The organism is Magnetococcales bacterium (assembly GCA_015228935.1).
In the GTDB taxonomy this organism is placed as follows: Bacteria; Pseudomonadota; Magnetococcia; order Magnetococcales; family DC0425bin3; genus HA3dbin3.
This window is the reverse complement of record JADGCO010000003.1, coordinates 36,987-94,657: the sequence shown is the minus strand read 5'-3', so window position 1 is coordinate 94,657 and position 57,671 is coordinate 36,987. Positions and strand designations below refer to the sequence as shown.

The following is a 57,671-nucleotide window of genomic DNA, read 5'->3' as shown; positions in this document are numbered from 1 at the left end:
AACGCAACCCCTCGATGGTCACCACCACCACGCCCTGATCTGTCAACAACTCCAGATCCGCCGTATGAAAACGGGCCGCTTGTTCCGTATCTGCCGAGGTTTTCGTGACCCGGCACCACAGGTGCATGTCGGGCCGCCGATGCAGGATCAGACGCTCCATCCCGACCGGCAGATACGCCAAGCCATGGTGCAGCAACAAGGCACCCACCATCTGCAAGGCGGCATCCAGCAACACCGGATGGAGGTGATAGGGGGCGGCATCGGCAAGCAACACCTCCGGCAGACGCAACGCGCCGACAATCACCCCATCCCCGTGCCAGAGACGTTCCAGGGCCTGGAACCGTTCGTCATGAAAAATGCCCACACTGCACACCAGGTCATAAAACTCCTGAACCGGAATTTCCGTCCGACCCAGGGCACGCAGGTGGGGCATGTCACGATCCGGAATCATCTCCTGCTCGCTGGTCGTGGTGACCCGTCCCGAGGCATGCAACATCCATTCGGTGGTCAGTGCGGCGTCGGCACTGAAAATGTCAAAGGCAAAACCGTTGGTTTCCGGTCGCAACACCACCTGGACCTGGCGGGAACCCTGTTCCGGAAACACCAGGGCCTTGTGGATGGCGAACGCTTCAAGGGTCAACTTGCCGGCTGCAAGGCGCAGATGCCCTGCGGCGAGAACCATCTCCACAAAGGCTGCCGCCGGCAACGTGACTGCGGAAAAAATGCGATGGTGGGCCAGAAAACCGGAGGCCGATGGTTCCAGGTGGTTGACATGGACCTGCACCCCTTCCGCAAAGCCGGGGGAGTGGAGCGGTGCCCCCAACAGGGGATGTTCTCCCCGGGGCATGGCGAAGGCCGATTTTTTACGTTCCTCGTACCAGTAGCGTTGCCGCTGGAAGGGATAGTTGGGCAGATGTTCTTCCAGACCGCGCCTGCCGGGGGTGACCGCCGCCCAGTCGGGGGTGACGCCCTGGACGTAGAGTTGTCCCAGGGTCTGCAACATGTGGGTATGGGGGTCCCGATTTTGCCGCAGGGTGGTGAGCCAGGTGGTCCGGAGGGTGGGAAACACCTCTTCCTGGAAGGCCTGGCCGAGATGGGCCAAAACCGGTTTCGGGCCAACCTCCAGGAACAGGCGATAGCCGGCCTCGATCAAGGTGTGCAGCCCGGCGGCAAAACGCACCGGTTGGCGCACATGCCGGCACCAATACTCCGGATCGGTCAGTTCCGTGTCGGCCAGTTTGCCCGTCAGATTGGAGCAGAGCGGCAAGGTTGGTTTTTGGCAACGGATCCGGCTGACCTCCTGGCGGAAGGGGGCGAGCATCGGTTGCATGAGCGGCGAGTGGAAGGCGTGCGAGACTTGCAGGCGCTTGTTTTCCACCCCGCGTTCATCGAGGGCGGCGGCCAGGGTTGCAACGGCCTGACTCTCGCCGGCGACCACCACCCGTTGGGGGCCATTGAGGGTGGCGATGGCGAGCGACTCGCCATAGGGTTGCAGGGCCTCGCGGACCGCCTCTTCATCCAGGGTGATGGCCAGCATGGCCCCGGGGGTGCAGTGGGTCACCATCAACCGGCCACGGGCCGCAATCAGGCGCAATCCCTCTTCCAGGGAAAACACCCCGGCCAGACAGGCTGCGACATATTCCCCCACGCTGTGACCCAGCACGGCATCGGGGGTGATGCCCCAGGAGATCCAGAGTTGCGCCAGGGCATACTCGATGGCAAACAGCAGGGGCTGGGTATTGGCCGTGGAGTTGATGACGGCCTCGGCATCCGTCACCCCGGGAGCCGGATAGAGCATGGCCAGCAGGGACCGTTCGAGATGGGGCCGCAGGAGGGCGTCGCACTGCTCCAGGGTGGCCCGGAAAAGGGGTTCCTGGTCATACAGTTGGCGGGCCATGCCCACATATTGCGCACCCTGCCCGGTAAACAGAAACACCACCTTGGGGCGTACCCCGCCCGGCACGGATCCCAGCCAGCCCGATCCGGCGGCAGGGGGGGCGGCAGTCGGGGAGGGGTCGGCGATACCGGGCAGCAGAGAGGCCAACATGTCTGCCGCCTGGGCCGGTTCGCTGGCAACCACTGCGAGACGTTCGTTGAAATGGTTGCGTCCCTGTCCGGCAGCCGCACACCAGGCCCGCCAATCCTGCACGGCTGGCGGCTGCTGGCCGAGTCTGGCCTGATGCTGGCGGGCGAGTTCGGCCAGGGCGGGTTTGTTTTTGGCCGAGAGGGGCAGAATGACTGCTGTCGGGGATGACGGACTTGCCGGTTCAGGGCGGGAATCTGTCCCGTTGGAAATCCTGGCCGGGTTGGCAAGGGAATCCTCTCCGTCGGGGATCCTGGCCGGGTTGGCAAGGGAATCCTCTCCGTCGGGAATTCTGGCCGTGGTCAATGCCGGGGATTTTTCCGGACCAGGGCGGGAATGATTCTCGTCGGGATGCCAGGCAGACAGCACAATATGCGCATTGGTGCCGCTGAAGCTGAAAGAACTGACCCCGGCGACGCGGGAGGGTGCATCCCAGGGTTCGGGAGTCCGGGGAATGCGTACCGGCAGATTGGCCCAGTCAATGTGGGGCGAAGGGTGGTTGAAATTCATGTGGGGCGGAATCTCCCCGTGTTCCACGGCCAGGATGGCCTTGATCAACCCGGCAATGCCGGCTGCCGACTCCAGGTGACCAAAATTGGTTTTGACCGAGCCGACCCACAAGGGTTTGTCGGCAGGGCGGCGGGTTCCAAACACCGTACCCAGGGCACCCATTTCGATGGGATCGCCCAGAGAGGTGCCGGTGCCATGGGCCTCGATGAGACCGACCTCTGCCGGGTCAATGCCGCCATTGGCCAGGGCATTGCGGATCACCCGCACCTGCGAGGGACCATTGGGAACCGTCAAGCCCCCACTGGGTCCATCCTGGTTGACCGCCGAACCGCGCAGCAGGGCATGAATCCTGTCCCCGTCGCGCAGGGCGTCGGAGAGGCGTTTCAACACGACCACGCCGCACCCCTCACCCCGGGCGTAGCCATCGGCGGCGGCGTCGAAGGTTTTGCAGTGGCCATCGGGGGCAAGCATGTGCGCCTTGCAAAAATTGATGAATGTCTCCGGGCCGAAAATCAGGTTGACGCCGGCGGAGATGGCCATGTCGCATTCACCCAGGCGCAGGCTTTGACAGGCCAGGTGCGTCGTGACGAGCGAGGAGGAACAGGCCGTATCGAGCGTCAGGCTGGGACCGGTGAAGCCCATGATGTAGGAGAGCCGTCCCGCCGCCACCCCGAGCGAGCCGCCCGAGGCATCGTAACCGCTGATCCGGGTCGGGTCGTTGTTCCAGATCAGGTTGGCCCCGAATTCGGTGTTGGTCATGCCGACGAAAACCCCGGTGACGCTGTTGTAGAGCCGGTCAGGGGCCATGTGGGCATTTTCCAATGCCTCCCAGGTCACCTCCAGCACGAGGCGCTGGTGGGGATCCATGCTCTGGGTCTCCCGGGGGGAGATGCCGAAAAATTGCGGATCGAAACGATCCACCTGATCGAGAAAGCCGCCGACCCGGGTATACATTTTTCCCGGCACATCCGGATCGGGATTGTAAAAAGCCTCGATGTCCCACCGGGCCGGGGGCACTTCGCGCATGGCATCACGCCCCTCCCGGAGCAACTGCCAAAAGGCCTCCGGAGTGGCCGCACCGCCAGGAAATCGACACCCCATGCCGACCACGGCGATGGGTTCGCGTTTTTCGCGTTCCAGACGGTCCACCTTGGCCTGCATGGTTTGCAGGGCCAGCAGGGCGCGTTTGGTGGGCGACAGATCGCTTTTTCCCGACGGATCGTTCAGCATGCTCAGGAGATTCCCAGTTTATCGAGTTGATCCAGCAGGGCCGCTTCCGCCTCGGCTTCGGAGAGATCCGGCGCTTGCGTGGGTTCCCTGCCGGCATCCGGCTCCGGTGGGGAGGCCAGCTTGTCGGCCAGAAGATCATCCAGGAGATGGTTGAGCAGGGCTTCCAGGGTGGGATAGTCGAACAGCAGGGTGGAACTGAGCGTCACCTGCAAATCCTTCTGCAACCGGGATTTCAACTCCAGGGCCATCAGGGAGTCGATGCCCAGGTCGAAGAGTCGGCCCCGGGGTTCGATCTGGGAGAGCTGTTCGAGACGCAACACCTGACCCACCTGCCGGGCGAGATAGGTTTGCAGAATGTCCCGACGTTGCCGGGGTTGGGACGCCTTCAGGGTGTTGAGCAGCCCTTCTGCCCCCGAGGTGGTGGTTTTCTGGTCTTTGCCGGTGGCGACCATGTGGGCCGTGAACGGGGAGGCGGTTGCCGGGGCATAACGGTTCCAGTCGATGGGCAGCACCCCGACCTGAGCGGTCCGGCCTGCCAGCAGGCGACCCAGGAGACGCAGTCCGACGGTGGGGGGAATCAGGGTCAAACCCTGTTCGGCGAGACGTTTGCGGCTGGCCTGATCGAGGCGGGCGGCCATGCCGACCTCGCCCCAGGGACCCCAGTTGAGGCTCAGTCCCGGCAGGCCGGCGGCACGCCGATAATGGATCAATCCGTCCAGGCCGGCATTTGCCGCCGCATAGTTGCCCTGGGAGGGGTTGCCGAGCAGCGCCGTGATCGACGAGAAGCAGACGAAAAAATCGAGGGGTTGGTCCAGGGAAACCTGATGCAGATTCCAGCCGCCGATGAGTTTGGCCGCCAGGGGAAGGGCAAACCGGGACCAGGGCAGCGTTGCGAGCAGACCATCCTCCAGTTGTCCGGCAAGGTGGAAAATACCGCGCAGGGGGGGGAGGGTGGTGGTCATGGCACGGAAGGTTGCGGCCAGGGCAGCGGCATCGCTGACATCGACCTGGTGAGTCTGGATGGTCACCCCTTTTTGGGTCCAGTTGGCGATGGTCTCCTGAACCCGGGCGTTGGGAGGGGTGCGCCCCAGCAACACCAGGTTTTGTGCCCCGCGCTCCACGAGCCAGCCTGCCACTTCCAGCCCAAGCCCGCCACACCCCCCACTGAGGAGATAGGTGGCGGCGGCGGGCAGGGTGACCTCCGGCGGCAGGGGATCGGCATGAGGTTGAAGGCGGGAGACGTAAAGCCGGTTGTCCCGCCAGGCGAGTTGCTGTTCCGCCTCGGGTGCGGCCAGGGCGGTCAGCAGACCCTCCATGGCCGCCGGGGCAGAGAGGTCAGCCGCTGCCTGTGCCGCTCCCGCAGCCTGGGATGTTGCCGGGAGGGATTCCAGATCCACGCAGACGCTGCGCAATTCCGGATGTTCGACGGCCAGACTCCTGGCCAGACCCCAAAGCGGGGTTTGCAGGCAGCCGGCAACCATATCGTCGGCCACCACGCCCTGGGCACCCCGGGTGACCAGAAAAAGACGCGGTACCGGATCCATCTTGAGGAGTTCCTGAAGCAGGAAAAGCGCACTGCCGGTCGTGCGTGCCAACCGGGAGTGGAGATCCCCTGTATCTGGAGCTTTTCCGTCGGGAGCCTGTGCGTCAGGAGTTTTTTCGTCGGGAGCCTGTGTGTCAGGAGCTTTTCCATCCGGGGTCTTTTCGTCTGGAACCTTTCTGTTGGCAGGCAAAGAAGACCAAAGATGAACCACCCCTGTCAGAGGCAATTTATCAAGGGTCTGGCGCAGAAGGCCAAAGGCCTGGGCATCTTCCGGATCCAGGGTATACTGGTCCGTGGCCAGGGTGTGCAGGGCACTCCCTGTTTGGCCCGGGAAGACCCGCAGGCAGCGGCATCCTTGTTGTTGCAACCGGGCAGCCAGGGCGGCACCGGCACCATCCCCGGGATTTTCCAGCAGCAGCCAGGTACCGGTGGGATGGGCAGCGGGCTGGGAAGAAGGGGGAAGGGGTTGCCACTGCACCTGGTAGAGCCAGCGGGTGTGATCGGCATTTTGCAGCAGGGCCTCACGTCCTGCCTTGCGACCTTCCAGGCCGATAAAATCGGCCACCCGTTCGCCATGCTCCGTCACGATATGCATGTCCCCGAGCAACCGGCCCTGGGCCGCCGCCTCGGGCCGCAGGCGGGCGTAGGCCCAGAGGTTGGTGTTGCCGGGGGGACGGTGAAAATGGACCGCCTCCATGCTGAAGGGAATGAAACTCTCTTCGACATCGATGGCCAGGGTCATGACCAGCAGACCAAAACAGGAGTCGATCAGGCCGGGATGGAGCTGATAACGGCTGACGACGCTTTCCAGACCTGTCGGCGCACACAGCCTGGCCATGGCCTCCTGGTTGCCGACCCGCAAGGCACGCAACCAGCGATATCCGGGACCCACGACAATCTGCCGTTGGGCCTGGGTGGCATAGACGGTCTCGGGATCCAGATCCGGGCCGCAACGGTTCCAGATGGCTTCCTGGTTGGCCAGAACCTCCCGGGGTGTGGCATCCGTTGCCGGGGTCGGGAGCAGACGCCCCGTGGCATGGAGATTCGGTTCGGTGTTGGTCTCGGCAAAACTGACCAGACGAAACTCGGAGCCTTTTTCCCGCTCGCCGGCCTTCAGGACGAGCTGCACGGTGCGTTCTCCCTCTTCGGGAACCACCAGCGCCTGGGGAAAATAAATGTCGCGCAACTGACAGGCCGCCGTACCCAGAACCTGCTGACCTGCTCCCAGGACCAGGGAAATATGCGAGGCCCCGGCCACGACGAGTTCCCCGAAAATGCGGTGATCTTCCAGGAATGGAAGATTTTTTTTGCTGAAGAGGGTTTCGAACAGGGTTTCGGTCAGCAGGGGGGAACGGAACCAGCGACCGAGCAGGGGGTGTTCCAGTCTGGCCTCGCCATGCAGGGGGGTACCGCCGCCGTCGAAGATCACCTCGCGCCAATGGCGACGACGCTGAAAGGGATAGGTGGGGAGTGTGGTCCGGCCCCGGCCCAGGGTTTCCCATTTGACCGGGCCGCCACGCACAAAATAACCACCCAGGGCCGCCAAAACCGTTCGCCAGGCAGGGTCACCCTTGCGCAGGCTGGGGAGCCAGGCTCCCGGATCGTTGGCGATGGCCGGGTGAGTGGTTTCGAGAACCCCCTTGCCCATGCCGAGCAGTGTCGGACGCGGACCAATCTCCACGAAGAGATTGCACCCCCTGGCGGCCATTTGGATCATGCCATCGGCAAAGCGGACCGGACGCCGAACATGTTCCACCCAGTAATCCCCCTGCCGCAGCCGGGACTCCGGCAATTGGGCATCCACATTGGCAATGACGGGGATGGTGCCGGTCTTGAAGGGAATCTGATTGGCCACCGTGCGGAAGGCTTCCAGCATGGGATCCATCAGGGCGGAGTGGAAGGCGTGCGACACCTGCAAGGGGCGGCAGGTGATGCCCAGGCCGGTAAAATGGGCAACCACCTGGTCCACGGCGGCACGGGTTCCGGAGATGACGGTATTGCGGGGTCCGTTGACACCTGCCACGGAGAGGGCATCCCCATGGGTGGCCACCACGGCACTGACTGTGGCCTCGTCGGCCAGGATGGCGCTCATGGCTCCCCCTGCCGGCAGGCTCTGCATGCCACGGGCGCGGGCGGCGATCAGGTGCAGACCCTCTTCCAGGGTGAAGAGTCCTGCCACGCAGGCGGCGGCATATTCGCCGACACTGTGGCCCAGCATGGCCACCGGCTCCACGCCCCAGGATTGCCAGAGACGGGCCAGGGCCACTTCCAGGGCAAACATGGCCGGCTGGGTGTTGCCGGTCTGATCGAGTTCCGCTGCCTGTTCCGGGGCAAACAGGACTTCCAGCAGGGAACGACCCAGCAGGGGCTTCAAAACCGAATCGCACTGGTTGAGGGTATCGCGAACCAGGGGCGATGTCTCATAGAGTTGGCGACCCATGCCGGAATACTGGGATCCCTGACCGGTGAACAAAAATCCCACCTTGGGCGGGCCATCCGTGGCCGACTGGGTGCCGGAGATGATCCCCTCTTCCAGGCGTCCGGCGGCAAAGGCGGCCAGACGGGTCCGGGCCTCTTCGCGGTCGGCGGCCACCACGGCCAGGCGACGACGGAACAGGGTTCGCGCCGTGCCCGCCGTCCAGGTCACGGCGGCAAGATCCACGTCTTCATGGCGCAGGGTTTCGGTGGCATACCGGTTGGCCAGGGCGTGCAGGGCATCTTCCGATTTGGCCGCCAGGGGGAGGAGATACATCGGCGGTTGGGGGATTGGCGGGCTGGCCAGAGCATCCGTGGCCGAGGGTTCCGGTTCCGAAAGAACCAGATGCACGTTGGTGCCACTGAAACCGAACGAACTGATGCCCGCCACCCGCAAGCCGCCACCCGGGACCTCCCAGGGTGTCAACCGGGTGGGTATCTCGACGGGAATATCCTTCCAGGGAATGAACGGACTCGGATTTTTCAGGTGCAGGTGGGGCGGCAGGGCACGATGTTGCAGGGCCAGGACAACCTTGATCACCCCGGCAACCCCGGCGGCTCCCTCCAGATGACCGATATTGGTCTTGACCGAGGCCACCCGCAGTGGATGGCTTTTGGAGTGACCGGGACCGAACACATTGCCCAGGGAACTCATTTCGATGGGGTCGCCGAGGGAGGTACCGGTGCCGTGGGCCTCGATGTAGCTCACCTGGGAGGGGTCCAAATTGGCGCGGGCCAGGGCCTGACGGATGACATCCTCCTGGGCGGGGCCTCTGGGGACCGTGAAACCGCCGCTCGGACCATCCTGGTTGACCGCCGAGCCGCGAATCAGGGCACGGATGACATCACCATCCCGTTTGGCGTCCGCAAGACGTTTGAGAACGAGGACCCCGCACCCCTCGCCCCGGGTATAGCCGTTGGCCGCCGCATCGAAGGTTTTGCAACGCCCATCCACGGACAACATGTGGGCCTTGGAAAAGGTGATGGAGTAGCCGGGATGGGTCAGGAGATGGACGCCGCTCCCCAGGGCCAGGTCACACTCGCGCCGCCGCAGACTTTCGCAGGCCAGATGCAGGGAGAGCAGCGAGGAGGAACAGGCCGTATCCACAATGAAACTCGGCCCGGTAAAACCGAAGAAAAACGAAATACGCCCCGCCACCGGGGCAAAGGCGCATCCGGTTCCATGATAGGCATCCACTGCATCCAGGGGACCTTCACCCATCAGGCGGATGGCGTGATCCAGGCTGCACACCCCGACAAAAACCCCGGTGCGGCTGTTGAACAGCCGTTCCGGGACCAGGTTGGCATTTTCCAGGGCTTCCCAACTCACCTCCAGGAGCAGGCGTTGCTGGGGATCCAGACTCTCGGCCTCGCGGGGTGAAATTCCGAAAAACGGGGCATCAAAACTGTCGATCTGGGGCAGAAATCCCCCATTGCGGGTACAAATTTTGCCCGGGGCTTCCATGTCGGGGTCGTGATAGGCGCTGATGTCCCAGCGCGACTTGGGGAGTTCGACGATGGCATCGATGCCATTCTGGAGCAGATGCCAATACCCCTCCGGATTGTCGGCACCACCCGGAAAGCGGCAGCCATAGCCGATGATGGCAATGGGTTCGCTGCGTTCTTCTTCCAGGGTTTTCAAACGGGTCTTGAGGCCCTTGATTTCCAGCAAGGCCTTGGCCATCAGGGCACGGTAATTTTCCTGTTCCTGACTCATGGGGAGGGTGCCTGTCGTTTATTGGGGTTCCATGCTGATTACATATCCCTGCCTGGCAAGGGACGATCTTTGCGTTGTTCACGTTGCCACTCAACCGGGTCACCAAACTTTCGGACCATTTCAGCATTGGCATGGCTTCTTGCCAGGTGGGCAAGCAAATCACCATTTGGCTTTGATTCCGGAGAATTTTTATCTGAGACCTGTTCAGGTTTGTCCATGTTGATTGTCTTTCAACAGTTCTGGTTGATCATCAACAAAAAAATCAGGATAAACTCAACTCCCGGGTCAGAAGATCGGCGAGTTCCTGTTCGGAGAGAGAGTCCAGGTTTTCAACCAAGGGTTCAACTGTTTTTTTATCAGGGTCGGGTTCGGTCGGGGCTGTCGTTTTTTGCCAGCCCAGCACGTCACGTCCCAGGTGATCGACCAGGACATCCACCATCGGAAAATCAAACAACAGGGTGGCTCGCAGGGTACACCCCAGGCCGCTGGCCAGACGATTGCGCAGCTCCACGGCACCGAGCGAATCCAGGCCCAGATCGAAAAATCGCGTGCGGGTGGCCAGTTGTTGCGGGTCGGTCATGCCCAGGGCATGGGCCACTTCCCGGCGCACATGGTTTTCCAGGTGTTGCCAACGCTCGGGGAGGGGGAGGTTGGTCCATGTCGAGGCCAGATGGGTTTCGGCGGTGGTTGTGGCTCCCGGGGCAGGGGAGGGGGTGGCGGGCATCACCTGCCGCAACTGGCGATAGAATGGCGGTGGCGCGGCAAAACGGGCCAGGAAGCGCGACCAGGTGATCGGCAGGACGCACACGTTGCCGGTCATTTGGTCATTGCCGGTCTGGTCGTTACTGATTGTCTGGCCCTTGTTGGTCGTCTGGCCGGTGCTTGTTGTCTGGCCATTGCTGGTCGTCTGGCCGGTGCCGGTCGTCTGGCCGAGCAATCGACCCAGGATGGAAAATCCCTGTTCCAGGGACAAGGGGTCCATGCCCATGGCCTGGAGGCGTTCCTGTTGTTGTGCGTCGAGTCCTGCCGTCATGCCGATCCCGTGCCAGGCCCCCCAGTTGATTCCCAGGCCCGGCAACCCTTCTGCCCGGCGCTGCCGCATCAGGCCATCCATGAAGGCGTTGGCGGCGGCATAGTTGCCCTGTCCGGCCAGACCCAGGACGGAGACAACCGAGGAAAAACCGACAAAATGGGCCAGGGGCAGATTCCGGGTCAGAAGATGCAGGTTCCAACTGCCGGCACACTTGGGGGCCAGCACCCGGGCAAAGCGTTCCCAGGTCATGCCGGTCAGCACACCGTCATCAAGGATACCCGCCGCATGAAACACACCCCGCAGGGGGGGCATGGTTGCCTGCAATTGGGCCAGGGCCGTTGCCAGTTGATCGTGATCGGCGCAATCGACCTGCCAGGTGGTCACCTGGGTGCCCCGGGTACGCAGGGCAGCGATCCGTTGGGATGCAGCGGCATCCGGCGGACGACGACCCAGCAGGGCAATATGCCGGACCCCCTGGGTTGCCAGCCATTCGGCGAGTGCCAGACCCAGACCGCCCAGACCGCCGGTAATCAGGGTTGTGGCCGCATCATCCAGCAGGGCAGGCCAGGCGGATTGGGTTGTGGTTGCCGCTGCCGATGCTGCCGTTGTTGCCGCTGCCGATGCTGCCGTTGCTGATGCTGCCGTTGTTGCCGCTGCTGATGCTGCGGTTGGCACGGGTGCGGTAAATGTTTCTGTTCGCATGGCTGCGGGTGGTGGCAACGGTGGCAACGTCAGTGTGGCGAGTCGGGAGACCAGGGTGGAACCCTGACGATGGGCGAGTTCCGGCTCTGCATCCGCCGTGGCCAGAAGAGTCAACAGGTCGCTGCCGCTTTGTTCCGGCGAGACCGTCGGGTCAAGATCGATCAGGCGACAAGAAAAGGCCGGATGCTCGGTACGAATCACCCGCCCCATGCCCCACACCATCTGCTGGGTTGCATGGCCCGGCTCGCCGGCCTGGACGGCAACACCGCCACACGTGACCAGCCAGAGCGGGGCTGGCGCGGCCTGCCCGGCCAAAGCCTGCACCAGATGCAGCAGACCGCCACAGACCAGCCGCTGCTGAACCACCAGTTCCGCAGTTGTGGGCAGGGCGGGGAGTTCCAGACCCCAACCATAGAGAATCCCCTGCAACGCCCCACCCACGCTGGCGAACAGGTCATCCAATGCCGCCGGGGCAGCGGGATCCAGTCGGTAATGATCCTCGGCCACGATCTGCAAAGAGGTTTCCGCCGCCGGGGTGACCATCACCACCCGGTCGCCCCTGGCCCGCAACTGCCGGCCTGCCGCCGCAATCAACCCGGCCCCGTTGGTAAAAATCAACCAGGTTCTGGTTCCGGATGCATCAAGCACCCGGATCCCGGCAGCATCCGGGCCAGGCGTTGCCAATGCCGGACGGTTTACCCACTGGACCTGATACAGGGGATCATCCAAACCCCGGGTCAGGTCGCGCAGCAACAGACGACTCTCCACCCGACGCACCCGGAAACCGACCGCTTCCGCGACCAGTTCCCCCTGGGCGGAGAGGAGCCGGACGTCGCTGACGATCATCGGATCGTTGGGGGATGTGGCGGGATCACGCCGCAGAAGCAAATGGCTCCACAGTTGGGATCGGTCAGGATTTCCCAGATAATGAAATCCCTCCAGGGAAAACGGGACCACGGCCTCGGTTGCGGTCAGGGAGAGCAGACCGGTGATGATCTGGAGCATGGAGTCGATGAGACCGGCGTGGAGTCCCGGGTCGTTTTGGGCCAGCGCGGGCGTTTCCGGACGCAGACGGGCCAGGAGTTCGCCTTCCCCCTGCCAGAGGCTCTCCACCCAGCGAAACTCCGGCCCCAGCGTGATGCTCTGCTGCCAGATGTCCGTGTAAAACGGTGCCAGGATCTGTTGCGGGCAACGAGCCTGCACGGTGGCCAGGGGAGTCTCCGGCAGCCGGGGGGTGACCGGTCCGGCCCGCAGGCGGCCACTGGCATGCTCCTCCCAGGATTGGGGGGTGTTGCCCGGGAAGGTTGGCACGCGGTCTTCCGCATCCGGGTCACTCTCTTCCGCCTGACTGAGCAACCGGAAACGGTGGCCGTTTTGTTCCTGGGCAGCGTCGGGGGGTTCCAGGAGAAGCTGTACCCGGCGTCCGCGTTGTTCGGGGATGACGAGCGCCTGCGGAAAGATGATGTCTTCCAGGGCGCAGGAGGAGGTTCCAAAGCCGGCCCGGGCCGCCGCCAGCAACAGGGACAACTGGGCCGCCGCCGGGACCACCAGATGGGCAAAAACCCGATGTTCTCCCAGGAGAGGCAGCCGTTCGATATTGAACGAGGATTCAAACAACATTCCCCGCAGCAGAGGCGATTGCACCCGGCGTCCGAGCAGATTGTTGGTCACCTGACCGTGGCTGCCCCCTGCCGATGGGCGGGTGCCGGCTGCGCGGGACAGCGTGGCGGGCGGGGTGGCCAGCCAGTGGCGTTGCCTCTGGAAAGGATAGGTGGGCAGGGCGATCCGCTGGCGGCGATATCCCTGGTCAAATCCCCGCCAGTCGATGGCCACACCACGCAGAACGAGTTGGCCGAGGGTGGATAAAATTTGCGGCCAGACCATTTTTTTGGGACGCAACGATGGCAGCCAGAGACGTTCCGCGCTGCCTTCCGGGCCGGGAACAGCAGGGGCAATTCGCTGCCCCAGGGCCAACAGGGTGGGCTGCGGGCCAATCTCCAGAAAAACATCGCATCCCGATTCCAGAAGGGAGCGCATGCCGTCGCCAAAACGGACCGGTTGCCGCACATGGGCCACCCAATAGTCGGCGGAGGCCATGGCGTCGCTGATGGCCTGACCGGTCAGGTTGGAAATGACCGGCAGGCGAGGCGGCTGGAAACGGACCTGCCGGGCAGCCCGGGCAAAGGGTTCCAGGATGGGATCCAGGAGCGGGGAGTGAAAGGCATGCGAGACCGTCAGGGGCCGGAGTTCCACCCCCTGCTTCTGGAGGATCGTCGCCACCCGGGCCACGGCCTCCTTTTCCCCGGCGATGACCTGACTGTTGGGACCGTTCATGGTGGCAATCACCACCTGGGCTTCGGAGCCGATGGCGGCGGTGACCCGGGCCGCATCGGTCTGGACGGCGACCATGCTGCCATTGCCAGGCAGGGAGTTGATCAACCGCCCCCGTTCGGCAATGAGCCGCAAGCCATCTTCCAGCGAAAAAACCCCGGCGATGCAGGCGGCGACATATTCACCGACACTGTGCCCCATGACCGCCGTCGGGGTGACGCCCCAGGCCCGCCACATTTCCGCCAGGGCATACTCCAGGGCAAACAGCGCCGGCTGGGTATAGGCCGTCTGGTCGAGCCGGCCATCGTACTGTCCCTCTCCGGGCCACAGCAGATCCGGCAGGGAACAGCCGAGGAGGGGTTCGAGAATGGCCTGACAGCGGGCAAACGCAGCCCGGAAGACGGGTTGCGTGGCATACAGCGCCTCGCCCATGCCCACATATTGGGAGCCTTGGCCGGTAAAGAGCCAGGCCACCCTGGGTATCTGTCGGCCATCGACCCGGGCGCTTTGCCAGTTGCCTGGCTGGTTGGCTGTGAAGGCGGCCAGGCCGGCCTGCATCTCTGCCCCGGTGGTTGCCGTGACGACCAGACGCTCGGAAAAAGCCGCCCGGCCAACGTTAGCGCTAAAACAAAGGTCGGCAAGAGAAGGGATTGACTCGGTGGTAAAAAGTTTACGGTAACGGTCCGCCAAGGCTTGCAACGCTTTGCCATCCTTGGCGGAAAGCGTGAGCAGATGCCAGGGGCGTTCGCTCTCCGAAGAAAATGCTTCCCCTGTCCGGACTGCCAAAGAAGAAAACGCTTCCCCTGTCCGGATTGCCAAAGAAGAAGACGCTTCCCCTGTCGGAGTTACCGGAGTGGCAGGTGGCTCGGGTGGTGGTTCGGCCAGGATCACATGCGCATTGGTCCCCCCAAAGCCAAAGGAGCTGACACCGGCAATTCGGCGACCAGCAGCAGGGGAGTCCCAGGGGTGCGGGGTGGTCGGCAGGAAAAAGCGGGTTGCGTCCAGCTCGATGAGGGGATTGAGGGTGTGCAGATGCAGATTGGGAGGAATCTCGGCATGTTGCAGACTCAACACCACCTTGCTGATGCCGGCAATCCCGGCGGCACCCTCCAGGTGACCAATATTGCTTTTGACCGCGCCGATGGCACACCGCTGCCCGGCTGGACGCCCGGCGCTCAGGACGGCCTGCAAGGCTTTCATTTCGATGGGATCTCCCAGGGGGGTTCCGGTTCCATGGGCCTCGGCCAGGGTGATCTGGGCGGGTGTCACGCCGGCTGCGGCCAGGGCCTGCCGAATGACGGCCTGTTGTGCCAGACCATTGGGTGCGGTCAAGCCATTGCTGCGGCCATCCTGGTTGATGGCCGAACCCAGAACCAGGGCCAGGACGGTATCCCCATTTTTTTGGGCATGGCTCAAACGCTTGAGAACGACCACACCGCACCCTTCGCTGCGCACATAACCGTTGGCGGCGGCATCGAAGGTTTTGCAACGGCCATCGACCGCAAGCATCTGGGCCTGGGAAAAGGCGATGCTCATGTGCGGGGTGAGGATCAGGTTGACCCCCCCGGCCAGAGCCAGATCGCACTCTCCATTGCGGAGTGCTTGACAGGCTTGGTGAATGGCCACGAGTGACGACGAGCAGGCGGTATCAATCGCCACACTGGGTCCCCGCAGATCCAGTTGATAGGAAAGCCGGTTGGCGGCAATGCTCATCGCCTTGCCGGTGCCCGTATAGGAACTGATGGTCCTCTCATCCTGGAGCAGCCATTGGCCATAGTCGTCTGAACAGATGCCGATGAAGACCCCGGTTGCACTGCCGGCCAGGGATTCCGGGTTGATGCCGGCCTGTTCCAAGGCCTCCCAACTGACCTCCAGCAACAGGCGTTGCTGGGGATCCATCACCTGGGCTTCATAGGGAGAGATGCCAAAAAATCCGGCGTCAAAACCATCCACCTGGTCGAGAAATCCCCCAAAGCGGGAGTTGATCTTCCCCGGAGTGACCGGTTCCCGGGCAAAATAGTGTTCGGCGTCCCAGCGGTCATCGGGGACGACGCGGATGGCATCGATGCCCTGGTGCAAAAGATTCCAAAATTGTTCCGGATCGTCGCTGCCGGGAAAGCGCAACCCCAGACCGACGATGGCGATGGGATCGTTGTGTGCAATGGGATCGCCACGTTCGGCAGGCGAGGACGCTGAATGAATACCGGCATGAGGCGCAGTTCCGGGCGCAGCGCCACACAAGTGCCGGGTCAACAGATCGATGGTGGGATAATCCCAGAGCAGGGTCGGTGCCAGTCCCTCCTCACCCAGCCAGGCTTCCAGGTCACCGACCAGCATGACAGCCCCCTGGGACGACAGGCCGTAACTGGCAAACGGTGCCAGACGGTCCACCTGGGTGACAGGAACATCCAGGAGTTTTGCCAGTTGGGCCAGCAACCAGGCTTCAAGGGCCGGTGCTGCGGGTCGAGAGGGTTGGGAAGTTGCTGCGGACGGGAGAGACCCAGGTGCCGCAGACGGGAGAGACCCCGACAATGTCGTCGTTGCCGGCGTGACTGCTGGCATGCCTGCAGTAGAGGTCACCGGCAAGGGTGCTGCCGGCGAAGTCGCTGGCAAGTCCGCTGTGGATGTCACCGGCAAGGGTGCTGTCGGCAAGGTTGCTGGCATGCCTGCTGTAGAGGTCACCGGCAAGGGTGCTGCTGGCGAAGTCGCTGGCATGCCTGCTGTAGAGGATGCCGGCGCGATTGTTGCGGATTTGATCACCGGGGATGCAGGAACATGACGTTGCCAACTGGCCACCACCTCGAAAGAGTGTTCCAGCCAGGCTTTACGGCAGGCGCTGTGTTGCAGTTTGCCGCTGGAGGTCTTGAGGATTTGACCCTTTTTGAGAAACAGCAGGGAATAAAGTTCCAGATCATGGGTCTCGGAGAGTGCCTGGCGCACAGCGGCAAACAAAGGTTCCCAATCTTCCAGGCGGTACTCCACCTCGACCACGATGACAAGTCGTTCAGTCTCGTCAATTTCCACGGCAAAAGCGACACAATGATCCGGACGAAAGACCGGATGGACATTCTGGACAGTCAGCTCCACATCCTGGGGATAATGATTGACCCCGGCGATGATGATCAAATTTTTGAGACGACTGGTGGGATAGAGTTCACCGTTGCGCAAAAAGCCAAGATCGCCGGTGCGCAAAAAATCGCCCCGTTCGGGGGCATCGGCCAGGCGGGCGTGAAAGGTGGCGCGACTCTCTTCCGGGCGCTGCCAATACCCCTGGGCCACGCCGGCATCCTGGACCCAGATTTCCCCAACCCGATTTTCCGGCAGGGCGTGCAATGTGTCCGGATCGACAATCACCACCTGCACGGTGCCGATGGGGGGGCCATTGCTGACGATGGATACGGGCGGCAGGGTGGTCTGACTTGTTGCCGGATCGTAATCGATGACCGTTTGTCTTGTCCCCATGGCCACGGGGTCGGCCTCCATGGCCTGCGGCAGATCACCATGGGATTTGGTCGAGACGATGAGCGTCGTTTCAGCCATGCCGTAGATGGGATAATGCGCATCAGCCCGAAAACCGCAGGGACCAAATGCTTCCTGAAAGCGGTCCAGCGTACTTTTGCGGACCGGCTCGGCACCGTTGCCGGTGAATTGCCAACTGCTCAGGTCAAGCGTGGCTTTTTGTTCAGGGGTGATTTTATGGACACACAGCTCGTAGGCAAAGTTGGGGCCATGGGAGTGTGTCCCACGATAGCGATGAATCGCTTCCAACCAGCGCAAGGGGCGCTTGAGAAAGGTAAGAGGTGAAAGAATATAGCAGGAGTTGCCGTTATACAGGGGCTGAATCAGGCCGCCGATCAGGCCCAGATCGTGAAAATACGGGACCCAGGTGATGCTGACGCTGTCGGGCGTAAACTTCCAGGCTGTCTGGAGCAGATGGGAATGGTGGATGATATTATGGTGGGTCACCACCACGCCCTTGGGAATGGATGTGGAACCCGAGGTATATTGCAAAAAGGCGATGCCTTGCTTTTCCAGGGGTGGCATCTGCCAGGCTGAGGCGGACTCCCCGGCCACCTGATCGCTGGCCAGCCACTGCATGGGCGGAAAATCGACCAGATCATCCTGGTCCCGGGTCAACAGGTCGATCACATCCCGGGTGGCCAGCACCAGGGATGCTTGCGCATCCTGAGCGATGGTACGCAGACGGGGCAGGGTTCTCCTCAGGCGGGCCGCATCGGGAGGTGGTGCGGGAATGGCGATGATCCCGGCGTAGAGTGCCCCCATGAAGGCCGCCATGAATTCACTGCCGGGCGGATAGAGCAGGAGGGCACGCTCCCCCTGGCGTCCACCCAGGCGGGCCAGCTCCACGGCAATGGCCCGTGCCTGCCGATCCAGTTCGGCAAAAGTATACCGGTCGGTCTCGACCTTGCCATCCTTCAGAAAAGTGAACGCCATCTTGTCCGGTGTGGATTCTGCGTGAAAACACAGTAATTCAACCAGATTTTCATGTATTTTATGGGCAAATCGACCAGCCAATGCAAGCCATCCTCAAGGTAAAACCAGAAAACAGGCCATAAAATCATCCGGGCAGGGACGACGGTTGCGGAATCATACAAGAAAGGTGCAGCGTGTACAACCCGCAACCGTCGTAAAAAAGTCAGGCGCAGGTGTCAGGGCAGTTCAGTCAGGCTGGTCAGTTTGACTTGTTTGATGTCTTGAATCGGTTCGACCAGGGTGCTGGTTTGATACCGGGCATTGGTGATGGATGCGGCGGTGTTGTTCAGGGCCTTGATGAAATCGACCACGGCATCGATCCAGCGGGTTTCGGAGTCCATGAGGTTGTTGACATCCGAGGGTTGTTGAATTTTGCTGGCTTCAGCGGAGGCCAGGGCCGAACCATAGGAGTCCAGGGAGCGTTTGATCGCCTGCACCTGTTGCAGATTGTTTTTGATTTCGTTGGCGGCTGTATTGACATCCAGGGCCACGGTACGCAGCTTGTCCTGGTATTCGGACTGGTTTTTCATGACGCCCAGGTTGGTTTTGGCCACCATGCTTTCGGCCTTGTTGTTGCCGATGGGATAGGCCATGGCGATCATGCCGGTGAAGCCAAGGTCACCGGTATTTTCACTGAGGGAATTGGCAAAGCCATCGGCTCCCGATTTGCCGAGTTCCAGCCCATCCCGTTTGGCGATCAAGGTGAGATCCAGGCTGGGCATCAGTTGATTCTTGGCCCCTTCATTCAGGGCGGTCATGGCATCTTTTTCGAGCCGGGAGGCCTTGACATCCAGCCGTTGGGCCAGGGCCATTTCGGTCCAGCGCTTGGAGGCATCATCAATGTTGAAAGAACGCATGACGGAATCCCAATTGCGGGGGAATTCATCGGTGGCCTGACCTACGGCCTGGGCCTCGGCAGCAGGAATACCGGCAGCCGCAGCAAGATTGTTGCGGGCGGCGATCACCTGTTGGCGGGCTGCCGACACATCATTGGCCTTCTTGTCCAGATAACCCTGAATCTGTTCCTTGACCGAAGTGTAGTTGGCTTGAGGCTTGGTATTGTCCACGCCTTTTGTCGCCGGGGTATTTTTCTTGGCTGTGCGGGCATTGGGCTGGGCTTTGCTCGTCACGTTGGGAATCTTGTCCGCCCACTGTTTGACTTTTGCTTCGGATTGCAGACGATAGTCCAAGGTTGACAAGGCGGCCTTGTAGTTCCAATAGGCAACGACCGATTTGTTCAGGATGGTGGCGACGGCATGGCTGATGCGGGCATCGGCGGCTTCCCGTTGCAAACGCTTGGATGTTTCATTGGACGTGGCCATTTCCCGGTCGCCACGGCCTTTGAGCATGGGAATGTTGATCATGAACTGGATGGAGGAGGGGTTGACGGGCATGTAGGATCCCGCGTCGGCACTCAGATTGTTCACGCCGAGGGCCGTCCTGGCAGGTGCCGGCAAGGCAGCCATCGCACTCAAGCCGTTTTGCAGGTCATACTTTTTCTTGGTATCCTCCGATGAGAGCATTTCGACCGACAATTCGGAAAAGATACCGGTTCTGAACAATCCGCCCAGGCCCAGCTTGAGTGCCTTGTTGTTTTGATGATCCGTCATGAAGGTGGATTGCTTGCCGGCTTCTCCCATGGCCCGCAACTCCTTGGGAAACTCGTAGCCCCGCACATAGTTGAGGGCATAACTGGCGCTCAGTTTGGGGTCGAAATTGGCCGAGGCTTCCTGTTCGTCGGCTCTGGCCAACTCTTTCTGGACCGAGGCGATGATGATTTCCGAGGAGTGACTGATGGTGCTTTGGACGACATCGCTCAGGGAGATGGGTTTGCCATCGACACCCGCCGTGGCAGCATCCTGGGGCACTCCCGTCGCCATGGCCGCCAGCAGCATGGCCATGAACAACTTACCGGTTTTGTGATGCAGACTTCCAACCATGATCGCAATCCTTTCTTCTGTGTAGCGGATACACGTTCTATCCCTGGACAACTTATTGCCATTGCAAGGCAATTTCATTATTTTAAAGTCCTTTCCTGCCGTCTTCCAGACGCCGGACTGCCGGGCATTGAATCCCTGGCAACAAAGTTGAACCATTCCTGTTCAGCCAAATTCAAGCCGTCTGGGATCAAAAATCAGGACAATTTGTTTCTTGATCAGGACCGAGTCGCTTACAAAAAATTAAGCTGCCGTCGGAAACTGCCATGGTCAAGTAAATCACGTCAAGGGTTTTTTAAAAAAAAATGACTTGCACAGGTCTTTGTGAACGCTTAGGATCTGCCTGGGTTTTGCACACATCAATCTCGTTTTCAAATGGTTCCGGATCACCCAATCCATGATAGCCAAAAATCTTGTCGAATGGATGATAGAAGAGGGTGAACAACCCAAAAACAAGCTTGTATTTCTTTCAGTGACGGCTGGTCTTTCCAACAGCCTGCTGCTGGCCATCGTCAACCATGCCTCGCAGATTACGGCCAGCGGTGAGAGTGTCAAGATTCATTATCTGATTATTTACGCCATACTTCTCGGTACTTTTTCGTATGCCCAATATTACGTTCTCGCGACCACGGCGGTCATTGTCGAAAACATCCTCTGCAAGGTACGGGTGCGTGTGGCCAATAAAATTCGGCAGGCAGAGCTGACGTTTGTTGAAAACACGAGTTTTCAGAGTATTTTCAATTGTTTATCCCAGGAGACAACCCTCATTTCCCAGGGATCCAGCCTGATATTCAAATCCCTGGTTTCGGCTGCCCTGCTGGTCACGACCCTCATCTATATTGCTTGGCTCTCCATGACGGCGTTTGTCATCGCTGCGGCGGCCATTGCGTTGGGATTTCTGTTTTATCTGCAACGACGCCAGAAAATCGTGGCGGACTTGGATGAATCCACGGAACGGCAAAGAAAATATTTTGAAGCATTTGAACAAACCTTTACCGGGTTCAAGGAAATAAAAATAAATCAAGCCAAAAATTATGATCTTTACTGTCACCAGGTGGACCTCGCCAAAAATGTTGAACAGCTCAGGTCGCGGGCCGGTATCAGCATGGCCTTTATCATGAATTTTTCCGACATATTTTTTTATTCCCTGTTGGCTTCGATTATATTTATCTGGCCGATGATGGCCAGTGTATCTTCCGTACTGATTGCCAAACTGACTGTATGCTTCATTTATCTTGTCGTAGGTCCTCTTGATTTTATTGTCAGCAATCTGCCCATTTTCATCAAGGTGGAAATGGCGGTCAATAATTTGAAAAAATTGGAAATAATGCTCGATGAGTCGATTAAAAATGTCAGCGTGGAAGTTTGCAAGCCCAATCCGCAACCGAAATTTAAAATGGTTTGTCTGGAAAATGTTCAATTTGAATATTTTGATTCTGAAAATAATTATATTTTTTCAATTGGTCCCATCAATCTTGAAATTAAACGCAATGAAACATTGTTTATTGTTGGTGGAAATGGGAGTGGCAAATCGACATTGTTAAAAATATTGCTCGGACTTTATTATCCTTCCGAAGGCCATATTGTCCTGGATGGTGTTCGACTGAACCGTGATGATTATCCAGAGTATCGCGAACTTTATTCAGCAATTTTTTCCGACTTCCATATTTTTGATAAATTTTATGGTGTCAAGCATGTTGATGATGAACGGCTCAGAGAATTGTTGAAAATTATGAAGCTTGAAAAAAATACCGATTTTATCAATGGAAAATATACCAATATAAATCTGTCAACCGGGCAGCGTAAGCGATTGGCATATATTGCGGCATTGATGGACGACAAGGAAATATATATATTTGACGAATGGGCCGCCGACCAGGATCCAAACTTCAGAAAATATTTTTATGAAATATTGCTTCCGGATTTACATAAAAATGGTAAGACAATTATTTCAGTAACTCATGATGATAAATATTTCCATATTGCAGATCGCGTCATCAAGCTGGACGCGGGCAAGATCGTCAGAGAATGATTTTTTTCCGAAAATTCATGGACAGCTTCTGAGGGATTTGTAACGATGCTGCCGGCCAAAAATCTTATCAATTGGATCGATAAAGAAATTGATCGCCCAAAAACCAAATTGGTTTATCTTGCGATTCTTGCCGGTGTTACGAATGGCTTGTTACTGTCTATCGTCAATCATGCAACAAATTTGCTGTCTGATGGTCCGGTTCGTTTGCACTATTTATTTTTTTATATCATCATCTTGGCAGTATTTATCTATTCACAACATGGCGTGCTGTCCAAGGCTGTATTGATGATTGAGGAGGGGTTGCGAAAAGTCAGGACACGTATCGCCAACAAAATTCGTCTGACAGAGTTGGTGTTTGTTGAAAAAATTGGCTATAATTATGTTTATAATGCACTTTCTCAAGATTCTATATTTATTTCCCAGGGAGCCACAAATATTTTTAAAACAATCATGTCCGCAATTTTGGTTGTTTTTATTATGCTCTACATAGCATTTCTATCCAAAATTGGATTTATGATCGGTGCAGTATCCATATCCCTGGCAATATGGTTTTTTTTAACAAAGCAACATGCTATCATGGAAAGGTTTGATCAATCCAGAAAAAAGGATGTCATGTTTTTTGATATTTTCGAGGAGACATTTAGTGGATTCAAAGAAATAAAGATTAATAATGCCAAGAGCCGTGACTTATTTGTACATCAGAGGGCGATGGCTGAGGATGCAAAACACTATAAAGAATTGGCCACCATCAGCGAAGTCTACGTTTTGTCTTTTTCAGAAATATTTTTTTATACACTTCTTGCTGTTGTTATATTTATTTGGCCGTTCTTTACTGAAGTTTCTGCCAGTTTAATTGTAAAAATAAGTGTTTCGTACATGTTTTTAATTATAGGGCCACTCAACTGGGTTTTTACCATGTTGCCAATTTTGTCTAAAGTAGAATCGTCTGTAATAAATTTACAAAATCTGGAAGAAAAGCTGGATAAAATTATTAAAAATCATAAAATTGATCATGCTGACCTGCTTGCCCCTCCCCTGTTTCGATCAATTCGCTTGGAAAATGTACGATTCGAATATTTGAGTTCCAGTGATGAAATCCCATTTTCTCTTGGTCCTGTCAACCTTGAATTACGTCGTGATGAAATTTTATTTATTGTGGGTAACAATGGCAGCGGCAAATCTACTTTGTTGAAAATTTTGGTCGGTCTGTATTATCCGACTGAAGGAACCATCTTTATAGATGATGTTCCGGTTGATAAAGATGGTTACACAGAATATCGCGAGCATTTTTCCACGGTTTTTTCTGATTTTCACCTTTTCTCGCGGCTCTATGGGGTTGAAGATGTTGATGAGGAGCAGATCAGGATTCTCTTGAAACGCATGGGTCTGGACAACAATACCAAATTTTTGGATGGCCAGTTTACAAATATAAATCTCTCCACGGGTCAGCGTAAACGATTGGCTTATATTGCTGCCCTGCTTGATAATAAACAAATATACGTTTTTGACGAATGGGCTGCTGACCAGGATCCTGATTTCAGAAAATATTTTTATGATGTATTGCTGCCTGACTTGCGAAATTCAGGCAAAACAATTATTGCAGTATCACATGATGACCGATTTTTTTATGCCTCAGATCGGGCTTTTAAACTTGAAAATGGTGTTTTGATACAACATAAACCTTGAATATAATAATTTATAAAGAGATTAATTAAACATAAAAATAAATTAAACAATTAATAAATTCTTTATTTGAAAAATGTTGTATCATATACATGGGTGAGACAATCTAAATGAAGTTTTTTAATTTTAAAATAAAACAGGTCAAATTTACACATCCTGCTAAAAATATTCTTGGCTGGATTAACAAAGAGATCGACCGACCAAAATCCAAGTTAATTTTTATGGCCGTCAGTGCCGGTCTTGCCAATGCTTTGTTGCTGGCAATTGTTAATCATGCAGCAGAAATGCTTTCAAATAATAATATTCATATGCACTATCTTGTAATTTATATGATTCTCTTAGGTGTGTTTATATATGCACAATATTTTGTTTTTTCTGAAGCATTTAAAATGGTTGAAGAAGGGCTGTTTAATATCAGAGTGCGTATAACTGAAAAAATTCGCTTAACCAATCTGGATTTTATTGAAAGTATAGGGTATAATTATGTTTGCAACTCTTTAACTCAAGACTCGTCAATTGTTTCACAGAATGCTCCTATAGTTTTTAAATCCATATTATCAGCTATACTGGTCTTTTTTACAATGCTTTACGTGGCTTACCTTTCTATTTTTGGATTTATAATTGGCATTTCTGCAATATCTTTGGCATTTTTTGTGTTTTTAAAAAGACGCGATCTTATTGTGAAGGAAATAGATTACTCAATAGAGCGCGAAATAATGTTTTTTAATATTTTCGAGCAAACATTTAAGGGGTTTAAAGAGATTAAAATTAATAGCGCCAAAAGCCGTGACTTGTTTAAACACCAGGAAATGCTTGCCAAAGAGGTTGAACATTATAAGGGCTTGGCTGCCATTGACGAAATTTTTGTTCTGTCATTTTCAGAAATATTTTTCTACAGTTTATTTGCTATAATAATTTTTATTTGGCCGCTTTTTGTTGATGTTTCTCCTATTTTGGTTGTTAAATTAATTACATCATTCTTATTTTTGACGATAGGACCCTTGGATTGGGTGCTTAATCTGTTGCCAAAGTTGTTAAAAATGGAAATTTCTATAATTAATTTACGCAATCTTGAAGAAACAATTGACGCAGCTATTGCCGACAATATAGAAGATAATGTTCCAGATCAGGAGACTATTGATTTTCACTCCTTGAGTGTTAAAAATGTTCGATTTGAATATATCGATTCATCTGGCAAACCAACTTTCGCTATAGGACCCATCAATTTTGAAATTTTATATAATGAAATTGTTTTTATTATCGGCAGCAATGGAAGCGGCAAATCAACCTTATTAAAAGTCCTGGTTGGACTGTATTATTTTTGTGAGGGGACAATTTTGTTGAATGGCATCCCTGTTAATAAAAAAAATTACGCCAATTATCGAGAATATTTTTCTGCAGTATTTTCTGATTTCCATATTTTTGAACGTATTTATGGTGTCAAGGATTTGAATGAAGATCAGGTTCGAAATCAGTTGGTAAAAATGGGTCTGGAAAATAATACAAAATTCTTGGACGGACAGTTTACCAATATAAATCTTTCTACAGGTCAGCGTAAACGTCTTGCCTATATTGCTGCCATGTTGGAAGATAAACCCATATATATTCTTGACGAATGGGCCGCCGATCAGGACCCCAATTTCAGGAAATATTTTTACGATGTACTGCTGCCCGATTTGCGCAATAGGGGAAAAACAGTTATTGCTGTTTCCCATGACGACCGCTATTTTTATGCCGCTGACCGGCTCTTGAAATTTGATAATGGTGTCATCACAGGAGAAATTATCAACCGGAGATGAAAAAATGGGCCATGATCATGGCCTCGGCCTTGATCATTCTTTCGGCCAGCATGGTCAGGCAAATTGAGCGGATCATGTAATTTTATAATATTTTCAATATGATGCGCATATTTCGGTTCAGGATCGGACACAGGGTGGCCAAAAGGACGATCAAGGCCATGGCCTCGAAAAAGAGTTAATGGACAGCCTTTTACGGAACAATATTGATAATATCAGTCGGATCTCTTCGTTCGTAATAGGGATAGGGTATACCCAAGACGCCTAATAATATCGGCGGAATGTGCGCACCGTTTTTCCTGGCCTGGTAAGGAATATGAACCTCATCCAGGTCTTCTATACCCAAATCTATTTTCAGGTTTTGGTAAGGCCAGACATAGGACTCTTCCGGAGTTAAAATTTCATTGCGCATGGGGTAAAGAAACTCAACCTCGGCATCCATCGAATTGATGATTTTGTTTTTTAACTGATCATAGTGATTATTTAGCAAATCAAGGATCTCGCGATGTAATTTTTCTGGAATGTATGTTTTTATTTCATCCAGAATTGCCGTATATTCTTCGATAGGTAAGGCATAATAGAGTCTGTTTATTTGAAAACGTTGTACGGTTTCAGCCTGCCATGCGATCATATTCGATTGGTAGTCTCCAAAAGGATGTTTGGAAATGACAACCTCTCTGATTTCCTGCTTGTTTATGACCCTTTTCAGAACGTCAGCCCGATCTTTTGGATTGCTCAGGGAACGCTCTGCACTTGGATTGCCTTTTCCGATCTTTTGAAATTTAACAATACAATCATATTTTCCCCAGATACAGAGACCAGCTACGGCAACTGGATGACGGCTTATGATTTCTCTTTCATCAGGATTCCAGATTCCTTCCATGATGCAGAATTTCGAAGAAGTTGTCTGCATATTTATCTGGACAGCAGGATCCCCGTTCCAATAACCAATACCATCCCGAATCTGGAATGCACCATATTTAAAATTTTGTTTGGTAAAATGATCGCGATTTTCCATGTCAACCTTTTTCCGCAACGTTGCACGCATGATTACCAGGCTCGCGCAAAAAGATTGTGTAAAATTACGCGAACGACAAACCCTGTATCGGCTTGTTTATTCAAAAACCAGCGTATCGGTGCCAATCATCAGAGCCGCAAAAATCAGTCCAAGCACAATACCCATGCCAAACAAAAACATGACCGTGCCAAAAGTCTCGGGCCTTTTTGCCTTTTTGGGGGCAGCAGCCGGTTTCGTGCTTGTCTGAATCTCTTCCGGTTCAATGATCGCCCCGCAATTTTTACACTTTCTTGGTGTGAACTCAGGTTGGCTTTGGATCTCTGTTGGCGGTATTTCGGCTGCTTGTGCATCCGCCATCCATTTTGCCGTTGGCAGCAGCCATATGAGCAACAAGGAAACAGGACCAAAAACACTGAGTATGAACCATAAAAGGCCATTATATCCCTTGGATACGGCTATGGAGGTTGCCGTAAACCCGCAAATGAACCAATAAAAGAAAGATATCACAGCAAATATTTGGAAAAGCACGGATGATTTCCTTTTACTCTCATGTTGTGATGCTGCCTGTTGGCGGTTGCCAATGTTGCAGAGCCGATTTATGGCCTTGATCATTGTTGTGGCTGAAACGATAATCAAGGCCCGGTTTATATTCTATTTTGATCAAGCACTGAGTGGTTCAACCCGCTGCGCGTGACTGGACAGCGTGGCAAATGTTTTCTCCATGCTGCGAGGTTAAAGATTGCAATCGAAAATCCTTTGGACCACCCCCTTTTTGGGCCTTTGAGGCATTCATGGTGTGCCAACATTTCTTGGGTAAGCACCTTGAGCATAGATGGTTTCAAATGCGAAATACCGATCAATATAAAATAATACAATGGTTTCTTTGGTATCCCCTGATCCAAAGATAAATAAAATAAACTGTCCATGAATTTAACATGCAAATCTTCAAATAGATATTTTGATTGAAGTTTTTTAAGGAAAGCACATTTTTCAGAAATCTTTTTCTCTTCTGGTATTTGTGAATTTTCGGGATCTTTTACTTCAATTAACCAGTACCCGTCGGGCCACTCAACAACAAAGTCAACAGACTTTATCCGAAGATGGCTCAAACCGTGATCAGGACCGTCCAGTTTAATAACACTGTCCGCTTTGGAAAAATCAAAAAAAAGATCTCCTTCTTGCCACTTTTTTTCATAAATAATCACAATGAGATACCTCCAAGAGATTTTATAATCTCCAAATCGTAAAGACGCATATATTCATCGGCAATCAAGTTTGGAGAAATATCAAGATATGATGTGCTGGCGTTGGCTTGAATATTATTTTCTCCTACGTTATGCAGGGAAAAATATTTGACTGGAGTATCCTCTTTTTGTAAATCAATTTCATTCAAGAAAGCATAATTGTGTGTTGCCACGAAAATCTGGATATTGCGATTGGCCAGCAGGATCAAAATTTTTGCCACATGTTGCATTAAAAAAGGATTCAAGTTTGCTTCTGGCTCATCCCAGAAGAGAGTGGTGCCTTTTGCCAGCGAACCATTGCGTACAAGTTGCCAAAGCAAAGCCAGTTTGCGGAACCCTTCTGCCACCAGCGACATTTTTTGTTCTGTGTTTTTATGTTTCAGATAGAATGATTCTCCTTTTACGACAACGTCCCCGCCAATAATATTATATATTGTGTCGAGAATATCTTGATATTCTTCATTAATATTTTTTAATCTTGGAAAATATGCTAATTTTACAATATCGCAATAAATATCCTCAAACGATAATTCATACCTTTCATTTATAGATAGGAAACCAGGCGCAAATGATATGGATTCCTTGACTGGAATATAGACAGGCATGGCTTCCTGGTATGGCCATCTTTGGCTCTCACTATGATTGAATTCAATCGATTCGTGTGCGATTGATATTGAAATATCTGAAGATACGTGAAACCCACGCCAGGATATGTTTATCGAGGCTTTGTCAATGTCTGGAAACAGTCGAATAAGATTGCATGTTCTGTCCGGTTTGAAAACTGAAAACAATTTATTTTCAAAATATTCTGTTGCGTCTTGATTGTTTCCCTTGATGTTTCCGACAGCCAGAACGCAGTATAGAAGTTTCAATATATGCGTCTTGCCGGAACCGTTGGCCCCGGTAAAAATATTGATACCGGGTGAAAATTCCAGATCCAAATGCTTGAATGCCGTAAAATTTTTCAAATCGAGTCTGGTAAACAATACAGACATCTCCCGGTGCGTGATGTGTCAACGATGTGATGATCCATCCATCCCCACGTCCCCAGTATATGCGTGCAACACATTTTGTTCAAGCCAGTCCGCGTATCCGGAAAATCATCCTGTTGCGATTAGAATCTTTGTCGCCGGAGCAGGAGGAGAGCCAATCTGTTTTTTGCGGGGTTTCTGCGGCGAACATATGGAGAAGGGGTTGCAAGTGGAAAGGGTTGGTGTTAAAAGGTTGCACGTCCAGAATGGTCTGGATACCCGACAACACACGCCGATTGACTTGCAATCCCGGTGCCCGGCAAACCGGGTTGGATTGCGCTATGAGGTCCCGGCGGCGGCTTGAACCGAAAGAACGGAGAACCGAGTGGTCAAGATCACGATTCGCGAACTCATGGAAGCCGGATTTCATTTTGGTCACCAGACCAAACGCTGGAATCCCAAAATGGCTCCCTATATTTTCACCTCCCGCAACAAGGTCCATATTGTCGATTTGCAGCAGACCGTCCAGATGCTGCGCAACGCCTGCAATTTTGTCCAGGACGCAGTCGCCAAGGGAGGGCACGTCCTCTTCGTCGGCACCAAACGTCAGGTGGTCGATATGGTGGCCCAGGAGTCCGAAAGGTGCCATCAATACTACGTCAACCACCGTTGGCTCGGGGGCACGTTGACCAACTGGAAGACCATCCAAGGTTCCATCCGGCACCTCAAAGACATCGAAAAGATGAGAAATGATGGCACCTTCGAAGCCCTGACCAAAAAAGAGGTCCAGAAGCTCGATCGCGAACGCGAAAAAGTGCAACGGGCGCTCGGTGGCATCAAGGAAATGGATTATCTCCCGGATGTGCTGATCGTCGTGGACACCAACAAGGAAGCCATCGCCGTCAAGGAGGCCAATAAACTGGGCATCCCCGTCGTGGCTCTTGTGGATACGAATTGTGATCCCGATCCGATCCAGTTTGTGGTGCCCGGCAACGACGATGCCATCCGCTCCCTGAGCCTCTTCCTGCGCAAAATGTCGGATTCCATCCTGGAAGGGGTCCAGATTCGCAAGGAAACCATGCCCGAAGATGCCGGCAAGAGAGAACCCGAACATGTCGCGCCACCATCGGAACCCCTCATCGAGGAAATGATCGCCCTCGATGATGAGTCATGACCGGATACACAAGGGAGAATACCGATGGCAGCAGTTACCGCCCAAATGGTCAAGGAACTACGGGAAAAAACCGGTGCCGGCATGATGGATTGCAAAAAAGCTCTGGCTGAAGTGGATGGCGATCTGGAAGCCGCCGTTGACTGGTTGCGCAAAAAAGGTCTCTCCACAGCCGCCAAAAAAGCCAGCCGGGTGGCCAGTGAAGGAAAAGTGTTCGTCGCCGCAAAAGGCCCGCGTGGCATCCTCGTGGAAGTCAACCTGGAAACCGACTTTGCCTCGAAGAATGAAAAGTTCATCCGTTTCGGTGAAGAGCTGGCCCAGCTCATCCTGGTCCAGGCACCCAAGGATGTTGACATCCTGAAAACCCTGCCATACCCCGGCACCAACCGGACCGTGGCCGAAGAGTTGACCCACCAGATCGCCACCATCGGCGAAAACATGAACATTCGCCGCCTCGCCGTCCTGGAAACCGCTGCCCAGGGTCTGGTAGCCCCCTATCTCCACATGGGTGGCAAAATCGGGGTTCTCGTCGCCATGGAATCCGCCACCCAAAAGGTCACCGAATTGACCGAACTGGGCAAAAAAATGGCCATGCATGTCGCCGCTGCCGCCCCTTCCTACCTGGATCGGAAAGCCGTCCCCAACGAGGCCCTGGATCGCGAACGCAGCGTCCTGACCGAACAGGCCCGCAGCTCCGGCAAACCGGATAATATCATCGCCAAAATGGTCGAAGGTCGCCTGAACAAGTATTATTCGGAAGTGTGCTTCCTGGATCAGCCTTTCATCATGGATCAGGACTCCTCCGTGACCAAGGTGCTGAATGCCGCCACCAAGGATTTGGGATCCCCGGTGCGGATCACGGGTTTTGCCCGTTTCGTCCTGGGCGACGGCATCGAAAAAGAGCAGAAAAATTTCGCTGAGGAGGTTGCTCAGCAATTGGGGTAGGGCGTCGTGAATACAAGTTGCCGGTACAAGCGCGTGTTGGTCAAGCTCTCCGGGGAAGCCTTGATGGGCGACACCCGGAATGCCTTTGACCCCCGGTTTCTGGATGGCCTCGTCCACGAATTGCAAACCGCCCATGCGACCGGGGTGCAGTTGGCCCTGGTCGTGGGCGGTGGCAATATTTATCGGGGCGGGTTGGGCCATGATCAGGGACCTGCTCGTTCACGAGGCGATCACATGGGCATGTTGGCCACGGTCATCAACTCCCTGGCCATCCAGGGCGGACTCGAAAAAATCGGTCTGTCCTCCGTGGTCTACACGGCCATTCCCATGCCCCAGGTTGCCGAAACCTTCGTCCTGCGCCATGCTCTGGATGACTTGGCCCGGGGACGGATTCTCATCTGCGCCGCCGGTACCGGCAATCCCTATTTTACAACCGATACCGCAGCCAGTCTCCGCGCCGCCGAAATGGGTGCCGATCTGCTCCTGAAAGGCACCAAAGTCGATGGCGTCTACTCGGATGATCCAAAGACCAACCACAATGCCCAACGTTACGATCAGTTGACCTTTGATCAGGTCCTGCATCAAAAACTCCAGGTCATGGATCTGACCGCAATCTCTTTATGCCAAGCCAACAAGATCCCCATCATGGTATTCTCCATTCTGGAACGGGGTGTCCTGACCGCCATCCTGAATGGTGAACAACGTGGAACCTTGATCAAGGAGGCCTTATGAACGATCCCCATTTGCAAGAGGCCCAGACCAGAATGAAAAAAGCTGTGGATGTCCTCCGGGAAGAGTTGGCCGGAGTCCGGACAGGTCGAGCGTCCACATCCCTGCTGGAACATATCCCCGTCGAGGTCTATGGCGCACAGATGCCCCTGAATCAACTGGCATCCTTGACGGTCCCCGAACCCAGAATGATCGCCATCCAACCCTGGGACAAAGGAACCGCCGCCGCCATCGAAAAAGCCATCCACGAAGCCAACCTGGGCTTGAATCCAATCAAGGATGCCGATATGATCCGCGTCCCCCTGCCGGAATTGACCGAAACCCGCCGCAAGGAACTGGTCAAAGTGATCCATAAATTCGGGGAACAGGCCAAGGTCGCCATCCGCAATGTCCGCCGTGACACCATCGATTACGTGAAAAAACAAGAAAAAAGCAAGGTGTTGTCCAAGGACGATGCCCGGCAGATGGAAAAGTCAGTCCAGGAAATCACCGACCACCAAATCACCGATATCGAAAAAGTGGTCGCCCAGAAAGAGGCCGATCTCCTTGCGTTCTGAACCAACAAAACAAGCTTGTAACATTGCAAAGATCCATTCATGAATGAACTGAAAAAGGAGCAGTTGCCGCGTCACGTTGCCATCGTCATGGATGGCAATCGGCGGTGGGCCAGGTCCCGATTCTTGCCGCGCCTGGAAGGTCACCGCCAGGGAGTCAAGGCCGTGCGCCGCACGATAGAGGCCTGTATTGATTTCAATATTCAAACCCTGACCCTCTATACCTTCTCCTCCGAAAACTGGAATCGACCAGCAGAAGAGGTCTCGGCGCTCATGAACCTTCTGGCCCTGCATTTGCGCAAAGAGATGGACGAACTGGTCAAAGAGGGCGTGCGCTTCCGCGCCCTGGGTCGCATCCAGGATCTGGCACCCAATATCCGCGACCTGGTGCGCGAAATGGAAGAAAAAACCCGTTATAATACCAAACTGAATTTCAATATTGCCCTCAATTATGGTGGTCGCCAGGAACTGGTGGATGCCATCCGGAGCCTGGTTGCCAAAGGCCAGTCCGGAGAAATCGCCTCTCCCAAGGACATTACCGAAGAGCTGATCCACCAGCATTTGACCACCGCCGGCCAGCCCGACCCGGATCTGCTCATCCGGACAGGCGGTGAACATCGCATCAGCAACTTTCTTCTCTGGCAGGTGGCCTACACGGAACTGGTTTTCATGTCCATCCATTGGCCGGATTTCAACCGTGATCACCTCCATGATGCCATCATGGAGTACAGCCATCGCGAACGCCGTTTTGGCGCAGCGCAATAACTGTTTTTCTCGACCCGGGATGATCAATCGGATTGCTTCTGCTGCCCTGTTGGCACCACTGACCCTGGCTTTGCTCTACTTTGGCACGGTACGGCATTTGTGGGTCTTTTTCCTGTTTCTGGTGGTCGGATTGCTGCGCGAATGGCATCGTTTCCGGCCACCTGTGCGGCGCGATGATCTGTTCTTGTCGGTCAGTCTGGGTTGGTTGCTGGTGACCAGCCAGTATGTCGGCCAACCCCTCTGGATCCCAACGCTGCTGACCGGAGGCATGGCCTGCTTCATCGGCATGGCCACCCTGCGCTTCACCCCCCAGAATCAAATGTTGGATCGCACCGGATTTCTGTTTTTCGGCCTGCTCTATTGCGCCATGCCCTTGGTCCTCATTCTGCAAATTCGCGCCTTGCCCCAGGGTCCTGCCTGGCTGGGCATGTTGTTGTTGATCATCTGGGGAACCGACATCGGGGCCTTTTTTACCGGCAAGCTCTTTGGCAAACGTAAACTGGCCCCACACCTGAGTCCCGGCAAGACCTGGGCCGGCTTTTATGGCGGTACAGGGGTCGGCGTCCTGGTCGGATGGTGGGCGGCTGATTTTTTTTCCGTTGCGAACAATTCGTTACACGTCATACTCCTGGGGTTGCTTCTCTCCCTGGCCGGACAGCTGGGCGATCTGGTGGAGTCGATGGTCAAAAGGGAAGCCGGTGTCAAGGATTCCGGAAGCCTGATTCCCGGCCATGGTGGTCTTCTGGACCGCCTGGACAGCCTTCTGTTTGCTACACCCGTATTGAGTCTGTACCTGTTTGGAGTCCGCCTGCTTGGAGATTAAAAATATTGCCATACTGGGGTCTACGGGATCCATTGGCGTCAACACCCTGGATGTGGTGGCCGCCAATCCGGACCGCTTTCGGGTCGTGACGCTGGCCGCCGGTCGCAATGCCCGGTTGCTGGCAGAACAGGCCCGGAAATTCCGCCCCCAGGCCGTGGCTCTGACAGATCCGGAAGCGGCTGACTGGTTGACCCGTGAATTGGCCGATGAACCCGTCCGGGTACTGTCCGGTCCCCAGGGTGTGAGCGAAGTCGCCGCCTGGGACTCAGTGGCCCTGGTTGTGTCGGCCATCGTCGGTGGGGCAGGGTTGCCGCCCACCCTGGCCGCCGTGCGAGCCGGCAAGAGTGTCGCCCTGGCCAACAAAGAGTGTCTGGTCATGGCCGGACCCCTGTTTATGGCGGAAGTCCTCCGGCACAATGTCCGCCTGATTCCGGTGGATTCGGAACACAGTGCCATCTTCCAGGTGTTCAGCCAGAAAAATGCCGTCCGCCGTCTGATCCTGACTGCCTCGGGAGGGCCTTTTCTGGGTTGGAAACAGAATCAACTGGCCCATGTGACCCCTGAACAGGCCCTGGCCCATCCCAAATGGAACATGGGACAGAAAATTTCCATCGATTCGGCCACCCTCATGAACAAAGGCCTGGAAGTGATCGAGGCGCATTGGCTGTTCGATGTCCCTGCCGAACGGATAGAGGTGGTGATTCATCCAGACAGTATAGTACATTCCCTGGTGGAGTATCTGGATGGTTCCATTCTGGCACAAATGGGGGTACCCGACATGCGGACACCGATTGCCGTAGCCCTGGCCAGCCCGGACCGGGTTCCGGTCCCCGTCCCGTCCCTGGATCTGGTCGCCCAGGGTCGGTTGATCTTTCATCCTGTCCCGGAACGGCAGGATTTTCCCTGCCTCGGCCTGGCCTACGATGCCTTGCAGTCGGGTGGGGCCGCACCAACCATCCTGAATGCGGCCAATGAAATCGCCGTTGCGGCATTCCTGGAAAAAACCATCCCTTTCCCCGGCATTCCACGTGTGATCGCCCAAACCCTCGAATCCCTGGGAAGCATCTCCCTGACATCCCTCCAGGACGTGATGGAGATCGACGCCATCGCCCGGGTCAAGGCGCGAGAATGGATCCATAACTCCTCCAGCAAGACGGTGAGTCCATGCTGAACAGCACCATTTTTTGGGCCATTGTTGTCCTGGGTGCCCTGATATTTGTTCACGAACTGGGACATTTTCTGGTCGCCCGCCTGTTCAAGGTCAAGGTCCTGGTCTTTTCCCTGGGTTTTGGTCCGCGCCTCTGGTCCTGGCGACCCTCACCCAATGGAACCGAATATCAACTCGCCGCCATTCCCCTGGGCGGTTATGTCAAAATGCTCGGCGAATCCCCGGATGACACTGACCCCATCTCCCCCGAGGATCAACCGTTCGCCTTCAATACCAAACCCGTTTTTCCCCGCTTTTGCATCGTTCTGGCCGGCCCGGTCTTCAATTTCATTTTTGCCATCCTTGCCATCACCGCCGCCAACATGATCGGCGTCGGCGAAATACTGCCGGTGATCGGCAGTGTTTCCGAAGGCATGCCGGCACATGCCGCCGGTCTGCTCCCCGGTGATCGCATCACCTTCGTCGGCGATCAGCCCATCGAACGCTGGGAGACCATGAGTCGGATCATCAAGAAAAGCCAGGGTGAATCCGTCGAACTGACCGTCCAGCGCGGTGATAAAACCTTCCAGGTCTTCATCCAGCCCCGCATCCAGGAAGAACCAAACCCCTTCGGTGAACCCGTCAAACAGGCCCTGATTGGCATCCGTCCCGGCAACAAGGACGTGATCGTGCGCTACCCGTTCTGGGAAGCCCTGGGCAACGGCGTTGATCACACTGCGCAAATGACCAGATTGATGGTGGTCGGCATATGGAAGCTCGTGACCCGCGTTGTCTCCCCCAAAGAGATTGGCGGTCCCATTCTCATCGCCGAACTGGCCGGTCAGGCCGCCCGCCAGGGCGTGACAAATCTCCTGTTTTTCATGGCCATGATTTCCATCAATCTGGGCATCCTGAATCTCCTGCCCATCCCGGTCCTGGATGGCGGCCATCTGCTGTTCCTGACCGTGGAAGGGGTTCTGGGCAGGGCCCTGAATGAAAAGACGCTCGTCATGGCAACCAGGGCAGGGATCATCTTCATCTTGGCCCTGATGTCCCTGGCGTTCTATAATGACATCTCCCGGTATTTTTCGGAACACTGATTCGAGAATGACATGAAAACTTCCAACATCTTCCTGTCGTTGTCGGCAAACCGGACCGGTCTCTGGTTGACCCTGCTGGTGACCCTCCTCCTGTTCTCCCTGCCCGGCCCGCTTCTTGCCCGGGAATCCGGAACCGTGGATCATATCCGCGTCCAGGGAAACCAACGTATCGAGGCGGACACCGTCAAAAGCTACCTTAAAGTCGACCGGGGGCAGCCGTTCGATCAGGACGCCATCCGGCAAAGCCTCAAGGCCCTCTACGATACCGGGTTTTTCAAGGATGTGGCCCTGGATCGCGAAGGCAATGACCTGGTGGTCCGGGTGGAAGAAAATCCGCTGATCGCCGAAATCAAGTTTGAAGGAAACGATACCTTCTCTCAGGAAGAGTTGGAAAAAATGGTACGGCTCAAGGCCCGTTCCATCTACAATCGGGCCAAAACCGAAAAAGATCTGGCCGCCCTGCGCCAGGCCTTCCGGGTCAAGGGTCTCTTCCTGGCCAAAATCGATCTTCTCATCAAACCCCTGGATAATAATCAGATCAACCTGATCTATCGAATCAACGAAGGGGAAAAATCCAAGGTCCAGGAAGTCAGGATCATCGGCAACCAGAAAGTCGGCAAAAGCCAGTTGATGAAAAAATTGATGATCCAGCCCAGTGGCTGGCTTTCGTGGCTGACCGAAGATGATACCTATGATCGGGAAAAACTGCTCTTCGACCAAACCCAGTTGCGCGACTTCTATCTGAATCAGGGCTATGCCCGGGTCCAGGTTGATTCTTCCGTGGCGGAAATGACACCGGATCGGCGTGCCTTCATCGTGACCCACTCAATCCACGAAGGTGATCGCTTCAAGTTTGGAACAACCGAAATCAAAGGGGATTTCGTGGAGCTTCCCCTCCAGGACCTGTACAAGGAATTGGGGTTCAAGACCGGAGATTGGTACTCCCGGGAAGAACTGAGAAATTCCATCGAAAAACTCACCGACCGGGTTGGCGACTTCGGTTACGCCATGCTCGATATCCAACCCGAACTGGATATCCATGACGATACGAAAAGCGTCGATGTCAAATTGAACATCCAAAAAGGGCGGCGCGTGTATGTGAATCGCATCGAAGTGGCAGGCAATACCCGCACCCGCGATGAAGTCATCCGGCGGGAAATGCGTGTCGTGGAAGGGGAACGGTTTTCCGCCAGCCGGATCCGTAAATCGAAATCACGCCTGGAAGGACTGAATTTTTTTGAAAAGGTCGAAATCACCACTCCGCCCTCCGCCGATGGCGAAGACCGGGTCGATGTCCAGATCAAGGTGGAAGAAAAAGCCACCGGTGCCTTCACCGTCGGCGCTGGATATTCAACGGTGGATCAGGTGGTCGGCTCGGCCAGCATCAGTCAGAACAACTTCCTTGGCAAAGGTCAGAGGGTCGTTCTCTCCTTCAACCTGTCGGCCAACTCCTCGGACTTCAACCTGGGCTTTACCGAACCCTATTTCATGGGCCGCAACATGTCGGCAGGGTTTGACCTGTTCAACCGGCAATCCAATCGCCTGGCAACCTCCGCCTACCAGCAGTCCACCCTGGGAGGTGCCTTGCGCTTCGGCTTTCCTCTGAACGAACAATTGACGGATATCGTCACCTACAGCATCGCCAATACGGAAATCACCGATGTCAACAGTGCCGCATCCCTGATCATCAAGGAACAGGCCGCACGCAGCCCCTATCTGCAATCCATGGTGAGCAACAGCCTGATCTGGAACAATCTGAATGATCGCTTTCTGCCCTCGGAGGGTCGCTCGCACCGCTTGACATCCGACCTGTCCGGCCTGGGCGGAGACGTGTACTTTCTGCGTCTGTTGACCGACAACAACATGTACCACGCCTTGATCGGCAAGAATGACCTGGTGGGTCACATCCGGGGACGCTCGGGGTTCGTCAAAGGTCTGGATGAGGATGTGCCCATCTTCGAGCGGTATTTCCTCGGAGGCCCCAACAGTGTCCGTGGCTTCAAGCCCGGCGGTCTCGGTCCACGCAGTACCGATCAGGAAGCCCTGGGCGGGACCTACTTCGGCCAGATCAATACCGAACTGATCTTTCCTTTCCTGGGACTTGGTGATAAAGGTGTCCGCGGGGTTACCTTCGTCGATGCGGGGTTGCTCGGAGACCTGGAGAGTCTGGGAAGCGGCAGCAACGCCGTCGAGTCGGGCACCCCCCGGGTTTCCACGGGTTTTGGCATCCTCTGGAGTTCTCCATTCGGTCCGCTTCGCTTCGAATTCGGCTTCCCCGTGAAAAAAGAGGGCTTCGACAGAACCCGCACCTTCGACTTCAGCATCGGTACCGTTTTATGATGGGGGGGTATCGTCTTTTCAACCTGAACTCTCAGCATCGATATCGCTCCATGGTGACGTGGTATCGCCCTTTCAACCTGAACTGCACAGGCCAAACTTCAATGACAGGATTTTCTCATATGGCCAAAAAAAAGATTGCCCTGATGGTGTTGCTGGTCTGTGGCTTTGTCTGGAGTGCCACGGCCCAGGCTGAGGGAAAATTTGCCTTCGCTGATGTGGATAAGGCCATGAATCAATCCCAGGCCGCCAAAAGAGCCAGGGACCTCCTCGAACGCAGCTTTTCGAACAAACAAAAAGAGCTGTCAAACATGGAGGAGGATATCAAAATCATGGTCAGTGATTTTGAAAAGAAAAAAAATCTCATGACCCCCGAGTCCCAGGCAGAGTTGCAGGAAAGAATCCAGAACAAGCGCCGGGAGCTGGGTCGTCTGGCTGAAGATCACCGCGCCGCCCTGGACAGGGAAAATGCCAATTGGAGCAAAAAAATAACCCGCGTCCTGCTCAGCGTCATTCAGGATATTGGAGCCGAAGAAGGATACACGGCCATCTTTGGCAAAGGGCAGGTCATCTTCGCCAATCCCAAAATCGATATCACGGATCGGGTTCTGGAGAGACTCAATACCCGCACCAAGGAATTGTTCTGATCAACAGGACCGCCACCAACAGCGTTCAACCAGCGGGGAATGATGCCCATGGATTCGAATCCCCTCCAAGAAATTCTTGAAAGTTTGCCCCATCGCTATCCTTTCCTGTTGATTGACCGGATTCTGGAAGCCGAGCCCGGCAAGCGTATTGTCGCCATCAAAAATGTGACGTTCAATGAGCCACATTTTCAGGGGCACTTTCCGGACAGTCCGGTCATGCCCGGCGTTCTCATTCTGGAAGCCATCGCCCAGGCAGGAGCCTTGCTCGCCAGTCGCACCGACCCGGATGCCATCAAGGGCAGACTCGTCTATTTCATGGCCATCGACCGTGCCCGCTTCCGCAAACCGGTCATTCCCGGCGATCAACTGCGTATTGAAATGACCTTGCTGAAAAGGCGAGGGGACATATGGCGTTTCAGCGGGCTGGCTTTGACCGACGGTGCGATCGCTGCCGAGGCGGAAGTCATGGCCATGACACGAGACCGGGGTGAGGCAGGTGAGTGAGTCACCGATCGTTCACCCAACAGCCGTCGTCGATCCCGGCGTCAAGCTGGGCCGCAATGTCCGCATCGGACCGTATGCCGTTATCGGACCAACCGTGGTCCTGGGCGATGGGGTGGAAGTGGATGCCCATGCCGTCATTGAAGGACGCACCACGATTGGCGACAACAGTCGGATCTTCAGCTTTTCCTCGGTGGGTAAACCACCCCAGGATATCCATTATGCCGGCCAGGAAACCTGCGTGGAAATTGGCAGCAACTGCTCCATCCGTGAGTATGTTTCCATTCACCGTGGCACGGAAGAAGGGGGCGGTCTGACCCGGGTCGGCGATGGCTGCATGATCATGGCGTACTCCCATGTGGCTCATGATTGCCGCGTGGGGGACAATGTGATCATGGCCAATGGCGCAACCCTCGCCGGACATGTGGAAATCCAGGATCATGCGGTCATCGGCGGTCTGACCGCCATCCACCAGTACGCCCGTGTGGGCCGCAATGCCTTCATCGGTGGTGCTTCGGCAGTCTCCATGGATGTCATCCCCTTTGCCTCCGCAGCCGGGAATCGCTCCAAAATCATTGGCGTCAATGTGGTCGGCCTGCGGCGGCATCGCTTTTCCGAAGAAACCATCAAAGCCATACGCAATGCCCACCGCATCATCTTTCGCTCCAATCTGCGTCTGGAACAGGCCGTGGAAGAGCTGGAACGCCAACATCCCTCCCTGCCTGAAGTCCAATGGATCCTGGAGTTTCTTCAGACAACCCAGCGGGGAATCTGTCGCTGACGCTTGTGCCCCATGTGAACCATTTTCCCCCGCATACAGCCACTTCTTCAGGAGACAGGCTTCTGAAACAGGGTGACGTCTCCACGGCAGTTCGTGTAGGTCTTGTTGCCGGCAGCGGGCAGTTGCCCCTGATCGTTGCCAGGGCCATTCACCAGGAAGGCCGGTATTCCCTGGTGGCTGTGGCCCATCACCAGGAGACCGATCCGGATCTTGCCAATCTGGTGGAGGATCTGCTCTGGGTGCGCCTGGGGCAGTTTGGCCGCATCCTGGACTATCTGGCCCGCCAGCGGGTGAACGAGGTGGTCTTCGCCGGCGGCATCACCAAGGCCAACATATGGCAGGTGCGGCCCGATCTGTTGGCCGTGCGACTCGTGGCGCAGTTGCGGCATTTGCATGACGATTTGCTGCTGCGGGCCGTGGCAGGTCTGGTGGAATCCAGGGGATTCAAGGTTCGCGGCGTGACCGATTATCTCCCCGAACTGCTCGCACCACCCGGTCAGTTGACACATTTGGCACCCACGCCGGCGCAGTGGAACGACATCGCCTTTGGTTGGCGGGCAGCCAAGGCCCTGGGACGCCTCGATATTGGCCAGGGTGTCGTGGTACGTGACAAAACCGTGGTGGCCGTCGAGGCCATGGAAGGAACAGATGCCATGATTCAGCGTGCCGGACATTTGTCGGGTGGAAAGGGTATTCTCGTCAAAGTCTCCAAACCGACCCAGGACCGGCGCCTGGATCTGCCCACCATCGGTCCCGGAACCGTGGCAACCCTCGCGGCGGCCCGTTTGCCGGTTCTCGTGGTGGAGGCAGGCGGCGTGATTCTCCTGGATCCCGAAACCACCTTGAAAAAAGCCAATCATCACAAACTGGTTCTTGTCGCCACAACCGACGCCGAAATTGCCGCTGTCGCACCCATGCATCCAGCCCTGGATGACTTTCCGGGAAACAATCCATGAACACACCCACCGGGCACCCGCCGCCCGCCTCCGTTCCAGATATGACATTACGGGCCGCCGTGATCGGCACCGGTTATCTGGGGCGCTTTCATGCCCAAAAATATCGGAACATCCCGGGAGTCGATCTGGTGGCCGTCGCCGACCTCGATCCTGAGCGGGGGCAACAGGTCGGAGAAACCTTGCAGGTGCCTTATGTGCAAGATTTCCGGAATATTCTGGATCAAGTGGATCTGGTTTCCATCGCCGTGCCCACCCTGGCCCATTTTTCCGTGGCAGAGACCTGCCTCAAGGCCGGGATTCATGTACTCCTGGAAAAACCCATGACGACCACCCTGGCCGAAGCCGATGCCCTGATCCGCCTCGCCGACCAGACCCGGTGCCTCATTCAGGTAGGACATTTGAAGCGATTCCATCCGGCGGTGATGGCCCTTCGGCAGAGTGGTCGGCTGCGTCCGTGCCGTTACATTACCTCTCAACGCCTGGCCCCCTTCAAAAACCGGGCACTGGATGTGGATGTCGTCCTGGATCTCATGATCCATGATGTGGACCTGATCCTGGATTTTGTGGGTGCCGAAGTGACCGGAATCGAAGCGGATGGCCAGGCGCTCGTGACCCGGCATATCGACCTGGCCCAGGCCCATTTGCAGTTTGCCAATGGAGCGACGGCCCATGTCATGGCTTCCCGGGTCTCGCCGACGGCGACCCGGTGCATGCAGATTTTGCAGGATGATGCCTGCATCTCCCTGGATTTCATCAGCAAAAATGTTCACATTGCCCGTCGCCGTCCTCCTGCCGAGCTTCTGGATGAAAAGAGCGGTGAAGCGGTCGTTGCCGAGCCGTTGTCCTTTCAGGACCACGACACCCTGGAGGCGGAAATTCGGGCATTTTGCAACGCTGTTCGTCTGAAGCAGCCTCCCCTGGTCTCCGGTCGTGAGGGCCGCAAAGCGCTTCAGGTGGTCATGGCAATTCGTGAGAGGATCCTTGCCAAAACGACTGCGGATGGTCACCGGTGAAAATCGTTCTGGTGGCAGGAGAAGCCTCCGGAGATTTGCTGGGAGCAAATCTGCTGGCCGGCCTGCGGCAACAGTTTCCCAGGCTTGTGGCCCTCGGCGTCGGCGGGTCGCGCATGCGCCTTCAGGGATTGCAAGGTCCCTTTGATGTCAATGATCTGTCGGTCATCGGCCTGGTGGAAGTGGTCCGGCGCTTGCCACGGCTGCATCAGGTTTTCAGCTATCTGGTCAACCTGCTGCACCAGGAAAAACCCGATCTGCTCCTGACCATTGATCTTCCCGATTTCAATTTTTTGCTGGCCGGTCGCGCCAAACGACTGGGCATCCCAGTCATCCACTACGTGTCGCCCCAGGTTTGGGCCTGGCGACGCCAACGGGTGTGGCGCATTGCCCGTCTGGTGGATCATCTCCTCGTTCTGTTTCCCTTTGAACCACAATATTATGCAAAAACCGGGTTGCCTGTGACCTTTGTGGGACATCCCCTGGTCGATCAGATTCGGAACCATCGCCCACGCGACGTCATTCGCCAGGAACTGGGCATCACGCCAAACCAGCTCCTGGTCACGTTGTTGCCCGGCAGTCGCAGCAGTGAGATTACCCGGTTGTTGCCGGTCATGGCGCAAGCCTGTCACAGGGTCTCTCTTGCCCAACCGCACTGTCGATTCGCATTGGCCCTGGCAGAGACCCTGACCCGGGAAACCATCCAGCAATACTGGCCGGCTGCCACGCAGTTGACTCTTACCATCCGGCAGGGAATGACCCACGATCTTCTGGTCGCCGCCGATGTGGCCCTGGTGGCATCCGGAACGGCCACCCTGGAGGCCGCCCTCCTGCAAACCCCCATGGTCGTGGTGTATCGCGTCAACCGTCTTACCTATGAAATTGGCCGGCATGTCATCCAGGTTCCATTTATCTCACTGGCCAATCTGGTGGCTGGATATGCCGTGGTCCCTGAACGTATTCAAGATGACGCCAATCCGGAACGTCTGGCAGACGATCTTCTGAAACTCCTTACGGATCCCCGAGCCAACCAGCAGATGCGCCACGATTTGGGTATCCTGCATACCCACCTTGCACCCCCGGTACATGGAGCCGCCCACGTCGTCGCCGATTTTTTACGGCAGAGAACATTGAAAAAAAAAGTTGATTGACTTTCTGGAAACGTCGTCGCCGATTTTTTTACAGCAGAGGATATTGAAAAGAGTTGATTGACATTCTGGAAAAGTGCCCTATCCTCAGGTGAAATTTGGCTGAATTTTTGTAACTGTTCATCATCCGGCAACGAATCGGGGTCCAGGGGGCTGGCTCCCTGGCAGGTCCAGGACGGAGTCCTGGTGGGGTTCGGGGCGAAGCCCTGATAAAGGCTTTCATATTCAGGCTTTTCTTGAAAGGGTGCTGAATAGTTACGAATTATTTTCAAAAACAATGGAGGATATCAGCGTGGCGACCGTGGAAATGACCCAGCACAATTTTGATGCACTCGTTGATGGAAATGATACTGTTTTTATTGATTTCTGGGCATCCTGGTGCGGGCCATGCAAAACCTTCGGGCCAATCTTTGAAAAAGTGTCCGAACAATTTCCCAATGTGGTGTTTGCCAAGGTTAATACCGATCAAGAACAAGATCTTGCCTCTCATTTTCACATTCAATCCATTCCGACCCTCATGATTTTTCGGGAAAAAATCATCATTTTTTCCCAGCCCGGCCTGATTCCCGAATCCGCCCTGACCGATCTGGTCAACAAAGTTCTCGAATTGGATATGGCCGCCATCAAAAAAGAGGTGGCGGAACAACAGAAAAACAGAAAAAATTAAGTGCAGGGGGTTTGCATGGGTTCCGGGACTTGACCTCCGGGGCCAATGGGTGGATAATCCACGACTCACTGGTGAACTCCGGGCCGTTAGCTCAGATGGTAGAGCAGCTGACTCTTAATCAGCGGGTCGTAGGTTCGAGTCCTACACGGCCCACCATTTTGATTTTACTATGACTTTTCATCTTCTGCGGCCACCTCTCGGGGTGGCCGTGGTCGTTTGGAATACACCAGGTCGAACTCACTCTTTCACTTGCAATTTCAAAGTTTATTATAGTTTAGTGATAGTGGGGGACGTTTAGATGATTGATCACGACAAGCAGAGTCAACCTACCGAGTATGACTCCCCGTGGAAAGAGATCCTGAGGATATATTTGAAGGATTTTCTGGAGTTTTTCCTGCCAGAGGCACATGCTGGTATCGACTGGCAGTGTGCCCCGGAATTTCTGGACAAGGAGTTGGACCGGATCACGCGGGAGGCGGAGTCCGGCAATCGTCGTGTTGATCTACTGGTCAAGGTCTGGCTGCTCGACGGTGATGAACTCTGGGTACTGATCCATGTCGAAGTCCAGGGAAATCGCGATCCGCATTTTGAAGAGCGGATGTTCACCTGTCAGTATCGGGCATTCGACCTCTATAAAAGACCTGTGGTCAGCTTGGCCGTTCTCGCTGACGAAGAAGGTGCCTGGCGGCCATCGGCGTTTGGTTACCAGATCTGGGGATCAAAGCTCAGTTTCCAGTTCAATGCCATCAAATTGCTGGATTATCTGTCCAGATTGGATCTCTTGGAGTCGTCCACCAATCCGTTTGCCATCGTCATTTTGGCACATCTGACCGGCAAACAGACCAAAAACCAACCGACGGAACGATTTCAGCAAAAAATGCGCATCACGCGCATGTTGTACGAGCGTGGTTTCAGCCGCCAACAGATCGTTGATCTCTTTCGATTTATCGACTGGGTGCTGAGCCTGCCAGAAGAGTTGGACAACCAATTCTGGGTAAATCTATCCAACTTTGAGGAGAACAAGGAAATGCCTTATATTACAAGCGTGGAGCGGATTGGCCATAAGAGAGGCAAGGAAGAAGGCCGCCAAGAAGAAAAATCCAGTGTTCTGCTTCGAATCTTTCGACGTCGTTTTCTTGACCTGCCCGGTTGGGTTGAGCCAAAAGTTCACGCTGCCAGTCTCGATACTCTGGATGCGTGGATAGACCGGGCGATTGATGCTCGTTCACTGAACGACGTTTTTGGTGACGAGACGACAAGCGGAACGACTTAGATGGAACGTGTTGGATCGCATCATGTTACTTCTCCCATTCAGCACTTCCCGGCCACTGATGGAGAGTCGGAAATTCTTCTTTTTGTAAAGATTTCGTAAAAATTATTCTCAGAGAATTTTCTTCCGTGTTGACTCGTCCGACCCGATTCCGGGCATCGCGGTGGGGCATCCTTGCGGATTTTGGTGGACTGGAGAGGTGAAATCCGGGACAATCTGGGCATGGAGAAGCCGTTTCCGAATGGCCCAGGTTCCGCTTTCGCAGAATTTGGGCGCAGGTCATCGGAGCTATGGCTCTTTATTGGCTGAATCATTCTTGGCGCAGAAAAGACGGAGGAAAAAAACCGATTTGGTCAAATTCGCACCTCGATTCCGTGTCTGAACAGAATGTCTTCTGTCAGGCAAGTTATGGATAAGGTATCAGACGTGATGAAACGTTTTGCTTTGTGCGCGAGGGATGAGTGTATTGAAAATTTCGGTTTGTATTCTCTGCTATAACCATGAAAAATATATAGGTGACTGTCTCTCCAGTGTTGTTGGTCAGCAGGTTCAGGCCGATCTTGAGGTGTTTGTCGGCGATGATTGTTCATCGGATCGCTCCAGGGAAATTATTGCAGATTATGCACAAAAATTTCCAGATTTGATTTATCCAGTGTTTCAAGAAAAAAATATCGGATCGACAAAAAACTATCAAAGTCTCATCAGAAGAACAACTGGTGATTTTATTGCGTTCATGGATGGTGATGATTTCTGGTTCCCGGGGAAATTGGCATACCAGTTGGATTTTCTGGGTTTGAATGAAGAATGTGTTGCTGTGTATACAAATGCTATTGTGATCAGTGATTCTGGCGAATTGTCTGGGAAGTTTAATGGGAATATTCCTCCACGATTTGATTTGGATTTTTTGGTAAAGGAAGGTGATTTCTTAAATGCCAGTTCGGTGATGTACAGGAATCGTTGTAAAAGTTCTTTTTTGCAAACAGATATATTGTTTGATTATCATCGTAATATTTTACTGGCAAGTCATGGAACTATCGGTTATATTAGCCGTTCTTTGGTAGCATATCGACACTCTTTGACATCGATACAACTCAGAGAACCAAAAAAAGTCAAGGAGCTATATTGGAAATCGGTTATGTTGGCTGAAAAAGCAGGTGCGAATCGACAAATTTTGCGTCAATATATGGTTAAATATTTAAAAAGCGTGTTTTTTAATGCTATAATAAACAAAGATTGGAACCAATTCAGGAATTGGCAACGTAAAGTTGACGAATCTGGTTTGAGCCAAGCATATATTTTGTTGAGCATGGTGGCAAATGCGCCGATGTTTTATTTGAAATTATTGTGGAAAATAATAAGGAATAGATTGTGTAATTGTAGTGTGATGGTTTTTTATAATCGCTGATGAGATTCAGTCCGGTATTTTTATGAATCCCGCTTTCAAGAACGATTTCATGATTCGCTGCCTTGTTCCAAACCAGCCCTCCTTCGTGGAGTTGCAACCCCATCTTGAATGCATGCAGCAAACGAATTGGTACACCAATTTTGGCCCTCTTCTGGAGGAGTATGAACATGATTTATCAATCATGACGGGAGCTGGGGAGAGGGGAGGAAACTGTGTTGCCCTCTCATCCGGCACCCTTGCCCTGGAATTGGGGATTACGGCCATCGGTATTCCTTCAGGCACGCCGGTTCTATTGCCGTCGTTTACTTTTCCGGCCACTATTTTGGCGGTACTACGTTGCGGATTGTTACCGGTATTGAGTGATGTCAATCCTTCGACCTGGACACTCACGCCGGAAATAGCCACAGTTGCAGGACGTTATCGGAGGTTCGGGCTGATTTTGCCTGTCGCGGCTTTTGGTTTGCCACTGCCCGTCCACGAGTGGGACCAGTTTACCCGGGAGACCGGCGTGCCTGTGTTGATGGATGCGGCGGCGGCGCTCGGACATCAGCGCATTGGGTCTCTGACCCATGCTATATACAGTCTGCATGCCACCAAACCCCTGGGAATTGGTGAGGGGGGAATCTTTGCTACCGGCGATCCCGAATTGGCGGAGCGTGTCCGTCGCATGAGTAATTTCGGTTTCAACCAGGGCGAGATTGTTTGTTCTGGTGGAACCAATGCAAAATTAAGTGAATATGCCGCAGCGGTCGGGCTGGCCCAACTGGCACGTTGGCCGACGATTCTCAATGCTTTTCGCAGGGTATGGACGCTCTATCAGGTCGAACTGAAAGGTTTGAGAGGAGTCCAGTATCAGCCTTTTTCGCCGGATATGCCTCCGAGCGTTTTGTCGGTGCAACTGCCGGGCGATAGTCGTCAACATGCAGAAACCCTGGCACAGGCAGGCATCGAAACACGTCACTGGTATTTGCCGCCTTTGCACGGTCATCGCCAGTTTGCAAAGGTCGAGCGATCAGGTCCTTGCGGAGATGACCGGTTGCCGGTGACAGACAACCTGACCCCCCTGGGCTTGCCATTTCATTCTTTTCTTACCGAGCAGGACATCCACACCGTGTCAGGAGCGTTGCAGCGGTTACTGGCAGGTCTTGCCGGGCAGGGTGTCCATACCGTGTCAGGAACGTCGCAGCAGTTACTTGCAGGGCAATCCCAATAAAGAACGGGTTGCCTCCGGAAGTGCGGGAGGACGATTCAGCAGATTGGCCAGTGCCGCGATCCGCTTGACCATGGCGACATTGGATGCGGGTATTTTGCGTTCGGAATCCGTCCACAAATTGTCTTCCAACCCCACTCTTACCCCATATCCCGCAGTCAGACCCAGGACGTTCATGGACAACTGGGCACGACCAATTCCTGCCAGACACCAGATGGAATCTTCCGGCAGGTCGTTCACCAGGGTGGCCACATGCAACAGGGTGGCCTGGGCGGAGGACACATTGCCCATGATGATGTTGAAATAATAGGGTTTTTTTATGATGCCTTTTTTAATTAAATATTTTGAATAATTGATCATGCCCAGGTCGAAAATTTCCATTTCCGGTTTGATGTCACGATCCCGCATCGTGATTGCCAGACGTTGAATCATATCCGGATCATTGATTCCGGCCTGGCCAGAAAAATTGACCGACCCCATGGTCAGACTGGCCATATCTGGTTTTGCTTTTCCATCCAGCGCCAGAACTGCCGAACGTCTTTCGTAGTCCTGCCAGAATCGGCCACTGGTGGTGACGATGAGAATGACATCCGGGTGTTGCTGGCGAATTCGACCAATGATATCGGCAAAAATTTGCGGATCGGCTGTTGCATGTCCTTTGGCATCGCGTGCATGCAGGTGGATCATGGATGCGCCAGCCGCGATGCAGGCACATCCATCCTGTGCGATCTCTTCAGGGGTTACAGGAAGATGTTCGTTATCACTCCGGCTCGCCACCATGCCGGTGGGTGCCAGGTTGATGATGGCAGGTGAAGAAGAAATCATGCCGCTGAGACTTGCATGGAGGTACGGGCCGTTTTTCGTGCCGGATTGCCCACATAGACACCATCGGCTTCAGTATCGGCAATAACCACCGCCCCGGCGCCGATAAAACTGCGTTCAGCCAGGCGCAAACCGTTGCGCACGACGGCTCCCAGGCCGACAAACACCCGCTCACCGATGTGAACATTGCCTCCCAGGACAACTCCCCCTGACAGCATGGAATGACTTCCTATGACACCATGATGGGAAATCAGCGCTGCCGCCCGAATGATGACATTGTCGCCCACGCGGGAAAAAGGTTCCAGAATGGCATGGTCGTAGATGAAACAATTTTCGCCGATTTGCACATTGGGCCATGTGGTGGCACGGCTGGAAACGTAGCTGATAAACTGATATCCCATCGACTTGGCCTGTAGGTAACGTTCGAGCCGTAACCCGTTGATGTTGACACAACCCAGCGGAATTGATATCTTGAAATCATGTGGTGGAAAGAGCGTCGGCAAGGCATCAAAGGGCACCACCGGCAGTCCTTCGTGGGTTGTTTCTTTGATGAAATCACGATCAGCGGTAAAAGCCGCAACCTGCCAGGGGCTGTCATGGGTGAGACAAGACCATGCCAGACTGGCAAACGTGCCATTGCCAAATATGACGACCTTCGATGCATGCATGGTATTTTCCAATCCTGCTCATGAAACCGTGTTTTCCCGGAAACTCATTGTACCTTGAATTCCGGAATATACTGGACAGGTTATTTTGAAATCTCGTTGTTTCAGGGTGTATAGTCAAGTTTATTTTCGGATCTGTTTCCCGGTTTCCTGGTATTTTATCATGGTAAAGAGGTATACCTCCAGTTTCCTGGCCACACTTTGCCTTGAAGTGGGCACATTGCATGGGGGGTCACAATTCAGGAAAAATGGCGTATACTCAGTCAGGTTTGTTTTTTCGTGGTGCCTGACTGGTTCAGTCATCAGTCTGACAATTTCGTGCATACAAAGCATATTCAGAATATTGATTGATCACGTTTATCCAGCAACCTGTCTCCAGAAAAGGACTGTCAACATGCCTCAGTACCGTTCCCGGAAATCGACGCATGGTCGCAATATGGCTGGTGCAAGGGCGTTATGGCGTGCAACCGGCGTGACCGAGAAGGATTTTGGCAAGCCCATTGTTGCCGTTGCCAATTCGTTCACGCAGTTTGTACCGGGACATGTGCATTTGCGCGATGTGGGACGGATGGTGGCGAAGGAAATTGAAAACAACGGCGGCATTGCCAAAGAGTTCAACACCATAGCCATCGATGATGGCATTGCCATGGGCCATGCGGGGATGCTTTATTCCCTGCCGTCACGCGATCTGATTGCCGATAGTGTCGAATACATGGTCAATGCCCATACGGCGGATGCGCTCGTATGTATCTCCAATTGCGACAAGATCACTCCCGGGATGTTGATGGCGGCCTTGCGTTTGAATATTCCGGCCGTGTTTGTCTCTGGGGGTCCGATGGAGGCGGGACGCATGGTTCTCAAAGGCGAGGAGGGAAGTGGCAAGCGTACCCGCAAACTGGACCTGATCGATTCCATGATTGCTGCCGGAAATCCGGAAGTCTCCGATGCGGATTTGAACATCATGGAACGTTCCTCCTGTCCAACCTGCGGTTCCTGCTCCGGCATGTTTACCGCCAATTCCATGAACTGCCTGGTCGAGGCCCTGGGTCTGGCCCTGCCGGGCAATGGAACCCTGTTGGCCACCCACATGGATCGGCGCGAGCTGTTTCTGGAAGCCGGACGCCTCATCATGACCCTCACCAAAAAATATTATGAAGCCGACGACAGCCGGGTATTGCCACGGTCCATTGCCAATTTCGAGGCATTTGAAAATGCCATGTGTCTGGACATTGCCATGGGAGGATCGACCAATACGGTGTTGCATCTGCTGGCCGCAGCCCAGGAGGCCGGTGTCGATTTCACCATGGCCGATATTGACCGGTTGTCGCGCAAGGTTCCCTGTTTGTGCAAAGTGGCCCCGGCCACGGAACGGTATCATGTGGAAGATGTCCATCGGGCAGGTGGGGTCCATGCCATTTTGGCTGAACTGGATCGGGGTGGGTTGATCCATCATGATGGTTTGACGGTGCGGGGCGTGACCCTGGCAGAGGTATTGCGAAAGGAAGATATTCTGACGGCTCCGGGTGCCAGAAATCGTTATGCGGCTGCACCAGGCGGAGTCGCCACCCAGGAACCCTTCAGTCAGGGCACCCGCTGGGAAACGCCCGATCTTGACCGGCAGGGGGGATGCATCCGGGATATGGCCCATGCGTATACTCGTGACGGAGGCTTGGCGGTCCTTTATGGCAATATTGCCCGGGAAGGGTGCATCGTCAAAACAGCGGGCGTGGATCCCTCGATCTGGCGCTTTTCCGGGCCGGCCCGTATTTTTTCCAGTCAGGACGCAGCCTGCGATGCCATTCTGGGAGATCGGATCCAGCCCGGAGATGTGGTCCTGATTCGTTATGAAGGTCCCAAGGGAGGACCAGGCATGCAGGAAATGTTGTATCCCACCAGCTACATCAAGGCCAAAAATCTGGGCAAGGTGTGCGCCTTGATCACGGATGGACGTTTTTCAGGTGGCACTTCCGGATTGTCCATTGGCCACGTCTCGCCAGAAGCCGCCGAAGGGGGAGAAATTGCCCTGGTGGAAGAGGGGGATATCATCGAAATTGACATTCCTGGACGTGCCATCCAATTGCGGGTCACCGAGGAGACACTGCAACAGCGGCGGCAACGCATGTTGGCCAAAGGCAAGGATGCTTTCCGTCCCCTGGACCGGGAACGGGAGGTTTCGCTGGCGTTGCGCACCTATGCGGCGTTGGCCACGTCGGCATCCCGGGGGGCGGTCAGGGATCTGGCCTTGATTGGCCGGAATTAGGGCCGGCAAATCGTGAGCGCTGACATTTCATGAATATTCATCGCGCCAACTCTTTGGCGCGGACGCAATCCAAGGAAAAACAATGCTGATTCCAACCATTCTTTCCGGAGGTGCCGGAACACGCCTGTGGCCGATGTCCCGACAAACCTTTCCGAAACAATTCCAGAATCTGGCCTCGCGAGACAAATCATTGTTTCAGTCGGCTGTTTTGCGCCTTGCGGGAATGGCCCAGGTCGGCAAACCCATCCTGGTCTGCAATCAGGAGCATCGCTTTCTGGTTGCGGAACAGATGCGCTCCGTGGGCATCACACCCGGTGCCATTCTGCTGGAACCGTCCGGACGCAACACGGCTCCAGCCACCACCTGTGCCGCTCTGCAAGCCCTGCAAACCGATCCCGAAGCCATCCTGCTCGTTTTGCCCGCCGATCACGTCATTCTGGATGAAGCCGGCTTCCGCAAGGCCGTCGAACAAGGTTTGCCCGCCGCCCAGAATGGCCATCTGGTCACCTTCGGCATCCACCCCCTCCACCCCGAAACCGGATTCGGCTACATCCAGGGTGGCCTTGCAACACAATCTCCCAACGTGTTCCAGGTCAGCCGGTTTGTGGAAAAACCCGACCTGGAAACCGCCAAAAAATATCTGGCATCCGGAAACTATTATTGGAACAGCGGCATTTTCATGTTCCGTGGCGACCAGTTTTTGGCTGAAATGGACCGACACGCCCCCACCATCGTCTCCGCGTGTCGGGTGGCTGTCGCCGACGCCGGCATTGACCTGGATTTTCTCCGTCTGGAACCAAAAGCTTTCATGACCTCACCCAAGATTTCCATCGATTACGCCGTCATGGAAAAAACCGACCGGGCCGTGGTGGTTCCCATGACGGTGGGTTGGAGCGATCTGGGATCCTGGACCTCGCTTTGGGAAGTGGGGGAACACGATCCGGAGGGCAACGTCACCAGCGGCGACGTGGCCATCCTGGAGAGCCGGAACTGCTATCTGCGCAGTGAGGACCGTTTGCTGGCGGCTGTCGGTCTGGAAAATCATATTGTCGTGGAAACCAGTGACGCCGTCCTGGTAGCCCCCATGGATCGGGCGCAAGAGATCAAAAACATGGTCGTCCACCTGAACAAAACCGGACGTGCCGAGCCTCGCATCCACAGACGGGTTTTTCGCCCCTGGGGAAGTTATGAAACCATCAATGCTGCCGAACGGTTTCAGGTCAAACGGATTACAGTGAATCCGGGCAAATCACTCTCGATGCAAATGCATCATCACCGTGCGGAACATTGGGTCATCGTCAAGGGCACGGCCCGGGTCTTCAAGGAAAATGAAGCCTGTCTGTTGGCTGAAGACGAGTCCACCTACATTCCGGTCGGCATCAAACATCGCCTGGAAAATCCCGGCAAGATTCCTCTGGAGGTCATCGAGGTTCAATCAGGCAGTTACCTGGAAGAAGACGATATTGTCCGCTTTGACGACGAATATGGCCGTGACGGCGATTCATGAGTTTAACATGAAACGTGGCTATGCCTGGTCGGAAAGTGAATAAAGAAGCTTGATCTCTTCGGGCCAGAGCGTTTCGTCAATGGTCTCCAGGATCAGTGGAATCTCTTCCATGCGTGCATCGTTCATGATGCGGCGGAAAGGCTCCAGACCCAGGTTGCCCCGTCCCAGGTTTTCGTGCCGATCCACCCGGCTGTTCAACCCTTTCTTGGCATCGTTGAGATGCATGCCCTTCAAACAGGCAAAACCGATACTCTGATCAAACGCCGTCATGGTTGCGGCATAACCCTCCGGGGTTCGCAAGTCATACCCCGCTGCAAAGGCATGACAGGTATCCAGACAGACGCCAACCCGGCTGCGATCCTCAATTTGGGCCATAATGGCGGCAATCTGCCCAAAATCATATCCCAGATTGCTCCCCTGCCCGGCGGTGTTTTCAATGACAGCCACCACTGCTTCGGTTCTTGCCAGGGCCTGATTGATGGCCGTTGCGATCATTTCCAGACAACGCTCCGGCTCAATTTCCCGAAGATGGCTGCCTGGATGAAAATTCAGGCAGGTCAAGCCGAGCTGCTGGCAACGCTGCATTTCATCGATGAAGGCAGCCAGGGATTTTTCCCGCGCCTGGGGATCCGGATGACCCAAATTGATGAGATATCCATCATGGGGCAGGACATGTTCCGGACGAAACCCACAGATGGCCATGTTTTCCTTGAATTTTTCACACTCGTCCCGGGTCAAAGGTCTGGCCTGCCACTGGCGCTGGTTCTTGGTAAACATGGCGAAGGCTTGTGCCCCCATGGCCTGGGCGTGCAAGGGGGCATTCCAGACACCTCCGGCAATGCTGACATGCGCACCGACCCGTTTGCCCATGATCATTTCTCCGTGCCTGGCAGGGTAAAATGGAAGGTAGCTCCTTGTCCCACAATGGCCTCAGCCCAGATACGCCCCCCATGCCGGTTGATGATCCGTTGCACAGTGGCCAGGCCGATGCCAATTCCCTCAAAGTCACGGGATTTGTGCAACCTTTGAAAAGGATGAAACAGTTTGGAAGCATAGGCCATGTCAAATCCCACCCCGTTGTCACGAATGGAGTAGACAATTTCCCGCCCCTCATGGCGATAGGCAATTTCAATCACGGCGCGTGGACTCTTGCCGGTATATTTCCAGGCATTGTTCAACATGTTTTCCATGGCCGTCTTGATCAGACGCAAATCCCCGAATACCCGCATCCCGGGCATGACCCGCCAGGTGACAGGTCGTTGCGGGGTTGACCGGCCCAATTGGGTCAACACATCTTCGCTCAGGGCTGAAAGATCAATGCTTTGCCGAAATACCTCACCCTGAGTCGAGCGCGACAGACGCAACAGCCCGTCGATCAGGGCGTTCATCTCCTTGCAACCTTGACGCAGGTTGGCCAGGTACTCCTTGCCGTCGTCGTCCAGCCGGTCTTCGTAATCTTCCAGTAGAATGTCACTGAACCCGCTGATGGAACGCAATGGTCCCCGCAGGTCATGAGAGACTGTATAGGCAAACGATTCCAGTTCCTTGTTGGCCAACTCCAGGGCCGAAGTCCGTTCCCGGATGCGTCTTTCCAATTCCAGATTCATGACGCGAATCTCTTTTTCGGCAGTTTTGCGCAGGGAAATATCGCGCATGACTCCTGAAAAAAATTCCACATCGCCATTGGCACCATGATGGGCCACGATCACCTGTGAGACCGGGATTTCATCTCCCATGCTGTCCAGAAGGGCGGTTTCACCGGTCCAGACACCCAGATTGCGGGCTGCCGGCAAACCCTGGGCACGGACCGATTCCCAGGCCCAGCCGGCGTGCAAATCCGCCAGCGTCTTGCCGGAAAGATCCATTCCCAACGGCCAATTCAGCATTTGCCGCCCGGCCCGGTTCAGATAGACCAGATTCAAATCAGGTCCAACCATGCACACCAGGTCGCTTGTGGATTCCAGGATGGCCACCAGTCGATCCCGTTCCGCCCCCGTCCGTGCCCGATCAATGATGTTGGCCAGGGTGTTGGCAACGTGGGTCAGAAAAATCTCCTCCTCGTTCTCTTGCTGATGCCCGGCTTTCAGGTAGAGATTCAATATTCCCAAGGCTTTCCCCTGGTGCAAAATCGGCACACAGTAATGTCCATGCTCCTGCATATCTTCGTAACAGGTTGCATGGCGGTGGTCCAGACTGTCGGAAAAAACGATTTTACGGGTTTTGGCAGCCAGACCACACAAACATTCACCTTGCTGGATCCGGGCGCATTTCCGTAACGGGCCATCCGGCAGACCCTTCTGCACCACGAGAAAAAATTCCCCGTTTTTCCTGTCAACCAGAAAAATGCCTCCCTGGGCCTTGAGAGACAACCAGGGAATGGACAAAATCAGTTCCATGGCCTGTTGCAATTGTTCAAGCAGGGTCAAGGGTTCCAGGGCCATGCGCAAGAGTTGCCCGATGATCAGGGTGGACTCGTGAATACGCTCTTTTTTCTTTTCCAGAGAGAGCCGTTCGCGGATCTCTTTTTCCAACTCGTGATTTTTTCGATTCAGGATCTCGTTGGCATGATTCAGGGCATTGGTGCGTTCCCGTACCCTTTGTTCCAACAGTTCGTTGGACAAGGCAAGGTGCTGGATGCGCATTAAATCGCGATATCCCCGCAAACCCGTTATGACAGCCGTCAGAAATTTGTGGACTTTCAAATCAGCTTTTTCAATATAATCATTGATATCGTATTGCAGGACCACGTCCCGTTCCGGGGCCATCGCCAATTGCCCGGTCCGCAGAATGATGCGCACAAAAGGATTCTGCATGTCGTTTCGGACAAAGCGCACGACATCCAGTCCTTCCCGTTCCGACTCCATCACCACATCCAGGAGAAGAATGGCTGCATCCGGATGGGCCTGAAGCAACTGCCGGGCTTCCGCGCCAGAGTATCCGTTGAACAAACGCAATGGCATGTTTTCAAAAACCAGATCCGACAACAGGCTGTTTGTCAGCTTGTGAACCGCGATATCGTCGTCAATGACGATCACTTTCCATGGGGACGTCATGGGCCAGGGTGATGGGGGATCCCTGCTTTCGGTTGCCAACAAACCAGACCCTTTCCCGGGATCAAGTCTCTGAAAATCTGCTTTTGCGTCGGTTTCCTGATTGGACATCATTCATTCCTGTCGATGCATTCCCCTCAATCAATAGAACATGCCAAGCAACCGCCGAAAATGATCACGCAACAACTGGGCACTTTCCCTGCCGATGGCCTCCAGGGTGGAGGAGGGCTTTGGAGGCAATGTCGCTTGCAATTCTGCCGATGTGACCACAACAGGACCTTCACGCTTCGGTTGTTCTGCTTTTATGGTCTCTTCAGAGGAAACTGCGGGCTTTTTTTTTCTGCGTTGGATTCGGTTGCATCCAGAACCGGATCAGGTGCATCGATGGATTCGGTTGCATCCTGAACCGGTTCAGACACATCGACGGGTTCGTTTGCATCCAGAACCGGGTCAGGTGCATCGATGGATTCGGTTGCATCGAGAACCGGGTCAGGTGCATCGATGGATTTGGTTGCATCCAGAACCGGATCAGGTGCATCGACGGATTCGGTTGCATCCTGAACCGGTTCAGACACATCGCTGGGTTCGGATGTATCCTGAACCGAATCCGATGCATCAATTGGCCTGTCTACAGATTCGGGTTTGACGACAGGCTCGGATTTCATGGCCGCAGGTTCAGAAGCGATATCATCAAATCCGAAATCAAGGGGTTCATCGTGGGCATGCATCAATTTGACGCCACTGCTGAACAAAAGATCCTGACCGGAGGCAGAAAAACCCAGATCTCTTTGTACCAAAACCAGTTCTTCGGGTTCTGTCGAGGGGGCAGGTTCATCAGCCCCTGATTCTCTCTCGCTTTCGGGAGCCACTCTTCCGGCAGGTTCCTCATCCTGGACCAGATTCTCCATGGTGCCATGATCGGCGACAGGTTCAAGAACGGATCTGTCTTTGTCAGGTAGTTTGAAGATCTTGTTTCCAGATGAAAAAAGAGTGTTTCCCGTCTCCATTACCAGATCAACCGATAAATCTTCCAACAGGTCTGCCGGTATCTCCTCCGGATGAAATTGTGAGGATTTATTTTCGCTGACAATCCACTCCCGATGCAAATCAACAGCAACGCTTTTGAGTGGATCTGAGGGTATTCTTGCAACTGTTCCAACGTTCGACATCTTGCCAACGCCAACCATGTTCGAGATGCCAATCAATCCCGTTTCTTCTGCCAGATGCAAGCCGGAATCCTCCTCCGAAACATCCGCAAGGTTACTCTGTACCTCAGGAACCGCATCCCAGGAGTCCAGGCGGATTTCACTGGCCGTGGAAGATTGTGTGGCAGCCGGCACAGGCTCATCAGGAACCGCATCCCAGGAGTCCAGGCGGATTTCACTGGCCGTGGAAGATTGTG

37 protein-coding genes and 1 tRNA gene (1 of these 38 only partly in view) are annotated in these 57,671 nt (G+C 54.7%); 25 read left to right on the top strand and 13 right to left on the bottom strand.

Annotation, left to right across the window (positions count from 1 at the left end; all coding sequences use genetic code 11):
* From HQL65_02180 to HQL65_02165, 4 genes are all read right to left on the bottom strand, one after another.
* On the bottom strand, positions 1-3,823 hold the 5' portion of the coding sequence (locus HQL65_02180; GenBank protein MBF0135020.1) for a type I polyketide synthase. The gene continues 2,126 nt to the left of window position 1, outside the view; the window shows 3,823 of its 5,949 coding nt (coding positions 1-3,823); its start codon is at positions 3,821-3,823; the stop codon falls past the left edge of the window.
* A 2-nt stretch (positions 3,824-3,825) separates the two neighbouring features.
* Positions 3,826-9,558, bottom strand: coding sequence for an SDR family oxidoreductase (locus HQL65_02175; GenBank protein ID MBF0135019.1), 5,733 nt, complete (start codon positions 9,556-9,558; stop codon positions 3,826-3,828).
* A gap of 262 nt (positions 9,559-9,820) precedes the next feature.
* Positions 9,821-18,160, bottom strand: coding sequence for an SDR family NAD(P)-dependent oxidoreductase (locus tag HQL65_02170; GenBank protein ID MBF0135018.1), 8,340 nt, complete (start codon positions 18,158-18,160; stop codon positions 9,821-9,823).
* Positions 18,161-18,294: 134 nt separating this feature from the next.
* A complete protein-coding gene (locus HQL65_02165; GenBank protein MBF0135017.1) occupies positions 18,295-20,058 on the bottom strand; it encodes a TolC family protein in 1,764 nt (587 codons plus the stop codon).
* Positions 20,059-20,452: 394 nt separating this feature from the next.
* Here HQL65_02165 and HQL65_02160 point away from each other — a divergent pair, with 394 nt between their 5' ends.
* From HQL65_02160 to HQL65_02150, 3 genes are all read left to right on the top strand, one after another.
* Entirely contained in the window at positions 20,453-22,087 is a 1,635-nt protein-coding gene (locus HQL65_02160) for a cyclic peptide export ABC transporter (protein ID MBF0135016.1), read from the top strand.
* A 45-nt stretch (positions 22,088-22,132) separates the two neighbouring features.
* Entirely contained in the window at positions 22,133-23,773 is a 1,641-nt protein-coding gene (locus tag HQL65_02155; protein ID MBF0135015.1) for a cyclic peptide export ABC transporter, read from the top strand.
* Positions 23,774-23,880: 107 nt separating this feature from the next.
* On the top strand, positions 23,881-25,569 hold the full coding sequence (locus HQL65_02150) for a cyclic peptide export ABC transporter (GenBank protein MBF0135014.1): 1,689 nt from the start codon (positions 23,881-23,883) through the stop codon (positions 25,567-25,569).
* A 190-nt stretch (positions 25,570-25,759) separates the two neighbouring features.
* On the opposite strand, the gene HQL65_02145 is transcribed toward HQL65_02150, so the two are convergent.
* The 4 genes from HQL65_02145 to HQL65_02130 all read right to left on the bottom strand — a co-directional run bounded on the left by HQL65_02145 (position 25,760) and on the right by HQL65_02130 (position 28,814).
* Positions 25,760-26,584 (bottom strand): hypothetical protein, encoded by an 825-nt coding sequence (locus HQL65_02145; GenBank protein ID MBF0135013.1) that lies wholly within the window; start codon positions 26,582-26,584, stop codon positions 25,760-25,762.
* A gap of 96 nt (positions 26,585-26,680) precedes the next feature.
* Positions 26,681-27,220 carry a hypothetical protein gene (locus tag HQL65_02140; protein ID MBF0135012.1) on the bottom strand — a complete coding sequence of 180 codons (540 nt, stop codon included), beginning with the start codon at positions 27,218-27,220 and terminating at the stop codon, positions 26,681-26,683.
* An 8-nt stretch (positions 27,221-27,228) separates the two neighbouring features.
* Positions 27,229-27,792 carry a hypothetical protein gene (locus tag HQL65_02135; GenBank protein ID MBF0135011.1) on the bottom strand — a complete coding sequence of 188 codons (564 nt, stop codon included), beginning with the start codon at positions 27,790-27,792 and terminating at the stop codon, positions 27,229-27,231.
* Entirely contained in the window at positions 27,786-28,814 is a 1,029-nt protein-coding gene (locus HQL65_02130) for an AAA family ATPase (GenBank protein ID MBF0135010.1), read from the bottom strand. The genes HQL65_02135 and HQL65_02130 overlap by 7 nt, the downstream gene beginning before the upstream one ends.
* A gap of 370 nt (positions 28,815-29,184) precedes the next feature.
* Between HQL65_02130 and rpsB the strand changes: the two genes are divergently transcribed.
* The 20 genes from rpsB (at position 29,185) to HQL65_02030 (ending at position 47,968) form a co-directional block, all read left to right on the top strand.
* On the top strand, positions 29,185-29,973 hold the full coding sequence (rpsB, locus tag HQL65_02125) for a 30S ribosomal protein S2 (GenBank protein MBF0135009.1): 789 nt from the start codon (positions 29,185-29,187) through the stop codon (positions 29,971-29,973).
* 24 nt (positions 29,974-29,997) lie between these two features.
* Positions 29,998-30,915 (top strand): elongation factor Ts, encoded by a 918-nt coding sequence (locus HQL65_02120; GenBank protein MBF0135008.1) that lies wholly within the window; start codon positions 29,998-30,000, stop codon positions 30,913-30,915.
* A 6-nt stretch (positions 30,916-30,921) separates the two neighbouring features.
* A complete protein-coding gene (locus tag HQL65_02115) occupies positions 30,922-31,647 on the top strand; it encodes a UMP kinase (GenBank protein MBF0135007.1) in 726 nt (241 codons plus the stop codon).
* Positions 31,644-32,201: a ribosome recycling factor gene (gene frr / locus HQL65_02110; protein MBF0135006.1), complete on the top strand. Its 558-nt coding sequence runs from the start codon at positions 31,644-31,646 to the stop codon at positions 32,199-32,201. Before HQL65_02115 ends, frr begins: the two co-directional genes overlap by 4 nt.
* Before the next feature lie 39 nt (positions 32,202-32,240).
* Complete coding sequence (locus HQL65_02105; protein MBF0135005.1) at positions 32,241-32,963, top strand: isoprenyl transferase; 723 nt, start codon at positions 32,241-32,243, stop codon at positions 32,961-32,963.
* Positions 32,896-33,786 (top strand): CDP-archaeol synthase, encoded by an 891-nt coding sequence (locus tag HQL65_02100; protein ID MBF0135004.1) that lies wholly within the window; start codon positions 32,896-32,898, stop codon positions 33,784-33,786. The genes HQL65_02105 and HQL65_02100 overlap by 68 nt, the downstream gene beginning before the upstream one ends.
* Positions 33,782-34,957: a 1-deoxy-D-xylulose-5-phosphate reductoisomerase gene (locus HQL65_02095; protein ID MBF0135003.1), complete on the top strand. Its 1,176-nt coding sequence runs from the start codon at positions 33,782-33,784 to the stop codon at positions 34,955-34,957. Before HQL65_02100 ends, HQL65_02095 begins: the two co-directional genes overlap by 5 nt.
* A complete protein-coding gene (gene rseP, locus HQL65_02090; GenBank protein ID MBF0135002.1) occupies positions 34,951-36,033 on the top strand; it encodes an RIP metalloprotease RseP in 1,083 nt (360 codons plus the stop codon). Before HQL65_02095 ends, rseP begins: the two co-directional genes overlap by 7 nt.
* A gap of 12 nt (positions 36,034-36,045) precedes the next feature.
* Complete coding sequence (gene bamA / locus HQL65_02085) at positions 36,046-38,373, top strand: outer membrane protein assembly factor BamA (GenBank protein MBF0135001.1); 2,328 nt, start codon at positions 36,046-36,048, stop codon at positions 38,371-38,373.
* 119 nt (positions 38,374-38,492) lie between these two features.
* Complete coding sequence (locus HQL65_02080; GenBank protein ID MBF0135000.1) at positions 38,493-39,017, top strand: OmpH family outer membrane protein; 525 nt, start codon at positions 38,493-38,495, stop codon at positions 39,015-39,017.
* A 48-nt stretch (positions 39,018-39,065) separates the two neighbouring features.
* Positions 39,066-39,521: a 3-hydroxyacyl-ACP dehydratase FabZ gene (gene fabZ, locus HQL65_02075; GenBank protein ID MBF0134999.1), complete on the top strand. Its 456-nt coding sequence runs from the start codon at positions 39,066-39,068 to the stop codon at positions 39,519-39,521.
* Positions 39,514-40,299 (top strand): acyl-ACP--UDP-N-acetylglucosamine O-acyltransferase, encoded by a 786-nt coding sequence (lpxA, locus tag HQL65_02070; protein MBF0134998.1) that lies wholly within the window; start codon positions 39,514-39,516, stop codon positions 40,297-40,299. Before fabZ ends, lpxA begins: the two co-directional genes overlap by 8 nt.
* 14 nt (positions 40,300-40,313) lie before the next feature.
* A complete protein-coding gene (lpxI, locus tag HQL65_02065) occupies positions 40,314-41,255 on the top strand; it encodes a UDP-2,3-diacylglucosamine diphosphatase LpxI (GenBank protein MBF0134997.1) in 942 nt (313 codons plus the stop codon).
* A 41-nt stretch (positions 41,256-41,296) separates the two neighbouring features.
* Positions 41,297-42,268 (top strand): Gfo/Idh/MocA family oxidoreductase, encoded by a 972-nt coding sequence (locus tag HQL65_02060; GenBank protein ID MBF0134996.1) that lies wholly within the window; start codon positions 41,297-41,299, stop codon positions 42,266-42,268.
* Complete coding sequence (gene lpxB / locus HQL65_02055; GenBank protein ID MBF0134995.1) at positions 42,265-43,416, top strand: lipid-A-disaccharide synthase; 1,152 nt, start codon at positions 42,265-42,267, stop codon at positions 43,414-43,416. Before HQL65_02060 ends, lpxB begins: the two co-directional genes overlap by 4 nt.
* A 289-nt stretch (positions 43,417-43,705) precedes the next feature.
* Positions 43,706-44,080: a thioredoxin gene (gene trxA, locus HQL65_02050; protein MBF0134994.1), complete on the top strand. Its 375-nt coding sequence runs from the start codon at positions 43,706-43,708 to the stop codon at positions 44,078-44,080.
* Between the two features lie 80 nt (positions 44,081-44,160).
* A tRNA-Lys gene (locus HQL65_02045) sits at positions 44,161-44,236 on the top strand.
* Between the two features lie 298 nt (positions 44,237-44,534).
* Positions 44,535-45,353 (top strand): cytosolic protein, encoded by an 819-nt coding sequence (locus tag HQL65_02040; GenBank protein ID MBF0134993.1) that lies wholly within the window; start codon positions 44,535-44,537, stop codon positions 45,351-45,353.
* Between the two features lie 463 nt (positions 45,354-45,816).
* Complete coding sequence (locus HQL65_02035; GenBank protein ID MBF0134992.1) at positions 45,817-46,755, top strand: glycosyltransferase; 939 nt, start codon at positions 45,817-45,819, stop codon at positions 46,753-46,755.
* A 112-nt stretch (positions 46,756-46,867) separates the two neighbouring features.
* Positions 46,868-47,968: a DegT/DnrJ/EryC1/StrS family aminotransferase gene (locus HQL65_02030; protein ID MBF0134991.1), complete on the top strand. Its 1,101-nt coding sequence runs from the start codon at positions 46,868-46,870 to the stop codon at positions 47,966-47,968.
* Here HQL65_02030 and HQL65_02025 read toward each other — a convergent pair.
* Together HQL65_02025 and HQL65_02020 are read right to left on the bottom strand one after the other, a co-directional pair.
* The gene (locus HQL65_02025; protein ID MBF0134990.1) at positions 47,945-48,790 is read right to left on the bottom strand and encodes a 3-keto-5-aminohexanoate cleavage protein; all 846 of its coding nucleotides are present in this window, start codon (positions 48,788-48,790) and stop codon (positions 47,945-47,947) included. The genes HQL65_02030 and HQL65_02025 overlap by 24 nt on opposite strands.
* Positions 48,787-49,455, bottom strand: a complete 669-nt coding sequence (locus tag HQL65_02020) for an acetyltransferase (protein MBF0134989.1) — start codon at positions 49,453-49,455, stop codon at positions 48,787-48,789. The genes HQL65_02025 and HQL65_02020 overlap by 4 nt, the downstream gene beginning before the upstream one ends.
* Positions 49,456-49,846: 391 nt before the next feature.
* Here HQL65_02020 and ilvD point away from each other — a divergent pair, with 391 nt between their 5' ends.
* Positions 49,847-51,712, top strand: coding sequence for a dihydroxy-acid dehydratase (ilvD, locus tag HQL65_02015; protein ID MBF0134988.1), 1,866 nt, complete (start codon positions 49,847-49,849; stop codon positions 51,710-51,712).
* Between the two features lie 82 nt (positions 51,713-51,794).
* A complete protein-coding gene (locus HQL65_02010) occupies positions 51,795-53,219 on the top strand; it encodes a mannose-1-phosphate guanylyltransferase/mannose-6-phosphate isomerase (GenBank protein ID MBF0134987.1) in 1,425 nt (474 codons plus the stop codon).
* Between the two features lie 18 nt (positions 53,220-53,237).
* Here the strand turns inward: HQL65_02010 and nfo are convergent, their stop codons facing one another.
* From nfo to HQL65_01995, 3 genes are all read right to left on the bottom strand, one after another.
* Complete coding sequence (gene nfo, locus HQL65_02005) at positions 53,238-54,089, bottom strand: deoxyribonuclease IV (protein ID MBF0134986.1); 852 nt, start codon at positions 54,087-54,089, stop codon at positions 53,238-53,240.
* Between the two features lie 2 nt (positions 54,090-54,091).
* Entirely contained in the window at positions 54,092-56,380 is a 2,289-nt protein-coding gene (locus HQL65_02000) for a PAS domain S-box protein (protein ID MBF0134985.1), read from the bottom strand.
* Between the two features lie 191 nt (positions 56,381-56,571).
* On the bottom strand, positions 56,572-57,671 hold a 1,100-nt coding region (locus HQL65_01995; protein MBF0134984.1), incomplete at its 5' end, for a hypothetical protein.

What these genes read in the sequence shown, in the direction of transcription:
- HQL65_02175 (MBF0135019.1), bottom strand. Translation starts at nt 9,558, where the DNA reads ATGAGTCAGGAACAGGAAAATTACCGTGCCCTGATGGCCAAGGCCTTG.
- HQL65_02165 (MBF0135017.1), bottom strand. Translation starts at nt 20,058, where the DNA reads ATGGTTGGAAGTCTGCATCACAAAACCGGTAAGTTGTTCATGGCCATG.
- HQL65_02160 (MBF0135016.1), top strand. Translation starts at nt 20,453, where the DNA reads ATGATAGCCAAAAATCTTGTCGAATGGATGATAGAAGAGGGTGAACAA.
- HQL65_02155 (MBF0135015.1), top strand. Translation starts at nt 22,133, where the DNA reads ATGCTGCCGGCCAAAAATCTTATCAATTGGATCGATAAAGAAATTGAT.
- HQL65_02150 (MBF0135014.1), top strand. Translation starts at nt 23,881, where the DNA reads ATGAAGTTTTTTAATTTTAAAATAAAACAGGTCAAATTTACACATCCT.
- HQL65_02145 (MBF0135013.1), bottom strand. Translation starts at nt 26,584, where the DNA reads ATGGAAAATCGCGATCATTTTACCAAACAAAATTTTAAATATGGTGCA.
- HQL65_02120 (MBF0135008.1), top strand. Translation starts at nt 29,998, where the DNA reads ATGGCAGCAGTTACCGCCCAAATGGTCAAGGAACTACGGGAAAAAACC.
- frr (MBF0135006.1), top strand. Translation starts at nt 31,644, where the DNA reads ATGAACGATCCCCATTTGCAAGAGGCCCAGACCAGAATGAAAAAAGCT.
- HQL65_02105 (MBF0135005.1), top strand. Translation starts at nt 32,241, where the DNA reads ATGAATGAACTGAAAAAGGAGCAGTTGCCGCGTCACGTTGCCATCGTC.
- rseP (MBF0135002.1), top strand. Translation starts at nt 34,951, where the DNA reads ATGCTGAACAGCACCATTTTTTGGGCCATTGTTGTCCTGGGTGCCCTG.
- bamA (MBF0135001.1), top strand. Translation starts at nt 36,046, where the DNA reads ATGAAAACTTCCAACATCTTCCTGTCGTTGTCGGCAAACCGGACCGGT.
- HQL65_02080 (MBF0135000.1), top strand. Translation starts at nt 38,493, where the DNA reads ATGGCCAAAAAAAAGATTGCCCTGATGGTGTTGCTGGTCTGTGGCTTT.
- fabZ (MBF0134999.1), top strand. Translation starts at nt 39,066, where the DNA reads ATGGATTCGAATCCCCTCCAAGAAATTCTTGAAAGTTTGCCCCATCGC.
- HQL65_02060 (MBF0134996.1), top strand. Translation starts at nt 41,297, where the DNA reads ATGACATTACGGGCCGCCGTGATCGGCACCGGTTATCTGGGGCGCTTT.
- HQL65_02030 (MBF0134991.1), top strand. Translation starts at nt 46,868, where the DNA reads ATGCAGCAAACGAATTGGTACACCAATTTTGGCCCTCTTCTGGAGGAG.
- HQL65_02025 (MBF0134990.1), bottom strand. Translation starts at nt 48,790, where the DNA reads ATGATTTCTTCTTCACCTGCCATCATCAACCTGGCACCCACCGGCATG.
- HQL65_02020 (MBF0134989.1), bottom strand. Translation starts at nt 49,455, where the DNA reads ATGCATGCATCGAAGGTCGTCATATTTGGCAATGGCACGTTTGCCAGT.
- ilvD (MBF0134988.1), top strand. Translation starts at nt 49,847, where the DNA reads ATGCCTCAGTACCGTTCCCGGAAATCGACGCATGGTCGCAATATGGCT.
- HQL65_02010 (MBF0134987.1), top strand. Translation starts at nt 51,795, where the DNA reads ATGCTGATTCCAACCATTCTTTCCGGAGGTGCCGGAACACGCCTGTGG.
- nfo (MBF0134986.1), bottom strand. Translation starts at nt 54,089, where the DNA reads ATGGGCAAACGGGTCGGTGCGCATGTCAGCATTGCCGGAGGTGTCTGG.
- HQL65_02000 (MBF0134985.1), bottom strand. Translation starts at nt 56,380, where the DNA reads ATGTCCAATCAGGAAACCGACGCAAAAGCAGATTTTCAGAGACTTGAT.